The following is a 41987-nucleotide window of genomic DNA, read 5'->3' on the forward strand; positions in this document are numbered from 1 at the left end:
TGGAGTTTGATCTATTATCCATGAGTTGTACTTTCCGTGTCCACCTCTTAGTCTAAATCAGAACGCTCCATTCTGATGCACTTTGTGCAGCCAAATCGCTCTGGGAGGGCCCAATCGCTCCATTCTGATGCACTTTGTGCAGCCAAATCGCTCTGGGAGGGCCCAATCTCTCCATTCTGATGCACTTTGTGCAGCCAAATCGCTCCGGGCGGGACCAAACTCCCCATTCTGATGCACTTTGTGCAGCGAAATGGCCCCGGGCGGATAACCCGCCAAGTACCCAACAACAGAAGGGAAGCCCCTAAGCCATTGCGGCTCGGGGGCTTCCCTTCTTCTCTAGAATTGAAAAATGAAGCTGAATTATTGCAAATTCAGAATATTGTTGATCACAACCGCAGCTTGCGCGCGGTTGGCAATGCCTTTTGGAGCAAAGGTGTCCGCAGTCAAACCTTTCACAATACCTTCCTGGGTCAGCAGCGCAACCGCTTCTTTCCCATAGGAAGCGATGCTGCCCTTGTCTTTGAAGCCCGCGAGTGCGGCATCGACGTTTGTTACCGCTTTGCCTTTGAACTTCTTCAGGGCATTCGCCGAGATAATCGCCATTTCTACGCGGGTAATCGGGCGGTTAGGCTCAAACTTGCCATTGCCTACCCCTTGAATCAAGCCATTGTTGACTCCGGCGGCAATGTAGCTGTACGCCCAATCCGATGCCTTCACATCACTGAAGGAAGCCGCTGCGTCTCCGGCCTGGAGTTCAAAGGCACGGACGATCATAGTAATGAATTCGGCGCGTGTTACTTCTTTGAGCGGTGCGAACGAGCTGCCGCCTACGCCGTTGATGATGCCTTTAGCTGTCAGTTCCTCGATAGCCGATGTTGCCCAGGCCACTTTACCGAGATCTGTAAAGCTGGGCGCTGCTGGTGCCGGGGTAGCCGTTGGCTGCTGTGAAGCAGCAGGCGCCTCGGTTGCTGCCGGTGTTGCGGTTGGTACCGGTGTTGCGGACGGAACAACAGGTACACTTGAACCCGGGTTAGATGGTGTTTCCGGTTCAGGTTCAAGTCCGCCGTGATCCATACCATCTGCTTCCGTAGCTGCCGGAGCGGATGCGTAGATCGCGTTCGCCAGTAATCTGAACTGGTTCTGCGGATGATATTTGTTGAGCAGATCATTCGCGAACAACGTCACATGGACCTTGTCTGTTTGATAATTCAGTGCCAGGACTTGCCCTTTGGCAGCATCGCTGTTCGGCCACCATCCGGCCTTGAAGAAGTCTTCGCCCGTTCCGTATTTCGCCAGGACTTCAGCGCCTTCCGGAACTGCCGTGATATAGGCGGCAGATACTGTATACAGATATTCATTATCTGCGTATGGAGCGGTAATTACGCTGTCTTGCGAGACGGTTGCTTTGAACAAGCCTTCATGTGCCGAGGCTTTGTTCGATTGGTTCACCGGATTGGCATAATCCAGACCCGGCAGAACATTAAGGGCTTTAATATTACTTAACATCGTGCGGCCATAACCGATAAACGGCTTGCCGGAAGCAATCAGATTCGTGCCTGAGTTAACCAGGACATCTGCCGCTGCTGTATCCGTTGTTACTTTAAAACCAAGGTCGGCAACAATAAAGGAAGCTGCACCTCCAATTGCCACACTCGGCTGTTTCAACAATTTGCCCGTCTTGTCTCCGTATGCACTAAAGGGCACGAGATCAAGGAGGTACTTGGAGGCAACCAATCTAAGGTTCGATCTGGAGACCAGAAAGCTGCCTTTTTCATAACCGGGTCCTCCGTTTGTCAACAGGGTTACTGCTTTTTTGTTCGCAAGCAGCTCATTGACCGCTTTGATGGCATCGTTGTTGCTGTTACGGATCACATAATTCTGTTCAAACCGGTATTGATTCAGATCTGTAGTCGGAATTACGAGGCTGCCGACCTGTTCTGTCTTACCGGTGAATGCACCCGCTGTACGGCTGATATAACGGTCAAATCCGCGCATGTCGGCGAAATTCTGCACCGTATCGGAATACATCGCATCGAAATCGGATACGTCTATTCCGTTGTACAGAACCAGGTTGGCATAGCCGCGTTTGGCCTGATGCATATTCACTACATAAGTTCCTGCCGGATAATAGACTCCATCGACAGATACGGAGGTTGTAGTCTTCTCTACCTTCACACCATTGCGAAGCAGGTATTGCACCATTTTATAGGTTTCCAGCTCATTTTTTTGCAGCTCTTTGGCTACAGGAAGCACATAGTATTCAGGGAAAAAGTTCGCATCCAACGCGTCACGTTCGCGGCCGATCGACTCATATTTGGCATTTACCAGATACTTATCTACAGCTTTATTGTCTTCATTGTTCAGGCCGCGTTTGAAGATTTCCAATTGGTTCAGGAACAACTTCTCTTTGTTGTCCTGTACATAATTTGTGGCAGCCAAGGTCGCATAATAGAAAGCGTCCAGGGAATCCTCATTCAGCTCAGGCACTTCAATCGTATGTCCAAGCGCCCCTTGATGCATGGCATAAACGGCAGTGTATGCCGGGGAAGCGTCATCCCAGCCTGTAGCATTGCCATAAGGATCTTCGTAGTTCGGATCATTTTTCAGTTTCTCGGCTTCCAGATAAGGAATGTGATACTCATCATATTTGGTGTTGGCAATTCCGGCATTACCCATTGCTTTCGCCTGGTCGATCATGTTGTCCATGACCAGATCATATTCGATATTCGGATCATGCGGCGGTGTACAAGGCTCAATCAGGAACCCGTCAACAAATCCATGCATGTCCAGGAAGCTCAGCGGTGTCCACTTGGCGATTTGTGTCGTCACCGCCCGGGTCTCCGGCTGCGTCTGGTAAGAGTTGTCACGGTTCGGATCAAGGAGCGTGGAGGTCGCACGTGTATTCAGAGCCCGCCCATCCGGATTCTCCACATAATCGAGCAGGAAAATCACATTGTCCAGTGCCGCGTCGACATCCAGGGCAACCGGAACGACATTGCCGCTCGCATCCGTCGTATCATAAGTCACGATTTTCTGGGTCATCAATGTATCCAAAAACTTGATAATCACATCAACGCCGTTGGCTTCATCGGCATGAATATTATTCAGCCAGATGGGCACTTTATAATCCTTCAGTTCTCCGCTTTTGATCTTCTCCTGCAAGGCGGCAGGATCATTGGTCATCAGCGGCAGCGTTTCGTTCAAATATTGGTCTACGGACGCCTTGTCTTTGGCGACAATCGAGAAGTGAATAGCCCGTCCCTGTGTGGACGTTCCGATCTGCTGATACTCCACATAACGGCCGTATTTATTGTTGCTGTCAGCGGTGATCCGATCAATCGCCGGTTTAATCTCATCATATGTATGATAGGTATCATACGGGTTCAGCTTGACCTGCTGCTGTGCCAGGACTTCTCCGTCAGGCGAGGTTCCCGTCAGGTTATACAGTCCGGCAAGCTTCACATACTCGGCGCGAATGCCGCTAAGTGATAGATTCTGGCCGTAAGGCATGTCGAAATAGACCAGAGCTGTGACCGTAGATTGTGCGGCAGGCTCATAGGCTACCTTAAGGAATGGATCTCCCGTATATGCTTTAGCTTTGGAGTCCCATTTCTTCCATTGTGCCAGCGGCTTCGTTTCCTCAGCTGTTCTGCCAAAATTCCAGGTAATCTGCTCAGGGGCTACACCTTCAGGAAGGTTGAGCGTAAGAGGCATGATTCTGGCATCCGTCATGGAGGCTTGATAGACTTCTGTTGATACCGACGGTATCGGGGCTGAAATGACTTCCTGGGCGACACCGGAAGCGGCAGCATTATCCGGGCTTGCCGGTGCTATAACGGATTGCGGCAACACCCCGGTTGCAGCTTCATTGGCATAAGCTGCCGGGAGCAGACCCGACAACATCATAGTTAATGCAATTAATAAAGATAATATTCTCTTAGACATCATTTACCTCCCAGGATTCTCTCTCTATTTGCAGGATTACTAGTAAAACCTTTATCTCCCTATCAATAATTTATGCATCCCTCCATTCATATCGCCACGTAAACTACCATGAATATGTTATATTCACATCGTTTGTAACGAATTAATATACACAAATTGCTTTTTATATTCATATATAAATCAATATAATATAGCATTTAATCCAAAAGCGGAAGCTTTTTAATAGATTTCACACAAAAAAATATATTCTATTAAAAGTAAGCATTTAAAATCAAAAAACCACGATTTCCCCATGCTTACGGACTCAGTCGCACCTATTCATGGAAATCTGCAAAACAGGCCATATAGAGAAATTAAGCACTGTAGGTCCGTAAGCTCAGCTATAGTATCCCGTTTTCCCATTCATTCCTTATCATTCATTGAACAGCAAAAAAGGCTGCGCCTCTTATAGAGACACAAACCTTTTGTGTTACGCCCCCGCCCGCCTAACCGGTCCTTATTCCCGGACCCTCAGTTGCCAGCGTGACTTCTTATCCTGTTATTGCCCAAACCCTACACGGGCCCGCTGCCGCTCTTTGGTATCCACATCAACCGAACGGATGGACGTGATTGGAATATACAGCTCCTGATAGTCAGTCCGGTATTTAACGAATTTGTCACTTACGGCTTCCAGGACTCCCTTGCTCTCATTCGAGCAATCGAGGAAATAAATGGTTACCTTTTTGCCTTGTAATGCCTCCAGCATTTCATTCACTCCTTTGTTCTTATAAATGGGTGATGATTTTGTCGATCATTCCGTAGTCCAGCGCTTCTTCAGCCGTCATGAAGTAATCACGTTCCATATCCGCCCGGATTTTGTCCGCCGGGAGTCCGGTGCGTTCCTCCATAATATCCACGACTTTTTTCTTCAACCGCAGAATCCGTCTGGCTGAAATTTCAATGTCACTGGCCGGGCCTTGCGCGCCGCCGCTCGGCTGGTGAATCATAATCTCGCTGTTCGGGAGCGCATAACGTTTGCCTTTGGCCCCCGCTACCAGCAGCAGCGAAGCAAAAGAAGCCGCAAAACCGATACAGATTGTGCTCACCTGCGGCTTGATTAATTGCATCGTATCATAAATACTGAACCCGGCGCTAACCGAACCGCCGGGGCTGTTGATATACATCTGGATATCTTTGTCCGGGTCGTCGGCCGCGAGAAATAACAGCTGGGCAATAATGCTGTTCGCGAGCGGATCGTCAATCGCCGCCCCCACAAATACAATCCGGTCCTTCAGCAGCCGGGAATAAATATCGTAGGAGCGTTCTCCCTGATTCGTCTGTTCAATAACATAAGGCATGTAACTCATCGAAATACGACCTCCATCCATCTTTGAATTGTTGGTTCTGAGATGTAGACGGATTAAGGGACGGATAGGATACGCTGAAGCGGGTCAAGAATAAATTTAATGCGGAGCGTATCTTCAAGCTGCCTTCGTTCGTTTATTATTAAGAAGAGACTGAAATGACTTTACCGGAAAAGAGGGCGCTTACGATGATCATCCTTGAAGAACAAAACCAATATCACACACCGGATGAGCGGAACACCTTATCTCTGCAGGCCGCTCTGAGCAGGTATTGTCTGTCCCTGACGAAGTCCCCGCGGGAAGCGGAGGATCTGGCACAGGAGACTTGGATCAAGACACTGGAGTTTCTGGACAAAATAAAACTTGCCGACCGGGGCAGCCATCCCAATCCGGAAGCGCTGCTGCTGCGTATTGCCAAACATGCCTGGATCGATCAGACCAGACGCAAATCCGTGTTCTTCCGCGTACTGAAACTTGTGGAAGCCGAAGCGGCTGAGCCGCCGGTTATTCTGGAACAAGGATCGTTTGAGATCAAAGCCGTATTCCAGGCCTTGCTTGCGCATCTGTCCCCACTGCAACAAGCGGTGTTCCTGCTGCGGGAGGTATTCCACTATTCCGCGGCAGAAGCTGCGGAGCGGATCGGAACGACCGAAGGTGCGGTCAAAGCGGCGCTGCACCGGGCCCGGCAAGCAATGCCGGCTGTGCGCGAAGAACTGCTGGCAGACGGTCTGCCGCTGCCGCAGGATGCAGAAATGACCGACACATTGGAACAGCTTGCGTCCGCTTACGTTCAAGGGGAGATTGATGAACTGATCGGGCTGGTGCAAAGCGAAGCGGGACAGGGACCGGTCATGGCGGTATCCAGCCAAATGATTCAGACACCTGCTTACGGCGGACCTGTCTCCGGTGGCTTGGGCTATGCTTATTCCGGCGGCGTACGGATGGTTGCCTAAACTTATACGAACAAGAATAGTTAGGAGGAATGATATGCGCAAGATTCTAATTATGGGAGGCACACGTTTTTTCGGCAAAAGACTGGTAGAGCGGCTACTGGAGGAGGCGGACAACGAAGTGACGATTCTGACCCGCGGGGAAACTGCCGATCCCTTCGGAGAGCGGGTAGAGCGGCTGCATGCGGACCGCACGGATGCGGGGGCTCTTGCCCTCGCAGTCGGCCATACCCGGTGGGATATCGTATACGACAACATTTGTTATTCACCCGATGAGGCGGCAGAGGCCTGCCGGATTTTTGCAGGCATGACAGAGCGGTACATCTTTACTTCCAGTTTATCCGTGTACGACTTCAGCAGCGAGGCGTTGACTGAGGCTCTATTTGATCCCGAGACTTACCCTGTGCAAGCAGGCGGCAAAGCCGACTTCTCCTACACGGAAGCAAAAAGACAGGCCGAAGCCGTCTTCATGCAGCAGGCTGAATTCCCTGTCGCTGCCGTCCGTTTCCCTATCGTGCTGGGAACGGATGATTATACGGAGAGGCTGCATTTTCACATTAAACATGTCCGGAAAGGACAGCCGATCGGACTACCGAATCCGGATGCCGCAATCTCCTTCATCCGTTCCGATGAAGCCGCCGGGTTCCTGTACAAGCTTGGATGCTCCAGTTTGACAGGGCCGGTAAACGCCTGCTCGGACGGCACCGTCACCATCCGGGAGCTTATCGCCATGATAGAACAGGAGACAGGGCAGGCCGCACAAATGCATAAGGTTACGGCCGATGAACACATGTCCCCTTTTGGGATCGAACAATCCTGGTTCATGGACACGGCCAAAGCCCGGTCGCACGGATTCCGCTTCCTGAAGCTCGGGGAATGGCTGCCTGAGCTTATTCATGAGCTGAACAGCAGTATCGATTGAAGCGAGACGGACTCTATATCCGCTGCTATATACAACACTACTAGACGTTCACCAATTCGCGTTCCTTGCTCTCTTCTACGGTGCGGCTAACCTCTTCCTCACGGGAATCAGTTAATGAAGGCAAGGTTAATGACTGAGGCTCGGCTGTAGGCCTTTCCGCTTCCGCTTCCTCCTGCTTCTCCGCTGCGGGATCAGCAAGCACTGTGTGCCTGTCTTGGACCTGGGCCTGGAGTGATGGGACCTGTTCTTGGAGCAGAGTCCCCGCTTCCGGTTCAGGGTCAGAGTCAGCCACAGGCCCTGCCTCCTCCGTCCCGGAATCCATCTTGAACACATGAATCTCATGGAACAGCTTCTGTGAGATTTCATCAATCTCCGTCGCCTGGCGGGCTATATCGCGGATGGCATGATCCTGCTGCATGCTGGAGGCATTCACTTCCTGCACTCCCGCCGCCGTCTCTTCGGCAATGGCCGCCACGGAATGAACGGATTCTGCCAGCCTTGAATTCACAGTCTGCGCCACATCCACCTTCTCATGGATTTGCCCGATTTGCTTGCTGATCTGCAGCATGGACCGGTCAATCGCTTCAAAGGACACCAGCGTCTCCCCGGCTTTCACATCCTGTTCCTCCAGACTGCCACGGGTCTCCAGCATATATACCTGGAACTCGTCCATCCCCTGCTGCAGTGCGCCCATAATCTCGCTGATATGTGCAGAAGATTCCTTGGTCTGCAGGGAGAGCTGTCTGACCTCATCGGCAATAACGGCAAACCCTTTCCCGTGAGCTCCGGCGCGCGCGGCCTCTATGGACGCATTCAACGACAGAATATTGGTCTGCTTGGAGATTTCTGTTATGGAATCGGTAATTCTGGAGATGTCCCCGGCTTGGCGGGCGAGCTTTTGCAGCGCTTCGTACACTTTGCTTACTGCCATACGGGATTGCACGGAGGCTTCCCGCAACGAGGTTACAGCAGCCGAGCCCTTTTGTGTATTCTGGTTGGCGGTATTACTGGTTGACAGCATCATTTCGGTATATTCCGTAATCTCCTGTACCTCCTGCTCCAGCTCGCGGATCAGGGCTGCACTATGCTCCGATTGACCTGCCTGGTTGTCCGCGCCGGCTGCGATTTCCTGAATCGTCTGTACAACCTCCTGATTCGTATAGGCGGTAATCTCCGAGGATTGGCGGAATGAACCGGAATACCTCGCCAGGGAGGAAGCCACGGACCGGGTCTGCATCAGCATGTCCCTCACCCGCTCCACCATATGGTCAAAATGATGGCTGAGCTGCCCCAGCTCATCCTTATACGGAGACCGGATCTGCTGCCGCAGGTCGCCTTCCGCGATCTGGCGAACCGCCGCCTGCAGCTTGTTCACCGGCAATACGAAGGAGCGGATCAGCCCTCCGGCAATGATCACAGTGAACAGCAGCACCAGCACAGCGGCATAGAGCGAAATCGAAGAGGTATGGTCCAACAGCTGAAAGGAATAACTCTGCGCAGCCTCGGCATTCTCCGCAGCGGCGGCGTACAATCTTTTGTTGGTAGTAAGCATGGCTGCGTTAAGCGTCCTTGCATCAGTATGTATTTTGTCGCTTTGTTCCAGCAGAGCCATAGGGTCCAGGCTGTCATCCTTCATCGTCTTGATCAGACTGTCGATCAGACCGTTATATTCGGCCAGCTGGCTCTGCAAAAAAAGCAAAGTCTCTTGGGCCGGCGCCCCTTCGGCAAACTGAACCTTGGCCACTTCACCTTTCAATTCACGGTGCTTGTCCTTAAGCGGATTCACCAGCTCCAGATCCCCGGAGCCTGTCAGCGATGCTTCCAGATTATTTATTTCCTGCAGCAGCTGGGTCATCGTAGCCACCGTAACTCTGATCTCCATCTCTCTTTTTTGCGTAACCATCGACGTTTCCACTTGATTAATTTTATATCCCTGGTATAAGGCAACGCCGAGAAAAATGAATGCCACAGCAGAAAAACTTAAGATCAGTTTCCATTTCATCGAAAGGTGCAGCAGGCGATTCCCCATCAAACTAATCATCCTCCATCTTTAGCATCAGAATGCGACAGGTACTTTTTACCTATATTCTTGATTGTAGGAGCCGTAGATTAAACGTTCTGCATAGTTTTGTTCGGGGAATGTAAATGTTGTGTCCAATTCTGTCCAAAAAAGCACCGGTCAAGCAGCTTTAGAGCCGCCAGATCCGGTGCTTGTCGAGAAAAGCTCCCTGCCCGTTATTTTCCTTTTTCCCGTTCATCGCCAAGGAATCCCTGCTGCTCCAGCCCTGCCTTCGCGTCTCCATACCGCGGATTGGCGGCATAGAAATGAGCCAACGTACTGGTCCAGTCTCTCACTGTTCCCCCCTGCGCTTGCAGAAACTCACGGTGAATCTGGTTATATTCCCGCAGCAAACCGGTTAATTCCGGCTGATACTGCTCCTCATGATAGACCGCCTGTACCGGCAGACGGGGCTTCTGCGGCACTTCTGCAGCGGGATACCCGATGCACAGACCGGCAACGGGGAACACATATAGCGGCAGCTGCAGCAGCGTTATGACCTCCTTCGTCTGTCTGCGGATGCCGCCGATTGGGATGGTGCCCAGTCCCAATGACTCTGCGGCTGTAATCGCTCCCGCGAGCGCCAAGCCGACATCTGTGGCACCTACCAGCAGCGCATCGACATCCTGCGGAGTTTCAAAGGGTTGTCCCTCCATTTCGCTGGCCAGCCGCGCCCGGTGGAAATCCATGCAAAAGACCAGAAACACAGGGGCTTCCGCCACATGTTTTTGATTTCCGGAGAGGACCGACAGCTGTTCTCTGTGCGGCTTGTCCTGGACGGAAATTATCGTCACATGCTGCCCGTGCGCCCAGGAGGGCGCCGCCTGCGCCGCAGCGATAATCTCCAGCAGATCTTCTGCGGAGACGGGTGTATCCTTATAGTCCCGGAAGGAACGGTGGTTCTGTAAAGTACGGATCACTTCATTCATGCCAAATCCTCCTTGAGCGTTCTTTAAGGCATCCTCCGGGCAAAGTCCACGAATTGGAACTTGTCCAGCCGGTGCCGGGATTCCGTGTACTGGAACAGTGTCGTATCCTCCAGATAGACAAAATTGCGGACCACCACCACATGCGAAAGGCCATGCAGATCAAGCAGCTCCCGATCCTCGATCGTGGCCACCTCGACGGATATTTCCTTTTTGGCATAGCTGATGACAAGCTTCAGCACCTGCTCCAGATATTCATAGATAGAGCCGGCGGCAATCTCTGCTGTCAGGCGGCCAACGATAGCCGGAAGAAAATAATCCTTATCCAGGATCACCCGTTCATTATCAATTTCCCGGACCCGGATAACTTCACATACCGGAGCACCCGGTTCCAGTTGCAGCGCTTCGACAACGGCTGGCGGCGCCTCTATGTTGTGAGTCGTATGCACATGAGTGTGTGAAGCGCGGCCGATTTTCCCCGACATCTCCTTAAAGCTGGTCAATCCGGTAATCGGAAAGTTCATCCGTCCCATGTCGAGCACATAAGAGCCTTTGCCTTTGAGCTTCTGGATATACCCGTGCTGCATCAGCAAATTAAGCGCTTTGCGGACCGTCTCCCTCGAAGTGGAATAAGATTTCATCAGTTCATTCTCAGAAGGAAGCTTGGTCCCCGGCGTAATCCTGCCCGCCTGTATTCCTTGCGCATATTCGTTAAATATATGCTGATGGATGTTTTCTTTCATCATTATCACCGCTTTTCATTGTAGCATATCCTTCACAAAGCAGAAACGGGCACGCCCTGTAAAGGCCGTTGCCCGTTGCCGTGATTTAGAATGAGAACAATTTATACACGCCTTATATAGATTGAACCTGAAAATATAAAAATAAGGGAATCGAGACGGAGGGGAATTTTGGAACTGGAGGAGCGGTAGCGACCGCCTTTGTCTGCAGATTTCAACCGCGAAGAGCGGTATAAATCAAGAAATCTGAAGACAACAGCGGCCGGAAGTCCAAACATTCACCGTAGTCACGATCCAATCCCAATTAGAAAGATTAAAAGTTCAATCTGTATAGGAAGATAAACGAACCTTGAGAATCACACTCCGGTTCGCCGTAACCGCCCCGGGGGCCTCTTCCTCCACCCCAACGATCATCTCCTGCCCGTCCGGAATAATGATCGGTGTAATCAGCGGCAGTCCGGCGGCGCGGATCGCCTCCCGGTCAAACTCCAGCAGCAGCTGTCCTGCCTTGACTTCGTCGCCGATATTGACATGGCTGGTAAAGGCACTGCCCTTCAGCGAGACGGTATTAATGCCGACATGGATCAGTATCTGCACCCCGGTGGCATGTTCCAGAATCACGGCATGTTTGCTTTTGATGACATGCGCCACCTTGGCATCAAACGGTGCAGTTACCCGGCCATCCTGAGGTTCAATCGCAATCCCTTGGCCCATCTGCTTCTCGGCAAACGCCGGATCGGGCACCTTGTCGAGCGTTACCGCTTGCCCGGTCAGAGGCGCATGAATTTCCAGCACATCGACGGCATTATCAGTAATAACGACCGTATTGCGGGAGGCAACATGTTCAGCGGAAGGTTTCGTACCCACCGGATCGGCAGTCTCCACCTTTTCCACGACAACTTCACGATTTGCCGTTTCTGCTGCGGCCTCCGTTTGGCCACGGCCGGCAATTTTGCCATAGATCAGGGTCAGCCCGAACGGCACCACGAGCACGATCCCCATACCGATGAAGAACACACCCCACTGGTTCGGAAAAATCGAAAGGAAACCGGGTATCCCGCCGACCCCGATTGAAGAAGCCAACACAGATTTAAGCGTCAGCAGAATGCCGCCGATGGCCGAACCGATCATCCCGAAGATAAACGGGTATTTATAGCGGATATTGACCCCGAAGATCGCCGGTTCAGTCACTCCGAGAAATGCGGAGACGGAGGAGGTTGCCGCCAGACCTTTGGTTTTTTGATCCTTCAGAATAAACATCATCGCCAGTGCCGCAGCACCCTGGGCGATATTGGACAGGGCCAGCATCGGCCACAGGAACGTTCCGCCTTCGCTGCCGATCAGCTGCACATCGACGGCCAGGAACGTATGGTGCATCCCGGTCACAACCAGCAAGGCGTAGAACCCGCCATACAGCAGACCGCCCAGTGCAGGCAATGTATTAAAGACATGGACAAGACCTGAAGTAATGGCGTTGGCGATGGCAAAGGTCACCGGACCAATGATGGTGAAGGCCAAAAACCCGGTCACCAGCAGGGCAATCGGCGCCACAACCAGCAGTTTGATCGAGTCCATTACCCGTTTGTCCAGGAACCGCTCAATCCTCGCCAGCAGATAGGCAGAGACGAGCACCGGCAGCACTTGTCCCTGATAACCGATCTTCTCGATCTCCCAGCCGAACAGGTTCCAGACCGGAATCGTCCCCTTCGTCGAAGCTTCGGCATACCCATAGGCGCTGAGCAGGTCCGGATGGACCAGAATCAGCCCAAGCACGATCCCAAGCAGCGGACTGCCGCCAAAGCGCATAACCGCCGACCAGCCGATCAGTGCAGGCAGGAAGGTGAACGCCGTGTTAGCAATCAGGTTAATAATTGAAGCGATATCCGTCCATTGCGGATATTCCTCCACCAGCGAACGTCCGGCAAAAAAGATATCCGGTCCGGTCAGGATATTGTTTATCCCCAGCAACAGACCGGAGGTTACGATGGCGGGAAGAATCGGAATGAAGATATCGGCAAGCGTCTTAATGGCTCGCTGGAGCGGGTTCTGTTTTTTGCTGGCCGCATTCTTCACCTCATCCTTGGAGGAGCGGCTGCCGCCGGTAATTGCGATCATTTCATCATATACCTTATCGACAAGTCCTGGGCCGATAACGACCTGGAATTGTCCCTGGGAGGAAAAATGCCCCTTGACCAGGTCACTGCTCTCCAGCAGATTCTTGTCTACTTTATCTTCGTCCACCAGTGCAAAACGGAGTCTCGTTACGCAGTGGGTGGCCGCTTCTATATTGTCCTTGCCGCCGACGGCCCGGATGATCTGCTCTACATCTTTTCTCTCAATGGCCAAGTGGGCTCACTCCTTTGCGGTTCTGATTAATTTACTTGGAACAATCCCCACTACCGGATAACCCACATATAAGAAGCATATGGGGACAGTTCGATTTCACGCTGCAGCAGTGGGGTTGTCTCAGTATTGGAAGCCAACAATTCGTAGGCCGATCCCTCCAGGCTAACGTCTGCAAAAGCTTCCGGCAACACGAATACCGCCTGCCGGGCGCTGAAGTTCGATACGACCACAAGTGTCTCGCTTGTGCTGATCCGCGCGTAGGCGAATACTTGCGGATGGCCTTCATCCAGCCGTTCATAGCGGCCGTTCGTAATGACGTCCACGCTCTTGCGCAGCGCAATCAGCTTTTTATAATGATTCAGGATAGAATACGGGTCCGCCAGTTGGCTTTCCACATTAATCTCCGGGTAACGCTCATCCACCTTGATCCACGGTGTGCCGGTGGTAAATCCGGCCTGTGGCCCGTCATTCCACTGCATTGGCGTCCGGGAATTATCGCGTGAACGCTGCCTGATGATATTCAGCGCCTCTTCCGCTGTTTTGCCGCGTTCCTCCTGCAAGATCTTGAACATGTTCCGTGATTCGATATCCCGCAGCTCACTCATATCGTTCCAGTACGGATTAGGCATGCCGATTTCTTCCCCCTGATACACATATGGGGTGCCTTGAAGGCCGTGCAGCGTAGTGGCCAGCATTTTGGCGCTCTCCGCCCGGTATTCACCGTCATCCGCGAAGCGCGACAAGGCCCGGGGCTGGTCATGATTGTTGAAAAAGAGGGCGTTCCAGCCGCCTCCCGCCTGCATGCCGGTCTGCCACTCCGAAAACAGTTGTTTCAATTGTTCGAAATCATAGGGCATGAGCTCCCACTTCTGCCCGTTCGGATAATCCACCTTCAAGTGGTGGAAGTTGAAGGTCATCGAAAATTCCCGTTCCTCCGGGTTAGAGTAACGGATGCAGTGTTCCAGTGTAGTGGAAGACATCTCACCTACCGTCACCATATTGTTCGGACCAAAGACTTCCTTGTACATGTCTTTGACATACTCATGAACCCGCGGGCCGTCGGTATAGAAGCGGCGTCCGTCACCCGGTGGAAGGCTGCCGTCATCCTCCGGGAACTCCTGGTCTTTGGAGATCAGGTTGATCACATCCATGCGGAAGCCGCTGACACCCTTGTCTGCCCAGAAAGTCATCAGCTTCACCACTTCTTCCCGGACCGCCGGATTCTCCCAGTTCAGATCGGCTTGTGTTTTGTCAAACAGAGTCAGAAAATATTGGCCGGTGGCTTCATCATATTGCCAGGCCGAGCCGCCAAATTTGGACTGCCAGTTATTCGGGGCACTCCCGTCAGGCTTGGGATCTCTCCATATGTAATAATTTCGGTATGGATTCTCCTTCGACTGCCGGGCCTGCTGGAACCACTTATGATCCGTGGAAGAGTGGTTGACGACGATATCGAGCATCAGATGCATGCCTCTAAGGCGAATCTCCTTCGCCAGTTCATCGAAATCCGCCATCGTACCGAATTCAGGATTAATCTCGCAGTAATCGGCCACGTCGTAACCGTTATCATGCTGCGGCGAGACATACACCGGCTGAAGCCAAATGATATCAATCCCCAGCTTCTGCAAATAATCCAGCTTCTCCGTGAGGCCGCGAATATCCCCTTCTCCGCTGCCGGATGAGTCCTTGAAGCTTTTGGGATATACCTGATAAACGGTTGAACGGCGCCACCACTCCTGTGCTCTCATGTTTTCCATAAGCTGAATCCTCCTTGGCTGTTTTTGAAAGCGCTATGCAAATCTGCAATCGGAATCTTGTATATACAAGTTATTAACCCACTTTAGCATATTTGAACTTGTATATACAAGATACCAGGCCGTATTTTCAAAATCTTACCTCCACTCCCCTTCCCTTTTTTACCAACTCTGATTCATTTTAAAGGCCTTTTTTCCAAGAAACGCAAAAATGCTCCTTTTTTGCGCACCGGCCAAGCCAGCTGCCAAAAAGAGCAATAGAATATAGTATAGTAGTGACTATAAGCACAACAAGTCAGATCAAATATACCCGCCCCGGCTTTTGGTACAGTAATAACGAAAGGAGGGACCTTCTATGTATGAATGGAATGAAATGGTGCAGCGGATGGTGGATTGGATTGACGAACATCTTACTGAAACCCCTACACTACTGGAGATGTCAGATCAGCTTGGTTATTCCCCTTATTATTGCACAAGGCAGTTTCATATGTTGACAGGAATGACTCTGAGAGACTATATCCGCATGCGCAGGATCAGCCTTGCTGCCCTTACTCTCCGCGATACTGACACACGTATTCTGGATATAGCCGTCACCTATGGATTTTCCTCGCAGGAGGCGTTCACACGGGCTTTTGTCAAAGCATTCGGCGTAACTCCACGGGTCTACCGCAGCTGTCCGCGCCCCATTTCCTTAACCACCCGCATCGAAGTATTCTCTCCTTACCATTACTGGAGCAAGGAGCGAAATAACATGAACAAAGAAGCAATAAAGGAACCTCAGATCACCGTAGAGTTCATCCCCGCGCACAAATTCATCGGCATCTGGGACATCGACTCTACGAATTACGGGAGTTTCTGGAAGAACGGGCATGATTGCGATGAAATCAGCGGCACACTGGAGAGTTTATCCAACCATACCCTTTCGGGACAACTGGGACAAACAGCGGGCTGGTTCATGGAGAACGGACGCAAAGGTTATCTCTACGGCATACCGGTGGCGGCCGATTACAGCGGCATAATCCCCCCGGGAATGACATGCAGGGAGATACCCGAGTCGGAATATCTAGTGTTCGCTTATCCGCCTTTTGACTATCTGAAGCACAACGGTGAGGTTATGAAGGCTGTTGAAACGCTCGCATGGAGTTATGATCCGCAGCAGCTGGGCTATGTGTGGAATGAGCAGGGGATGCAGGACTACCAGCGCCATTTTCCCGAAGGTTACGGCTATGCCGTCCTGCGGCCGGTGCGAAAAGCCTAGCTCGGGGGCGTTTTGATGCAAAAAGTGCAGCAGAATCCAATTTTTCAGCGCTAAACTCCCAATCTGCTGTATTTTATACAGCCAAATTTCACATATCGGCTGGTTTAAGCCACTCCCAGCGGATGTCTGATGTACTAAATACATCAGACACCTCCCTGGGCGCTTGAATCCGGTTATTCTGCTGCACGAAATACATCAGGCGCGTGTCTGCCAACCCCAAAAAGATACCCGGCCGCCCCATCGGGGCACCGGGTATCTTTGGTAACAACCTATCTCCAGCCTATTTCCAGATCTCGTCGGCGATTTCCTTGATAAAGGCCAGTTTGTTCCATTGCTGCTCTTCGGTCAGAATATTGCCCTCCTCAGTGGAGGCGAAGCCGCATTGCGGACTGAGGCAGATATGGTTGATGTCCACGTACTGCGCCGCTTCCCTGATCCGGTTGATCACTTCCTGCTTATCTTCGAGTTCACCGATTTTGGAGGAGACCAGACCGAGAACAACCTGCTGATCCTTCAGCGCCTTGAGCGGTGTGAAGTCTCCGGCACGGTCCGTATCGAACTCCAGGTAGTAGCCGTCAATGTTGTCGATCCCGAACAACGTCTCGGCCACCGGCTCATAGCCGCCCGAGGAAGCCCAAGTCGAGTGGTAATTCCCGCGGCAGACATGTGTGGTAATGACCAGATCATCCGGCAAATCGGCAATGGCTTGTTTATTCACATGAGCATACAGCTTGGCTACATCGGCGACATCCACACCCTGCTGCCCCATAATCGCGGCAAAATTCTTGTCGCACAACATACCCCATGTGCAGTCATCCAGCTGCAGGCTGCGGCAGCCCGCTTCGTAGAAAGCCAGAATCGCTGTCCGGTAAGCCTGCGCAATATCTGCTACAAGTTCATCCGTGCTGCTGTAATGTTCATCCGTGCTGACTTTGTTGTCTGGACGAATCAGCTCCGCCAGGAACTGGGCCGGTGCCGGAATCGTCTGGCGGGCCACGACATCACCGCCGGCTACAGACTTCAGAAACTTAAAATCTTCAATGAACGGGTGCACGCCACTGGAGATTTTGCCGGACAGTCGGGCTGTTTCGCCGCGGGTCTCTTCCCCGTGGAACTGGTACCCTTTGTCCAGCAGTACCTTCTCTACGCCGTCCAGGCCCCAAAAGAAATCGAGATGCCACCAGGACCGTCTGAATTCACCGTCGGTGACGGCTTGCAGGCCCACGGATTTCTGTTTCTCCACCAGCTTGATGATCTCGCGGTCCTCGATTTGTTTTAACTCGTCCGCCGTGATTTCATTGTTCTGAAACTGGATTCTGGCCTCCTTGATCACCTGCGGGCGCAGGAAGCTGCCGACCATATCATGCCGGAAAGGGGTAACTGCTCGTTTGGTTGTTTGCTCGGCTGTACTGCTCATGGTTGTAATCTCCTTTATCTCCTGTAGTAAATTCCGTTACAAGAAAGATACCACAGCAGCGCTGCTACAGCGTAACTCCCATTACCTTCATCCGGTTATAGCTTCAGGTTATAATGAAATTCTCCTGAATCAGGTTTGGTTCGGCTTCAATCCGCTTTCAGCTGCATTTTGCGCAGAAGTTTCACCACGGCACTCCGGTTCTTCGCATCCTTCATATACTGGGGCAGGCGGTATGATGCAGCACGTTTGTACACGCCGGTAGGCTTCTGACGAATCGAGGCAGACAGATAGGCGATCAAATAATTCAAATGTTTGCGGTTCACTGCCCATACCGGCTTGCCCCGGAAATAGTCCAGATAATACAGCTCCAGCCCAAAGACCGGATCTGAGGAGCGGCGGATATCCCGGTACACGGTGTACCTGGCCGCAGGTTTCTGATTGACCGGGACCTGATTCGCTTTACCGCAGTGAGGGCAGGAGAGGCGAATGTTCTTGTGCGGCATCTGCAACTTCTCCCCCAATTCTACGTTGAACCACCGTTCGCAGCTCTGGCAGATACCGCTTGCCGTGAAGCGGTACACAGGCTGTTCCACCTTATGAAAAAAACATTTCGTACACCGCACCTCCCGCCGCCCTTCCTTAAGGGTGATGTGGGCAAGCTGGCTGCATTCCGGGCATTTCACCGCCACATGTCCCCCGGTAAGGCCACTTGTGCTATCTGAATACGGCTCGGCCAGATGATAAAAAGAATAAGGCTCACCCAGTTCATCCACAAACCGCCGCATAACACTCCCTCCTTTTATAGTTCTTATCCGTAGAAAAATTTCATAAATGACGCTAAGTTCTGCTCCCCGGCATAAGGCGTTACCGCGTCAGCGACCTCTTGCAGGAACACCGCGCTCCATTCAAAAGTCTCTTCGTCATACGCCTCCTTCCCGCTCCATTCCCCGTATTCAACCTGAAGTGCAGCGCCTAACGCGGTAAGAAACCCGGCGAAGCTGTCCGCCACTGGTAAAGGGAGGCCGGATTCGTACCCCGCATACACGGGAGTCCCGGCTTCATGCGTGGAAGCAATCACCGGCTCCCCGTTATGCAGCGCAATCAGCTGCCAGCCTTCCTTCCAGTAATCCGGCTGCTCAACGAGCGGCGTATCGTACGGATCAAAATCCGGGGCTGGGGCGGGCCAGCGGTATCCGAAGGATTGCACGAATAATTGTTCCGGTGCCAGCAGATCCAGCGGCCTTCCGGCCAGATCGAATCCCGTTCCTTGTACAGGAGCCGCCTGTCCATAGAAATAGAGCAGTTCCTTGGATAAATGAACCGGATCATTCCATTCAAAATCCGCGGAAAGCGGCTTGAACTCCCCAGGTTGTCCATACTGCCAATGCAGCTGGGTAAAGCGGGTCAACGCTTGTTCCAGTGTAATTTCCACCGCAGGTCTCTCCTTTCTGTTACCTATCTGGAGTTTCACTAAATGAAACCCAGCACCTTCAACTCTTCCATCGCCGCTGCCACATCCCGCTCCGGGTTCAGCTCCGCAATAACCGCTTCCGTCACCGGCTGCCCGTTATAGATATATTGCACTGCGGATAAAGAGATCGGCTTGTCGAAATAGGTACCTGCCCAATCCGCATATTCTTCCGGTGTCGGTTCCAGGAATCCCAGCAGGAAGTCAGCCCCGTCATCCAGCCCTTCGGCATCTGCCGGTTCACCTGCTCTCCATTCAGCATCGTCGCTGCTCCGCCATAGGCAAAACGTCGTATCGTCCGCATCAAAAACATCCGGGTCACGCCGTAAATAAGCAAGCAGCCCGGCAGGCACCTCATCGTAAATGCCCGGCCAGACCTCATATTCTTCCCGGGCATGCGGACTCATTGCTGACATATGGTCAAACCCTTTGAGGACCACTCCCTCCGGAGCAAAAACAACATGCATATTGTCACCCGCACCGTTGTCCACAATGCCAAGAGTTGCCTCTGCTGTCCAGTCCGGCTCATAGAGGTGCACTCGCAGCCACTTTGTTTCGCTCATAATCAGGTCCAGTGCGGCGAGCTTCCGCCACAACATCCGCAGTGCCTCCGGTTCCGGCAAAGGATGTTCACATTTCTTCATCTGCCTATTCGCCCCCTTTGATCTCTGACCATTCCTTGGTGAAGACATCGAACTTTATGCTCATTGCCTGTTCATCCTTGGTAACATCACCATACAGAAATCCGTCCTTGTATCCGCCCTGTATCCAGTTTTCAGATGCAGCCACCAGCCCGTTATCGTCCAGAATAGCCTGCGATAACTCCACCAGCTGTGCAAGATACTTATTGCCATCCTGAATATCCGTGAAACCGGACGCAGCTTTCATAACAAGATTGGTCAGTGGCATGCCGGAAGTCTCGTCATACACCGTACCTGTATTGGCGTTTACGCCATATGTTGTGCCGTTAGCCCCCGTATCGGATGGATTAGAGCTGAATATAAATTGATCTTCTTTTTGGGAGAACTGCCAATCCTGTACCTTCATCTTCTCGGCCATCAGGCTCTTCACCTCTTGTTCATCCAGCGGCAGCTCCGCTGCCGAAGAAGAGGCGCTGCAGCCGGCCAGTATCAGGACAATGCCCAAGACTGCCGCCATTTTTTTCATCATGCTCCATCGAAAGTTCATCATCTTACACTCCTTTACTTTACTCTACTTCTCTCTACTCTACTTACAAAACAACACTTTGACATCCTATATTTTACTATACTATATAAGCTGAACTTAAATTCTCTAATTGGGATTTGATCATGACTACGGCAAATGTTTGGACTTCCGGCCGCTGTTGTCTGCAGATTTCTTTATTTATACCATTGTTTATGGTTGAAATCTGCAGACAAAGGCGGTCGCTTCCGCTCCTCCAGTTCCAAAATTCCCCTCCGTCACTCTTCCCTTATTCTTAAAGATTCAGATTCAATTTATATAGCATTTGAAATCCGGCGGTCGCTTCCGCTCCCCCAGTTCCAAAATTCCCCTCCGTCACTTATACCTCTTATTCAGTTTTAAAAGTTCAGCTTATATAATCATACTCACTGGAAATCACCGCTCATCAAGCAGCACTCATTATTATGTAATTACGCGCAGGCTCCCAGGTCGCGGCAGCCAAGTAATGCATCCTTCTTTAGGAAAAAGCTTCAGGATTTCACCAGCATCCGGCTAAGGAACCGGTTCATCAGCAGCGGCAGCGAGATCAGGATCGGCGGGTCGTCGAGACGCGGGACATGCAGCCGGACCTCCTGATAAGGAACCCTCGTATATGGCTGGACGACGATGGGGTTTCTGGACCTTGTACGCAACGTACGGTGCGGAAGCAGAACATCCACCGCAGCGGTTCCCCAGGCAATGGAGGTTGCCATCAGAAAATAGGTACCGGGCTTCACATTCGAGAAGCTGAACTTGCCAAGTTCGGACAGCAGGGTGCCGTAGAGAGGAAATCCTTCGGGGATAGGCCGCGCGAATAATCCGATCAGGATTACGCCCTGAAAAGGAACCTCCGCCTCAACTGTGCCCTGGATGGTGTTATAGGGCAACTGCCCGGGATAGATCCCCTTCCATTCGCCAAGCCTCTGCAAAGCATTCATATGGTTGTCCGCCTCCAGCCTGGAATTGCGGAATTCCGCAGGTGTCGCGCCAACGCGCCCGGCAAATCGTGTAGTGAAGGTGCCAAGGCTTTGCTGCCCAATCTCCAGCGCGATATCGCGGATGCCCAGATCCGTCTGGAGGAGCAGATCCTTGGCTTTTTGCAGCCGCACAGAAGAGACGTAATATAAAGGCGGCAGGCCGATTCTCTTTTTGAATACACGTGTGAAATGATAGGGACTGTAGCCTGCGTAGCTGGCCAGCTTGGAGAGGGGGAGCGGATCGTAGATATGCTGATGAATATACGCAATAACACCGTCAATTTCCGGATAGGGATTCGTCACCTCTGTGCTGCACCTCTTCCTGCTCTGTATGAATGAAGATATTAGAACATCAGTTCGCGTATATTTTAACATAAATTTGAAGGATATGGAACAACAAAAAGAGGCACTCTCAAGAGTAGGTTTTGCTACGCATGAGACAGGCCTCTATCGTTTTTGGTCATTGGCGGCTTGTGGAACAACAATCCTTCGGAGCGTCTATCCAAGGGTCTACATACAGCTTACCCGAAGAACAAAATCACCCTGGCGGGTGAATAACAACTCGGGCTTACGATGCCGGATTGTTGTATAATAGGCAAGATTATCGTCACTTGGCTTGCTTAGAACTCACATTGTTGTACAACGTGCACAACTCTCGCCCCTATAGCGTGGTTAAGACAATTGTTGACTGTGCGATTTTGCGTGGGTTCCTCTGCGGACACGATGAGGCCCCTTTTCACGATCTATCTGCGGCTGATGCGGACAGGAATTCCGTTATTGGGGAGGATTCGTCTATTCAGCAGAACAAACGGACAGAGATTCCGCTAATTGTCCCCTCTCCCCTCATTCTAGGCTCAAACGAACGATATAACGGCTCCTGAGTCCGAATTCGCCAGGAAAGCAGACTTTTTCGCAAAATAGGGTTTTCTATGTCCGCTTGACTCCGCTAATGGAGCCCAATCCTCCTGCACCGCCTATTTTATTTGAAGCTTCCAAGATATCCACATTTTTGGGCATTACAAATTTCCTAAACGAAAACAAAAAGGGTGTCCCGGAGCCATTTGATGGCTTTGGGACACCCAGCGGTACGGCAACGAGCTTACCCCTCTGCAGGTGGCATTTCTTCCATAATGAAGACTTCCCACAGATGCCCGTCGAGATCCTTAAAGCTCCGGGTATACATAAATCCGTGGTCCACTGGATCATTGTAATGGCCTGCACCGGCAGCCAAAGCTTTGTTCACCACTTCGTCCACTTCTTCCCTGCTTCCGGCAGACAAAGCAACGATGACTTCCGCCTGCTCCGTTGTATCCCCGATGGCTTTATTCGTAAAGGATTTGAAGAATTCTTCCACCAGCAGCATGACATAAATATTCTCGCTGATAATCATAGAGGTCGCATTCTCGTCCGTCATCTGGGTATTGAACTCAAATCCGATCTCCGTAAAAAAGGCAATGGATTTCTTTAAATCCTTCACGGGCAAGTTGACAAAAATCTGCTTAGCTTGAAAAGCCATCGGAATCACCTCTGAATTGGAATATTTAACTATCCGAAGTATAACATAATTTCAAATTTTGATTTCTTATCAATTGCTCTCTTGAATTTTAACTGTACTTACTCCGCCAGCTTAAGCAGCTTGGCCAGCATTTGTGCGGTCTCCTCACGCGAAGCCGCTGCCTTCGGATCAAATTGCTTACCGTTACTTCCGGCTGTGCTTCTGCCCGAAATAATCCCCGCCTGCTGCATTTGTTCTGCCGCTTCCAGGGCATAAGCGGAAATCTGCTGCTGGTCCGCAAATGCAGCACCGGCAGCACTCACAGGCAAGCTCCAGTCCATCGCTTCCGCCAAACGGTGAATCATCACAGCCAGCTGCTCCCGTGTAACGCCCGCCTTGGGATCAAAACGCCCCCCGCCAATGCCGCTGACAATACCGTTCCGGTTCCCCCAGGCAGCTGCTGCGGCATAATAGTCGCTTGGCTTCACATCCGTGAAGCTGCTCTCCGCCGCTGTACTCAGATCCGCGCCCCCCATGTGGGCTAGGAGCAGGGTAGCGTCCGCTCTGGTCAGTCCTGACTTTGGAGCGAATCTGCCTTCGCTGACGCCGGATATAACCTCCCGCGCAGCCAGGTACGTTATGGCATCCCGGGCATAGCTGTTCCCGATATCCGCAAAGGACACGGGGTTATACCCTACAGCAAAGGTAGAGAAATGGTTGGCAGTAAAGGTCAAGGCCCCGGCTAAAGCGTCATAGCTGCTGTGCGGAATGGCTGAGAACACACCCTTCTCAGACCTGGAATAAGCAACCAGAGCCTTCGGGTCTTCGTCGGCAGACAACGTGTAAGGGATGTTGACAGTAACCCTGCCTTGGCCAAGTTGGCCCAGGGTCTTGCTTCCGGCACGGAGTGTAAGATCTACCACCGGACGGCCGCCCACCTTGGCCGAGGCAGCCGCAGTGGATTTGGCTACGGAGAAGGAAATCTCTTCCGTACCCGCCGCAGAACTTACGGCTTCCAGCGCAGCACGGTTGAAGCTCACGCTTCCGATTGCCGTATCCCAGGTCACTCTGCTGGCCGCACTGGTGCTAATCGCCTTGAACACACCGGCAGGAAGATTCAGCCTGACTTTCTGAGCCGCCCCATCGCTGTCCAGACGTACGACCAGTTCACCGTCTGCACCCGCAGTCATCCGTCCCATTGCAGCTTCCAGTGTCTTCAAGTCTAATGTAGCCGAAGCTTGCCCAGCTGTATCCAGAACGCCATTGACCTTCAGAATCACTTTACTGCCTTCCACAGTTACATTAGGAGAAGAAGCCGCGCCGTTCGGGCTTGCGGCCGGACTTGGACTTGGTGACGAACCTGGCACCGTCCCCGGATTCGAGCCCGAATTGCCGCCTGGACTTGGAGCCGGGCTTGGGCTTGGGCTTGGCGATGGCTCTGGACTCGGCGCAACCGGATCAGCCTCCGACACGCTGACCTTGGCCTGAGCTTCGCCGTAGCCATCGGCACTGTACGCCGAGATCACAGCTTCCCCTTGAGTGAGCGGAGTCACCTTGCCGCTGCTGTCCACAGATGCCACCTCAGGATTCGAGGAGATCCAGGTTGCCGTAGCAGCGCCTTCTCCTACAGGAACCACTGTTGCCTGAAGGCTTGCTGTTGCCCCACCTGCCTTCAAGGATAATGAAGCTTGATCCAGCGTCACCTTCGTTACATTCAATTGATAGACAGCTACCGTGCCTCCTACCTCATTCGCGACCAGCACGAGCGGCAGTCCCGTGGGGCTGGCCGTTGCCGGGATATAATCGATCCCTTCCGGTCCGGTATCGGTATTCAGGTTGTTCTTCGGCGTGAATTCACGTGAATGGATGTAACTCACGAAGCCGGGCTGCTCCGGGTTCGTAACATCATAGGTCATCAGCCCGCCGATACGCTCCAGGCCTATGAAGGCCAGCGCTTTTTGGCCCACTTGGCCCACTTTGACATATTCCGGTTCCGGGCCTTTTTTGGGACTGCGGCTGTCCAAGGTCGTATTGCTGTTGCTGGCATTGAATACGTCCGGCAGACGCTCCGCCGTAATCTTCTCAAAATCACTGCCGCTGTCATACACCTGCTTCATCGTATCCGCATCCCAGATCGAGAAGGAACGCGCGCCATACATGTAAATCCCGTCATGACCCATGTCCGACATTACTTCCACACCGTCATATTGCGATTGACCATTCAGGAACAACGCAGCAGGCGATTTCGGCAGCAGCAGCCCCTTCATGTCGCCTACCTTACTGGCATTGACTTTGCTGTCCCATTCCGTAGCATCGCCTTCATTGGCCGTGAACAGGTAAGACTTGCCGCCTACGCTATACCCCGAGATCCCGTCGGGCATGTAGACACCGTAGAAAGGTACGTTTTCCAGATGAATGCGGTCATCCTTGAGCAGATCCAGCGCGTTGCGGGGATCATTTAGATCCTTCACACCCAGCCCTTTCACCCACAGTACTTGCCTGGAAGCAATATCCACAGCCGCTATCGCATTATTCTCCTGAAGCGCGACATACGCCGTTCTCTGATCCCCGGACAATTCGATGAACTCCGGCTCAAGATCCCTGACGGCATCTTCCTTTGCGCCTGCGCCCATAATCTGCTTCGTTACAGGGTCCGCTGCCCCGCGGATATGCACAAGATCGTCAATCACCGACGGGTCAGTGAATTTAACTTTATCTACGGAATTCAGCACCGTATCAATTACCGTTACGCTGCCCTCGGGGTCACCTTCCAGCGAACGCGGCTCTGCTTCATCCGCCGTCAGAATGTTCCGTCCATCCTTGGTGAACTTGACCATATCCGGTTGCACGCCCGCTTCATAGGAAGCCAGCAGCTCTCCGGAATAATCCAGCACTAGCACCTTGCCGTTTTTCATGCCGTCTGCTTCCTGAACAGCAACGGCGATCCGCTGAGTAGCGGTATTAATATCCACGCTGGTCAGATCCCCATATTGGAACCCGTCCGTTTCGGACAACGCCTCAACATTAATACTGGTCTCCTTTTGCGGATGGGTGCCCTCTCCCAGGTTCACGATATCCACTGTCGCCGGATGGGAGGAACCATTAACCAGATAGAACTTTCCGTTATCCGGGTTATATCTCACAATCTCGGCCACGCCGCCATCTTTATTGGTCGTTCCTACGGAGTACCCGCCAATCTTGGTTATACTGATCCGATCCGGGGTTGCCCCCCCCGCAGCTTTCTCCACTTGCAGGGAGAGCACACTTTGTGCGGTCATCGGGACACTGGAACTGTCGTATACCGAGAGAGTGACAGTATTACTGCCCTCAAGTGAAGGGGTCCCGGTTATCTTGCCGGATGATGCTTCAAGGGTCAACCCCTCAGGCAGCCCTGACGCTGCAAATATGTATGGGCCCACGCCGCCGTATACGGCAAGTGTTACCGAATAGGGAGAACCCACTCTGGCATCGGGCAGGGCCTGGGTGGCAATCCCCAGCTCCGGCACAGAAATCCCCCATGGTCCATCCGCACGGTTATGCGGCCGGAACAAATTCAGCGCACCGGCATCCAGGGTTTCAAAGCCGATCTGTCTAAGATCCGCTTTATTGTTGTCGGTATCGGTGAACTGATCGCGGCGGACTGACTTTTGCTTGGAGGTCCCTTCCGTCTTGCCGGTAGGATAATCATTTTCGTAGCCGTCAATGGTCGATCCGTTATCGTTGCCTGCGGTGCCGATCATATCGACATAACCTTCGGGTCTGTCCTGAAACGGATTGGCGGCCTGAAGAAGTTCCGTGCTGCTTAACAGGACGACCTTCATCCCCTTATTGTAGAACAGAAGTTCCGGCCATACCTGGTCTCCTTTTGTACGGATATCATTTTGAAAGGAAGGGTTGACCTTACTGTCTGTAACAAGGTAAGAGGAATGGGCTTTGATCGTCCCGCTCAAATCCAGTTTGCTCCATGTGCCGTTCATATTCGGGTCCGAGTATTGAAGGGACCACCCCTTCAAATCCACATCCGTGTCCGTCTGGTTATAGAGCTCAATATATCCTGAAGAAAAGTAGCCCCCTGTCGTTCCCGGATCGCCCCCGCCATAAATCTGATTCACAATGATATGGGGAACGCTTACATCATAGCTGCCGTCAGCCGTATATGGCGCACCTGCTTGAGGAGCCGCCGCAGCCACCACTGGTCCTGCAGCCCAGCCTGAGCCCAGCACCATTTCGGCAGCGATTAGAAAAGATAGTACTGCTTTGCCTGATGATTTCAAGTCATTATTCACTCCCATGAACAGTTTCCATTCATCATAGAGGACAAGCATCATCTGTAATGCAGCTTTTCGTAACGGGGATGTAAACGACCGTGCTTCCGGCTTCATCCCGCTCCCGGATTACCCTCATATCTTTTACCTCTTACATTTTCCATGACTTATTTTAAGCTTCCGTTAATTTCCGTCCGGTACACTGGTTCTATAAGCTCAGGGAAAAGGGAGGAGATTTAACATGCCCAACATCTGGATGCATCTTGAATTTGGACAAAAGCTTGCGGAAGAGTTCAGGGAACAGTTGCCGTGGCTTACGGGAATGGAGAAACGGCGCAGCTTGTATCTGCTCGGCTGTCAAGGGCCGGATTTCCTGCTGTACCACAGCTTTTTACCTTGGCGGCACAACCTTCGGGCCGTCCATCTCGGCGATCTGATGCACTCCCGCCACTGCGGGCCGGTGCTGCTCTCTTTCTGGCAGCGGACGCTCACCCTTCCAGCTTCGGAGCGGAATGATGCCCAGCTCTATTTTCTGGGATTTATCACCCATCATCTGCTGGACCGCAATCTCCATCCTTATATCAACTGGAAAGCAGGCTATGCGGGACGGAATCATCAGCGGTTCGAGATTATGCTGGATACCGTGTTCATGAACCGGCTTAAGGGAGAGGATACCTGGAAGAAACCTGCCTGGAAAGAAATTAATATCGGGTCCGGTTTTCCTTCTTCCATCCAGACTATCCTGCACGAAACTGCCAGAGAGTGGTACCCGGAGGTTATGGCTCACTTCCCTTGCGAATGCTGGAATGAAGCCTACCTGGATATGGTGCTGGCCCATAAATGCCTATACGACCCCAAGGGCTGGAAGAAATCGCTTCTCTGGGGCGGGGCACGGCGGTTCTTTTACCAGAAGCTTACGCCTGACGATGAGCAGCTCGATTATCTGAATGAACGGCATGCCGAGTGGAGGCATTCCGCAATGTATTCCGAAGTCGCTACGGCTAGTGTCTGGGATCTGTGGGAACAGGCGCTGGACGAAGGACGGCTTGTGTTCGGGGCCTTGGCGGATTGGCTCGCCTGTACAGATACGGCAGAGGCCGCATGCAAGCTTGACGTCTTGGTGCAAGTACTGGATAACCGTTCTTATGATACCGGCAAAGCCTGCAACAGCAACCTGGTCAACAGGTATGCCGAGCCGATCTGGGGAGGGAACACCGGAAGTTAGAATGTTTAACCTCCGCTTGATGCCCTGCAAATATTCGCCTGCTACGCTTTGAAGCATACAAGAAGTCTTGGGAGGGATTCCATGCGTCTGGCTTTATTTACGGATACGTTTCTTCCGCAAACCAACGGCGTCGCCCGCACCCTTCACCGCTTGACCGGACATTTGCACCGGCGCGGCATCGAACATCTGTTGTTCACGCCCCGCTCGGCACCGGAGGACAGTTATGCCGATCCAGTCCGTCCTATCGCCAGTATTCCTTTTTTCCTCTATCCCGAATGCCGGCTGGCACTGCCGAATACGGCTCAGATCCATCATGAGCTGCAGGCCTTTCAGCCCGATCTGCTGCACCTGGCTACCCCTTTTAATCTGGGTCTGTGCGGCCTTCGTTACGCTCAGCGGCACCAGCTTCCCCATGTTGTCTCCTACCATACCCATTTTGACCGGTACCTGGCCTATTACCGGATGGACCGGATGGCCCCCCTCTACTGGAAATATATCCGCTGGTTCCACCGTTCCTGCGATTCCACCCTTGCCCCTTCCCGGGAGACCGTAACTTCGCTGCGCATGCAAGGCATCAACCGGCTGCGCCTGTGGTCCCGCGGCATCGACTGTCAGCTGTATTCACCGTTGAAACGGACCCCAGCGGTCCGGGAACAGTACGGAATAACAGCGAAGCTGCTTCTGCTCTATGTAGGGCGGATTGCCCCGGAAAAAGATATCGCCACCCTCACCCGCACGATGTTGCAGCTGCCGGAATCAATGCAGCGGCAGGTACACTTTCTGATCGTGGGGGACGGCCCCCTGCTGCCGGAGATGCGGGCCGCCGCCCCGGACAATGTGACCTTCACCGGCTATAAGCACGGGGAAGAACTTGCAGCGCTGTATGCGGCGGCCGACCTGTTCGTCTTCCCGTCCAGCACCGAGACCTTCGGCAATGTCGTCCTGGAGGCTATGGCCTCGGGACTGCCGGTCATTGCTGCCGATGCGGGCGGTGTGCGGGATCTGGTCATTCCGGGCCGCAACGGCGTGATGGTGAAACCCGGCAGTGCCGCAGATTTGATCCGGGGAATCTGTACCTGGGGGGCGCACCCCGATGCTTCAGCCGCCATGGGCCTTGAAGGCCGGCGGATGGCATTGGAACGATCCTGGGACACTGTGTTCGATACCCTGATCCGTGATTATGAAGAAATAGTAGAGACCCGGCGCAGCAGGCGGGAGCGCAAGATTTTTACTGCATAGAGGGCTAAGCAGCCCTAAGCTCAACAGTAAGTTTGATTTCGGGAGAAATATAAAAAGGAGCGTCCCTCCGCCATTCCATGGCTTCAGGATACCCCAACGGGAATAAGTTATGGTTCAGCTCGTTTTTCTCATACATGCCTTGGATTAGATCGGCCCTTGCTGGGAAGTGTTCTCCGTAGGAGCCGGCGGTGTAATTTCCGGATTGTCCGGGGGAATGACCTCGGGCTGCACATCCGGCCTGATCTCAGGCGGAATATCCGGCGCTTTCGGCTCCGGGATGGCATCCGGTTGGATTTCAGGGAACACCTTTGGCGGTATTTCCGGTGGAATATCCTTGTTCATCATCCTTACCTCCTCTTGGTATGATCCTTATTCTAAATATAACCAATCTGGAGGAATCTAAAAGCGGCCGCGTCTAAATCGCTCCTCCAGCCTTCACAGGATCAGCAAGGGCAAATTCCAGCATCCGGCTGATGGCTGCGGGCAAGACGCTGACATGGCCTTCATCTGCGAACTTAATCAGCAACGAGTGGAACCCTTTGGCTGCCAATGGCGCCAGGCTCGCCGCCAGCCGTTCCGCGTCCTCGACCATTCCGGGAAGCTCATCCGCTCCAATTGTAATCAGCAGGCGCGTATTCCCTTCTCTGCGAAGGCGCTCTGCTTCAAAGGCTGCCCGTGTGCTCAATACCTGATGCTGATTCCACCAGATGGAAGGGCTGCCTGCAACATAGTTTGCCAAAGTTTCGGGCGGCTGAACAAGGCATGCAGTACCAGCAGCCCGCCCAAGGAATGGCCGAACACGGTTTGCCTGTGCGGATGAAGCGGGTAGGCTGCGGTGAGCTCCGGCTTCAGCTCATGCTGGATAAAATCCAGAAAGTTATCCGCTCCCCCGCTTTCCGGCCACCCCTCTCCCCGGGGACGCACCGGAAGATTCTCAGCAAGCGCGGGAGTCGTAAAGTCATAACAGCGCCGGCTCATATCAAAAGGCTCCCGGGACGGATAACCAATGCCCACAATTACTGCCGGGTCATAGCCGTGCGGCTTGCGGGTCTGCAGCCGGGCCGCTTCGGCTAAGGTGCCGAACACAGCATCCCCATCCAAGGCATAAATGACCGGATAACCACCCGCCGGAGGCGCTCCCTTGGGAACGGAGATATAAATCCGGTATTCCCGTCCGTTATGGGCGGAGTGCATCACCCATTCCACACTACCTTCCATACTGTAGGATGAAACGGTTATGTTACTCATGGGCCAGCAGTCTCACAACATCATCAATAATTTTGCCATAGGCGATCAATCCGCTGCCTGTCCAGTATTTATCACTGACTTCGTATACATGTCCGGCTTTGGCGGCAGGCATGCTCTTCCAGATTGGACTTCCGGTTAATTCCTGGATAAAGGCAGAGCCCGTACCTTGATAATTAATGGTAAAAATATAGTCGGCATCAATCTGCGGCACGATCTCCAGCGATACGTCGGCACTGTTTTCCGTTTCCACCAGCTTGCTTTTGCCAATGCCCAGTTCCTGTGACAGCACATATCCGCCAAAATAATTGCCGCCAATCAAATACATGCCTTTGCCGTTGAAGTTGATTAATGCTGCTTTTTTGCCCTCCACATAAGGGGCCAGCTTCGCTTTGGCTTCCTTCACTTTAAGCTCATGGGCCTGCAGGGCCAACTCGGCTTCAGCCGGTCTGCCCAGCAGCTCGCCGAGCTTCGTAATTGAACCTTTCAGGTCCCCGGCAGCATTGTTGAACACATAGGTTGGTGCGATCTTCGAGTATTTCTCGTACACCCCGTCCTTGGCATAATGGGCCGTATGCAGAATAATCAGATCCGGTGCCAGATCCAGCACCGCTTCCGGTGAAGGCGGAAGTCCACCGGTGAAGCTAATGCCCGGCACACCCCCCAGCTTGTCCTGCAGATACTCCTGAACCGCATCGCCATTGGCCCATTGGGCTACGGGCTTCACGCCCAAGCTCACCAGCGAGTCTTCCATATAAGGAGCGAAGACCTTCACAGGTTTGGCCGGGATCGTCAGGTCATGACCCAGTTCGTCGGTAATCACCCGGGTCTCAGCCGTTTCTGCAGCAGATTCCGGGTCCCTACTGGGTGCTGCGGACGGTGAAGCTGCCGGTGCTGCGGACGGCGCAACGCCAGCTTCACCCGGTTCATTCTCCGCTTCCGTCTTTGTCCCGCAGGCAACAAGCAGACTGGCAGCAAGTAACATCATAAGCAATAACACCGATATTTTTTTCAATAAACTCTCCCCCTGTGATAACTATTCTCATTTAGGAGAATTATAGCTTACCCCTTCCAGGGCTGCCATGGACTGTATCTATCAGCGGGTTTGGACATTTTCCCGTAAACAGGAGCAGCATTTCATCCATCATCCGGCTGACCGCTACCGCAGAATATTCGTACCACGGATCGGAGGGGATCGGATAGACCTCTGCACTTCGCACTGCCCTCAGCTTCTGCCAGCCCTTGTTTCGCTGGAGCGACAGCCAGGCCGCCCGGGAGGCAGGTTCTGCACAGACCAGAATCAGAATCCGGCCCGGATCAACCGTAACCAATGTCTCCAGAGACAACTCGTGATTGTATAACGTTCCCGCTTTATAGGCAGGTGAGAGCTGCAAGTCCTGATATAACACATCACGGATACCGCGGTTACAATAAGCATATAAACCTGTTCCGTAGATTCGCAGAACAACCACTGTATCTTCTCCGATCACCCGGCTGAGCTTGTCCCGGGTCCGTTGCATTTGAATCTCATAGGCCGCAAGCCAGGCAGACGCCTGCTCCTCCCGCTCTACATACCCGGCAATCTGGACCAGCTGCTCTTTCCAATCCAAATGTTGCGAGGAGACGATCAGGGTCTGCGCGGCATCCTCCACCCTCCGTCTTGCTTCCTCGGGCAGGGACTCTGTCCCGATACATTTGTCGGGCCGGACTTTGGCCAGCTTATTCCCGTCTGCCCCTTGCAGTTCTCCGCCATATTTCAAATGCACTTTGATCTGTAATGCGTAAGCATTATAGTAATACGGTGTCCATTTGGGATCGAGCGGAGCCGCGACAGGCATGATCCCCAACGCCAGCAATTGTCCCATCATAGCCGGTGTACAAGCTGCAATGTGTGCTCCGCTCTGTCTGCTGTAGGCTGAGGGCGGCATGCCGACCTCTTTTTTAAATTTGCGGCTAAAATAAAACTCATCGCTATAGCCCACCTTATGGGCAATATCCCGTAGGCGTTCATCCGACTCGCTCAAATACCGTTTCGCCCGGTTGATCCGGATATCGGTCAGATATTCCATCGCGCTTTGTCCGTATGTTTTTTTGAACAGATTGACAAAATACTTCGCACTGATGCCCGCCATCCCCGACAGCTGTTCAATGGTCAAGGGCTGATCATAATGATGTTCCATATATTGACGGACTTCAGACAGCCCCATCCGGCTCTTCTGTACACCTGCTGTTTCTTTGGATCCGCCGGTTTGTGTTCTCATAAGTACCTCCATCATCCAACTTTGATACTTATAGTATAGTTAATATTGATAATGATTATCAATGAGCGGGTACATTTTCAGGAAAAGGAACCGGGTCAAAGGCCCAACTATCAGCAGCTGCAGCGGCAGCGCACAGATCACGTTCAGCTCCATCGCGGATAGATAAGCGGCAGGCAAGGCCCGGGTTAGACCGACCTGCATAACCGCTCCGTAAAAAGACATGAACAGCACCATGCCCGTGACCATGAATACGGAGATCAGCAGGATTCTTTTGACATCGGGTCAGCGGGTTTCACGATTCGATGGACGATACCTTTGGCTATCTTGCCAACCACAAACACATCAAGAACTAGCGCCACTATGAATGCAGGCAGGTAGCCGATTACCAGATGTCCCAACACTTCAGCAGACCAGCCTTTCTGCAAGATAACGTTATAAATGCTCATTCCAAGGACCATTAAGGCACACATGATTAGTGTGAATACAAAAGCCTCTTTTTTGTTTCTTCCCATTTTTCTTCCAGACTCCTTTATTTTTATGTTTTGTCCACCCGGTTTACAATATCACCGCAACCCTCAAAACGTCAACCAAGTTGACAATATGGCGAATAAGTTTATACTGGCTTTATAATGTCCATAAGGCTCAACTATAGGGGTGTTCTCAAGCAAATGAATCTTCAGGAATTGAATCTCATTGATCTACTCAGCGAAAAACATCTGTTTTTACGTCAAAAAGTCACCGAACTTAGTCCCGGGCAAATCAACAAAACCGAATCGCATATTTTGGCGGTGCTGGAAGCCCATAAGATGCTCTCGATCTCGGAGATCAGCCGGATCATCAACATTTCGCGCCAGGGTACCCATAAGAGTATTCAAGGCCTGCTGTCCCGCGGTTATATTGAGGGTGTGGACGTGGCGAATAATCAGCGGGACAAGCATCTTGTGCTGACACCCAAAGGAATCGAATGCAACCGGAAGATGTTAATTGTCAAAAGGCAACTGGAACAGCAAATCGCAGACAAACTGGGCCCGGAACGTGTTGAGCTGATCAAAGCCCTGCTGAAAGAGGACTGGCTGGAATCCTGAACCCGGGGATCTGCTCGGCCACGCCATGCCTATTTTGCAACTTTTTCCATACTATGACGTCTCAATCTTATAGGTAAATAATCACCTATTCAAAGGAGACAGACATGTTATGAACAAATGGAAAATCTCACTCGGCATGATAGCCGCCGCTTTTACCCTGAGTACAGGAACGGCTGCCGCTGCCGAGAACCCGATTATGTTAAATTTCAGCGATACCGGCTTACGCAGCAGCCAGGTTATTGCCGAAGGAACCACCTTGGTTCCCCTCAAACCGCTCGCCGAGTCTATGGGATATACACTGAACTGGGATCAGAATGCTAAACTGGCCAAACTGATCCGGCCCGAGCGTGAAGTCACGTTCACAGCAGGTACGGCTTCGGTTACTGTAAATAATCAACCGTCGAAGCTGACCAAACCGCCACGAATGATCAAAGGCAGCGTGTACGTGCCGCTGGTATCGGCGGTTCAGGCACTTGGCGGCAAAACATGGTTCGACAAGAAAAACGGCAGCCTGAATATCGTAGACGATCCCCGGTTCAAGACCGCCACTTTGCAAAACCGGACGTACTGGGTATCGCAGAAAAACGGCGACCTTTATGTTCGCATTTCTCCATCTGCCAAACCCGAACTGGCCGGGGCACTGCCGCTGACCGGTTCACCCTATAACCATGACTTCACCATTACTGCTGCTGGACAAGCAACGGACCTGCTCCAGATCACCGATCAGCACTACTCTATGTTCAACGACTTCAGCAACGGGTATCAGGCGCTTGTGCATAAGGGCAGTATCCTAAAACAGATGGATTACCACTACGTTACACCAGCCTATGGCCCCCAGACCCAGCCAGCCTCTACCCAGCTTTTTATGACTGACGGGCAAAATCTCCAGTATATTAACAAGGAAGGTACACTTGGCGAATCCTTTGACCTGGAGCAGCTAACCGGACTAACCAAACCTTTTGTCATCGAATATGCAGCCCCCGATGTAGCGCTGGTACGTTCCAAATCGACGACGCAGTTATTCGCCATTGAGATCGCTACGGAGAATCATGTGAATCTCAGTCAAAAGCTGATCCGTGCGGCCGACCGCCAGGAATGGGACCGTGCCGATGGCAGCGATCCGTATTATTTGACCAGAATGCTGACACTGACAGCCCGGAAGGCGAATACCCTAACGTTCACCTATACTCCTTTGCCGGAGGGGAAACCACAGACCGTCACGTACATTATTGGAACCAAATAATTAGCATGTTTCAGCAAAAAGACGTTTCCCTTCATTCCCGGGGAGGCGTCTTTTTCACCTTACACTGTAGAAAAGTGATGTAACCCTCCGCTCCACGTTAACGCCACCTCCGACTGATCAATTTGTTCGCAACCTTCCTTATGTTAAGATTAATGCTGCGCTGGTTACATATCCTATGTATAAGTGGAGGAGGTCATTATGAAGCAGAAGTCAAAGCAGTTCTACAGTTTCCTGAAGCAGCTGATCCAAAAGATTAATGAGGATGATGTCCAAGGCCTCAGTGCACAGTTAACCTATTACCTTATTCTTTCGTTTTTCCCTTTTCTGATCTTCATCATGACGATTATCGGGTATGCGAACATTTCCATAGAAGATAAAATCAAGGACCTTCAAGAGATCATGCCTGCGCAGGCGATATCCATTATTGAGGAGATTGTGGGGGAGGTCTCGGAGGGAAGGAGCCAGGCTCTGCTGTCTTTCGGGATGCTGGCCACCTTATGGGCAGCTTCCAAAGGGATCAATGCGATTATTAAAGGCCTTAACCGGGCCTATGCTATTGATGAGAACCGTGCTTTTTGGAAAGTAAGGGGCATCTCTCTGCTGGCTACGGTATCTATCGGCGTTGTTATTCTGCTCAGCGCCTTGCTGCTGGTCCTCGGAACCTGGCTGAAAACGCAGGTCTTTACCCTGGCCGATCTGCCGGCAGGCTTCAACAAGCTGTGGGATCTGCTGCAATATGCCGTGCCGCTCTTGATTATGTTCCTGGTCTTTGGGCTGCTGTACTGGATCGCTCCGAGCCGGAGATTGTCCTACAAAGATGTGCTGCCCGGTGCGCTCTTCACCACACTTGGCTGGATTATCACGTCCTCACTGTTCTCCATTTATGTGAATCAATTTGGTGATCTTTCCAAAACCTACGGCAGCCTCGGCGGTGTGATGATCCTGCTCATCTGGCTGTACATCAGCTCCATGATCATTCTGATCGGCGGGGAGATTAATGCCACGCTCAACGAGCGGCGCACAACGTGAGTTATTTCATATAATGACGTAATTACGTCATTATATAATGGAAATAAAACGGAGTTGATCCCACGTGACGGAGCTGCTTGACCCGCGAAATGATTTTGTATTTAAGCGTGTTTTTGGAAGTGAAGATAATAAGGATGTATTGTTAGCCTTTCTCAATCGGACCTTTAAAGAGTCAGGCGAACCGCCGCTCGCCGAGATCACGCTTCTTAATCCTTATACAGATAAGGATGCCCCACTGGACAAGCAGTCCATCTTCGATATTTGGGCCAAAACAGCCACCGGAGAGTTGATTAATGTTGAAATGTGTTACCATCAACATTCTGAACTATTCCTTTTTGCCAAATGACAGATACCACAGCGTTTTTCATTTACGGGAAGACTACACGAATCTAATGCTAATCGACGACATTGAGATACACTTCATAGAATTAACCAAACTAAATCATCATACCCCTCCTGTTGAGGGAGGACTGATTAATTGGCTGCTCTTCCTGAAGGGAGCCGATAAATCCATTTGGGAGGTGCTAACCTTGAATGATCCACATTTGAAAAAAGCGATGGATACGTTGGAGTTTTTGAGCCAGGATAACGAAGCCCGCCGTTTGTATGAGGAACGCCAGAAATTTCTACATGATGAGGCTTCAATGATTGAATGGGCCACCGAAAAAGGCCTGGAGGCAGGACGAGCTGCCGGTCACGCAGCAGGTCAAGCCGAAGGGGAACGAAAAAAGGCGCTGGAGATCGCCCGTAACATGCTGTCTCTGGGCATCGAGATCAAGCTGATTGCCCAAGCCAGCGGCTTAACCGAAGCCGAGATCCTTTCTCTAAAAAACAACCAATAAGCCTGCTTGGAAAGGGACTGTCCCAAAAGTAGACTTTCTACAAGTAGAAACAGACCACCTTCATGCTCAAAACCGTAAAAGTCAAACAGAGCAGCGATTCTCCTGTTATTGGAGGACCGCTGCTCTGCGTTTTTGGTCATTTGCGGCTTGCTTCAGCAGATTGTGAGCAAGTGAAAGCCAACCGACCTCGAGCGTCACTTTCTCTATGCCGCATCGCCAAAATCGCCGGAACCCCCGGTTGTTCTTCAGTTGTCCAAATACACTTTCCGGTTCCGTCATTCGGCGTACGGCCAAGTGGTAACCTTCCTCGCTTTGCAGAATTTCCCGGGCCTGTTTCTGGTACCGCAACCGCTCCAGACTCACCACGACTTCCCGATTTCCTGTTGCCTTCGTGCAGCGTTCTTTTAGCGGACACCCTTCGCAGCTTGTACTGCGGTAGTGACGCTTCCGAATTTCGTATCCACTCTCTTCCTTGCCTTTTCCATATGCGGCTGTAGACAACGGGTATCGGTGGGTCTTGGATGTAGACTGTATGTTCGGTGAAAATAAAGTATTAGACTTAATCGCCCTTACTTTTAAAACTTCGATCGTAATCTGCACTACATCAACATCCGCTGTGATTAGGATTTATATTTAGCATTATTCCGCAACAGGATACTACTATTAATAACGACCACCAAACGCATTTGGACTAACAGCATCAATACGGGCAAAATCATCAGACGTAAGATGAATATCAAGTGCCTTGATATTATCCTCCAAATATTTACGGCGTTTCGTACCAGGAATCGGCAATGTGCCTCTTTCTACTGTCCATGCTATTGCTAGTTGAGGTACCGTACAGTTCTTTTCTTTGGCGATTTCCGCTAGTTTATCAACGATGTTAATATTCTTTTGGAAGTTCTCACCTTTGTAACGTGTAAAAAGATTGCGCATATCATCAGCTTGGAAGTTCTCATTCATATGACGTTCCCCCGTAATAAAGCCTCTGCTTAGAGGACTGTAAGCTACAAGTGTGATTCCTAATTCTTTTACGGTAGGTAGAGCTTCTTCTTCAATTTCCCGACTCCAAATGGAGTATTCCGATTGGACTGCGGAAATAGGGTGTACTTCATGCGCTTTACGAAGTGTAGATGCACTAATAACTGATCCATTTAGGCCATTAGAAAAACCAAGATAACGTACTTTACCTGCTTTAACTAAGTCAGCCATAGCACCAACTGTCTCCTCAATTGGAACATTAGGATCTACCGCATGTTGATAATACAGGTCGATATAATCGAGACCAAGACGTCGAAGGCTTTCATCAATAGCTTTCTTTACATAGTCCGGGTGTCCTCCGATGAATTCCCAATTTGGACCATACGAAAACTTGGTAGCGACAATTGCCTGTTCTCTTCGTCCCTTCAACGCTTTTCCTAATAGCTCCTCATTATGGCCGTTACCATATGTATCAGCAGTATCAAGCAAAGTTACCCCGAGATCAAGCGCCCGATGAATGGTTTTAATGGACTCCTCATCATCAATGGTGCCATATATGCCGGGGGACATGCCCATCATACCCAATCCGATAGAAGAAACGACGATATCGCTGTGACCGAGTTTTTGCGTTTTCATTTTAGTTACCTCGCTTTTTATATGTTTTAGCTTCGAGTTACATCTTAGCATAAAGACATTTACACAGTAAACACTTTTAATCATTTCTGTATAATCTGCAAAATATGTTTGTGCCGAAAGCGAAATTCCGGTTATAATAAAAGTAAGGGGGGCTTTATGTGAATAGCCAGATATCAGATAAAAAAAACGAAACACGAGCTAAGCTTATGAATAAGCTGCTTCCTTATTTACGAAAAAATGGCCTTCAGTCCGTTCGGATGGACGAAATTTCTAGAGTAATGGAGATAAGCCGAGCGACTTTATATAAGTATTTCTCAACCAAGGAAGAAATTGTCGAGTTCATCGTAGATGGTTTTATTGAATACATGAAGGAACTGACTCACAACCCTTTGGATTCGGTTCAAAGTTTCGGTACTCGTTTTTTGCAAATATTTGAACAAACCATATCTCTAGTCGTTTATTTCTCGGATATTATCCTTCAGGACCTCGAAACCAGTTACCCGGATTTATTTGATCGCTTTAATGAAGCTATGAAGGAGCGAGAAGAGAAGATACTGGCTTTCTTTGAGGAAGGTAAACAAAAAGGGATTTTCAATCAACTTAACGGCAGGCTATTAATAAAGCAGGATGAAATTCTAAGAGGGATGTTCGATGTTAAATTTCTGATGACCAATCAATTCACGGTTCAACAAGTTTTATATGATTATTTTCAATTAAAGAGGATTCAGTTGTTTAAGCCCGAAAAGCTGACAGCAATTGATGATGAAGTGTTGATGCCGAAAATAGAACATTTAACTCAAAAAGTGACCAAAAACCTTTTTTAACATTCACTAACGCGATACCACAATGATAAGAGGCCCACCAAATTAAATTAATGGGGGTTCTTCACCAACCTGCCCGTTAGCCATACATGCAGCGCAAGCGCCGCACCACAGATGATGAAAATATTTGTATCTGTTAATACTGCTACTATGGCTGGGAGAGGAAGGTCGATAAGCTATGGTGCCTACGAGCCCATCCGTTAGTCTGACTCCAACGATCACGGTGCATCACAGATTGTCGCTCCCTATCGGGAAGCACTCATGGGAGATTAATCCTACTCTGATTGTTGCACCAGCCTCTTACCTAATTTAGCCGTAGAGAGGATACTTCAAAGTGGAAATCGTAGTTGAACGGGCATGTGGTATGGATATTCATAAGGATAACATTACCGCATGTATTCTAACGTCTAATGGAAAGGAGATTCAAACGTTTCCGACTAAAACGGTGTTTCTTTTACAATTAATTGACTGGATTAAACAGCATGAGTGCACTCACGTTGCTATGGAAAGTACGGGTGTATTTTGGAAGCCTATTGTCAATTTACTTGAAGCTGAAGGAATTGAATTCTTAGTGGTGAATGCCCAGCATATGAAAGCTTTGCCTGGACGTAAAACAGATGTCAAGGACTCCGAATGGATTGCAAAGCTTCTTCGTCATGGGCTACTTAAAGCAAGTTTCATTCCAGATCGAAATCAACGTGAGCTTCGAGAACTTGTTCGTTATCGTCGCAGCATTATCGAAGAACGAGCTAGACAACATAATCGAATTCAAAAAGTGTTAGAAGGAGCCAACATTAAGCTCAGCTCTGTTGTCTCTGATATTATGGGTGTCTCTTCTCGCGATATGCTCCATGCTATTGCTGATGGTGAGGATGATCCTGAGAAACTAGCGAACTTCGCTAGACGCACCATGAAACGAAAGAAGGATGAACTTGAACTTGCTCTACACGGCTATGTAAACCCTCACCAACGCTTGATGATTAAGACTATTTTGACTCACATTGATTTTTTAAGTGAACAAATCACGTTGCTAGATCAGGAAGTCGCTACGAGGGTTGTTCCATTTCATGACGATGTCGAACGTTTAGATTCAATTCCTGGAATAGCTACTCGAATGGCAGAACAAATCTTAGCCGAAATTGGGACCAATATTAAGAAGCAGTTTCCCAGTGCTGCGCATTTATGCTCATGGGCTGGACTTGTGCCTGGGCATAACGAAAGTGCAGGAAAGAGAAAATCTGCTAAAGCTAAAAATGGAAACAAATATTTGAAGTCCGCCTTAGTTGAAGCAGCCCATTCTGTAGCAGCCTCAAAGAACTATCTTGGTGCCATGTACAGACGAACGGCAGCAAGAAAAGGAAGAAAAAGGGCAGCAATCTCTGTCGCACATGCTATGTTGAGAATAGCCTACTATTTGTTGACACGTGAAGAAATGTATGTGGACCTAGGCGAAGATTACTTTGACAAACAGAAGCAACAATCTATTGTGAAATACGCAGTTCGACGACTAGAAAAATTAGGTTATTCTGTAACTATTGCAGAAGTCTCTTAATTCATTAAGATACCCATATCCTTATTTCGGATGCTGTGACATTCAAAAAAATGAATGGACTGCGTCTTATTTACTTTGCCTCTTTACAGTAACTGCAGATTTAATTTTCATGGGAGCTTAATGAAGCATTGTGAGTCTAATACTTTATTTTCTCAGTCTACAACTTTATTTTCTTTTGACAGAGGAAAGATCGAAAATCGTTTCGTCGTCTTCTCAAATAGAAAAGGAGACCTCTTCATTTCGAAGAGGTCTCCTTTGGTCAAAGAAAATGTCGTATTTCAACATCATAGAAAAGATACAAATTAGTTGTATTAATTTTTTAATTAGTTGTATTATTTTTTTGAAAAATTCTTAACGCCATCATAAATTACAAGTAATCCAATAATTAAAGCTAATGATCTGATAGTGAATTCAAAATACAAAAGGCTCCCCAAAATATTGTTAGAAGAATAGGTGTACCCTGTAAGGATTATGGGTGAGAACATTATCAATAAACCGATGAAGATACTTACTAAGAGTAATAATTTGTTGTTTTTGTCCATGTAATTTTACACCACCTAATCATTGGAAATTCATGCGTCCATAATAACACTTTATCTTATAAAAGGGAATAAAATGAATTTAATTTTAGGCTTTTCTTCTCAATTTATGTACTCTAATAAAAATAAAACCATGAAGGATCGCTTAAGCGATCTTTCATGGTCAGGCTGTCGAGAAAGTCTCGACAGCCTTATTTATATGCAATTAGTTTAATACGACA

General features: G+C 50.7%; 34 protein-coding genes and 2 pseudogenes. 11 read left to right on the top strand and 25 right to left on the bottom strand.

The window, feature by feature from the left end:
• Positions 1-360: 360 nt before the first annotated feature.
• From IEY53_RS31730 to clpP, 3 genes are all read right to left on the bottom strand, one after another.
• Positions 361-3945 carry a M14 family metallopeptidase gene (locus tag IEY53_RS31730; protein ID WP_229696454.1) on the bottom strand — a complete coding sequence of 1195 codons (3585 nt, stop codon included), beginning with the start codon at positions 3943-3945 and terminating at the stop codon, positions 361-363.
• Between the two features lie 538 nt (positions 3946-4483).
• Complete coding sequence (locus tag IEY53_RS31735; RefSeq protein ID WP_189031960.1) at positions 4484-4690, bottom strand: hypothetical protein; 207 nt, start codon at positions 4688-4690, stop codon at positions 4484-4486.
• A 19-nt stretch (positions 4691-4709) separates the two neighbouring features.
• The gene (gene clpP / locus IEY53_RS31740) at positions 4710-5291 is read right to left on the bottom strand and encodes an ATP-dependent Clp endopeptidase proteolytic subunit ClpP (RefSeq protein ID WP_189031962.1); all 582 of its coding nucleotides are present in this window, start codon (positions 5289-5291) and stop codon (positions 4710-4712) included.
• Between the two features lie 155 nt (positions 5292-5446).
• Between clpP and IEY53_RS31745 the strand changes: the two genes are divergently transcribed.
• Both IEY53_RS31745 and IEY53_RS31750 read left to right on the top strand, forming a co-directional pair.
• A complete protein-coding gene (locus tag IEY53_RS31745) occupies positions 5447-6241 on the top strand; it encodes an RNA polymerase sigma factor (RefSeq protein WP_189031964.1) in 795 nt (264 codons plus the stop codon).
• A 34-nt stretch (positions 6242-6275) separates the two neighbouring features.
• Positions 6276-7160, top strand: a complete 885-nt coding sequence (locus IEY53_RS31750) for an NAD-dependent epimerase/dehydratase family protein (protein ID WP_189031965.1) — start codon at positions 6276-6278, stop codon at positions 7158-7160.
• 40 nt (positions 7161-7200) lie between these two features.
• Here IEY53_RS31750 and IEY53_RS31755 read toward each other — a convergent pair whose 3' ends face one another.
• The 5 genes from IEY53_RS31755 to treC all read right to left on the bottom strand — a co-directional run bounded on the left by IEY53_RS31755 (position 7201) and on the right by treC (position 14988).
• Complete coding sequence (locus tag IEY53_RS31755) at positions 7201-9189, bottom strand: methyl-accepting chemotaxis protein (protein WP_229696462.1); 1989 nt, start codon at positions 9187-9189, stop codon at positions 7201-7203.
• Between the two features lie 206 nt (positions 9190-9395).
• Entirely contained in the window at positions 9396-10148 is a 753-nt protein-coding gene (locus IEY53_RS31760) for an NADPH-dependent oxidoreductase (protein WP_189031967.1), read from the bottom strand.
• Positions 10149-10171: 23 nt separating this feature from the next.
• Entirely contained in the window at positions 10172-10888 is a 717-nt protein-coding gene (treR, locus tag IEY53_RS31765; protein WP_189031997.1) for a trehalose operon repressor, read from the bottom strand.
• A gap of 318 nt (positions 10889-11206) precedes the next feature.
• A complete protein-coding gene (treP, locus tag IEY53_RS31770; protein WP_189031968.1) occupies positions 11207-13231 on the bottom strand; it encodes a PTS system trehalose-specific EIIBC component in 2025 nt (674 codons plus the stop codon).
• A 50-nt stretch (positions 13232-13281) separates the two neighbouring features.
• Positions 13282-14988, bottom strand: a complete 1707-nt coding sequence (gene treC / locus IEY53_RS31775; protein ID WP_189031969.1) for an alpha,alpha-phosphotrehalase — start codon at positions 14986-14988, stop codon at positions 13282-13284.
• 352 nt (positions 14989-15340) lie between these two features.
• On the opposite strand from treC, the gene IEY53_RS31780 reads away from it, so the two are divergent.
• Complete coding sequence (locus IEY53_RS31780) at positions 15341-16243, top strand: helix-turn-helix domain-containing protein (protein ID WP_189031970.1); 903 nt, start codon at positions 15341-15343, stop codon at positions 16241-16243.
• Between the two features lie 280 nt (positions 16244-16523).
• On the opposite strand, the gene IEY53_RS31785 is transcribed toward IEY53_RS31780, so the two are convergent.
• From IEY53_RS31785 to IEY53_RS31820, 8 genes are all read right to left on the bottom strand, one after another.
• Positions 16524-17660 carry a 5-methyltetrahydropteroyltriglutamate--homocysteine S-methyltransferase gene (locus IEY53_RS31785; protein ID WP_189031971.1) on the bottom strand — a complete coding sequence of 379 codons (1137 nt, stop codon included), beginning with the start codon at positions 17658-17660 and terminating at the stop codon, positions 16524-16526.
• Between the two features lie 146 nt (positions 17661-17806).
• Positions 17807-18445: a hypothetical protein gene (locus IEY53_RS31790; protein WP_189031973.1), complete on the bottom strand. Its 639-nt coding sequence runs from the start codon at positions 18443-18445 to the stop codon at positions 17807-17809.
• Between the two features lie 23 nt (positions 18446-18468).
• Positions 18469-19092 (bottom strand): hypothetical protein, encoded by a 624-nt coding sequence (locus IEY53_RS31795; protein WP_189031975.1) that lies wholly within the window; start codon positions 19090-19092, stop codon positions 18469-18471.
• Between the two features lie 38 nt (positions 19093-19130).
• Positions 19131-19772, bottom strand: a complete 642-nt coding sequence (locus IEY53_RS31800; protein WP_189031976.1) for a hypothetical protein — start codon at positions 19770-19772, stop codon at positions 19131-19133.
• Between the two features lie 4 nt (positions 19773-19776).
• A complete protein-coding gene (locus IEY53_RS31805; RefSeq protein ID WP_189031977.1) occupies positions 19777-20316 on the bottom strand; it encodes a hypothetical protein in 540 nt (179 codons plus the stop codon).
• Positions 20317-20822: 506 nt separating this feature from the next.
• Entirely contained in the window at positions 20823-21611 is a 789-nt protein-coding gene (locus IEY53_RS31810; protein ID WP_229696455.1) for a helix-turn-helix domain-containing protein, read from the bottom strand.
• A gap of 796 nt (positions 21612-22407) precedes the next feature.
• A complete protein-coding gene (locus IEY53_RS31815) occupies positions 22408-22824 on the bottom strand; it encodes a VOC family protein (RefSeq protein ID WP_189031979.1) in 417 nt (138 codons plus the stop codon).
• Positions 22825-22922: 98 nt separating this feature from the next.
• Positions 22923-27131 carry a choice-of-anchor I family protein gene (locus IEY53_RS31820; RefSeq protein ID WP_189031980.1) on the bottom strand — a complete coding sequence of 1403 codons (4209 nt, stop codon included), beginning with the start codon at positions 27129-27131 and terminating at the stop codon, positions 22923-22925.
• A gap of 178 nt (positions 27132-27309) precedes the next feature.
• Here IEY53_RS31820 and IEY53_RS31825 point away from each other — a divergent pair, with 178 nt between their 5' ends.
• Together IEY53_RS31825 and IEY53_RS31830 are read left to right on the top strand one after the other, a co-directional pair.
• A complete protein-coding gene (locus IEY53_RS31825; protein WP_189031981.1) occupies positions 27310-28293 on the top strand; it encodes a zinc dependent phospholipase C family protein in 984 nt (327 codons plus the stop codon).
• Positions 28294-28374: 81 nt separating this feature from the next.
• Positions 28375-29532 carry a glycosyltransferase family 4 protein gene (locus IEY53_RS31830; RefSeq protein WP_189031982.1) on the top strand — a complete coding sequence of 386 codons (1158 nt, stop codon included), beginning with the start codon at positions 28375-28377 and terminating at the stop codon, positions 29530-29532.
• A gap of 144 nt (positions 29533-29676) precedes the next feature.
• Here the strand turns inward: IEY53_RS31830 and IEY53_RS31835 are convergent, their stop codons facing one another.
• The 7 genes from IEY53_RS31835 to IEY53_RS35525 form a co-directional block, all read right to left on the bottom strand.
• Positions 29677-29874 carry a hypothetical protein gene (locus tag IEY53_RS31835; protein WP_189031983.1) on the bottom strand — a complete coding sequence of 66 codons (198 nt, stop codon included), beginning with the start codon at positions 29872-29874 and terminating at the stop codon, positions 29677-29679.
• 73 nt (positions 29875-29947) lie between these two features.
• Positions 29948-30217: a hypothetical protein gene (locus tag IEY53_RS35515; protein WP_229696456.1), complete on the bottom strand. Its 270-nt coding sequence runs from the start codon at positions 30215-30217 to the stop codon at positions 29948-29950.
• On the bottom strand, positions 30214-30780 hold the full coding sequence (locus IEY53_RS31840) for an alpha/beta hydrolase (RefSeq protein WP_229696457.1): 567 nt from the start codon (positions 30778-30780) through the stop codon (positions 30214-30216). Before IEY53_RS31840 ends, IEY53_RS35515 begins: the two co-directional genes overlap by 4 nt.
• Entirely contained in the window at positions 30773-31792 is a 1020-nt protein-coding gene (locus tag IEY53_RS31845; protein WP_229696458.1) for an ABC transporter substrate-binding protein, read from the bottom strand. The genes IEY53_RS31840 and IEY53_RS31845 overlap by 8 nt, the downstream gene beginning before the upstream one ends.
• 40 nt (positions 31793-31832) lie before the next feature.
• The gene (locus IEY53_RS31850) at positions 31833-33038 is read right to left on the bottom strand and encodes an AraC family transcriptional regulator (protein WP_189031985.1); all 1206 of its coding nucleotides are present in this window, start codon (positions 33036-33038) and stop codon (positions 31833-31835) included.
• Between the two features lie 39 nt (positions 33039-33077).
• Complete coding sequence (locus IEY53_RS35520; RefSeq protein WP_229696459.1) at positions 33078-33284, bottom strand: DUF2798 domain-containing protein; 207 nt, start codon at positions 33282-33284, stop codon at positions 33078-33080.
• A gap of 11 nt (positions 33285-33295) precedes the next feature.
• Positions 33296-33550: a DUF2798 domain-containing protein gene (locus tag IEY53_RS35525; protein WP_229696460.1), complete on the bottom strand. Its 255-nt coding sequence runs from the start codon at positions 33548-33550 to the stop codon at positions 33296-33298.
• Between the two features lie 156 nt (positions 33551-33706).
• On the opposite strand from IEY53_RS35525, the gene IEY53_RS31860 reads away from it, so the two are divergent.
• From IEY53_RS31860 to IEY53_RS31875, 4 genes and pseudogenes are all read left to right on the top strand, one after another.
• A complete protein-coding gene (locus tag IEY53_RS31860; RefSeq protein ID WP_189031987.1) occupies positions 33707-34123 on the top strand; it encodes a MarR family winged helix-turn-helix transcriptional regulator in 417 nt (138 codons plus the stop codon).
• Between the two features lie 109 nt (positions 34124-34232).
• The gene (locus IEY53_RS31865; RefSeq protein WP_189031989.1) at positions 34233-35366 is read left to right on the top strand and encodes a copper amine oxidase N-terminal domain-containing protein; all 1134 of its coding nucleotides are present in this window, start codon (positions 34233-34235) and stop codon (positions 35364-35366) included.
• Between the two features lie 198 nt (positions 35367-35564).
• Positions 35565-36395 carry a YihY/virulence factor BrkB family protein gene (locus tag IEY53_RS31870; RefSeq protein ID WP_189031991.1) on the top strand — a complete coding sequence of 277 codons (831 nt, stop codon included), beginning with the start codon at positions 35565-35567 and terminating at the stop codon, positions 36393-36395.
• A 64-nt stretch (positions 36396-36459) separates the two neighbouring features.
• Positions 36460-37237: pseudogene (locus tag IEY53_RS31875) on the top strand (Rpn family recombination-promoting nuclease/putative transposase).
• 105 nt (positions 37238-37342) lie between these two features.
• Here the strand turns inward: IEY53_RS31875 and IEY53_RS31880 are convergent.
• Both IEY53_RS31880 and IEY53_RS31885 read right to left on the bottom strand, forming a co-directional pair.
• Positions 37343-37711, bottom strand: a pseudogene (locus IEY53_RS31880) (transposase); the annotation flags it as partial.
• Positions 37712-37900: 189 nt separating this feature from the next.
• Entirely contained in the window at positions 37901-38854 is a 954-nt protein-coding gene (locus IEY53_RS31885) for an aldo/keto reductase (protein WP_189031993.1), read from the bottom strand.
• 158 nt (positions 38855-39012) lie between these two features.
• Here IEY53_RS31885 and IEY53_RS31890 point away from each other — a divergent pair, with 158 nt between their 5' ends.
• Positions 39013-39678: a TetR/AcrR family transcriptional regulator gene (locus IEY53_RS31890; RefSeq protein WP_114495293.1), complete on the top strand. Its 666-nt coding sequence runs from the start codon at positions 39013-39015 to the stop codon at positions 39676-39678.
• A 331-nt stretch (positions 39679-40009) separates the two neighbouring features.
• A complete protein-coding gene (locus IEY53_RS31895) occupies positions 40010-41227 on the top strand; it encodes an IS110 family RNA-guided transposase (RefSeq protein ID WP_189031995.1) in 1218 nt (405 codons plus the stop codon).
• The last annotated feature ends 760 nt before the right edge of the window (positions 41228-41987 follow it).

It is taken from the genome of Paenibacillus albidus (assembly GCF_014644435.1).
Lineage (GTDB): Bacteria > Bacillota > Bacilli > Paenibacillales > Paenibacillaceae > Paenibacillus_AQ > Paenibacillus_AQ albidus.

Excerpts from the sequence above, each read along its gene's own strand:
- IEY53_RS31730 (WP_229696454.1), bottom strand. The coding sequence starts at position 3,945 with ATGTCTAAGAGAATATTATCTTTATTAATTGCATTAACTATGATGTTG.
- IEY53_RS31735 (WP_189031960.1), bottom strand. The coding sequence starts at position 4,690 with ATGCTGGAGGCATTACAAGGCAAAAAGGTAACCATTTATTTCCTCGAT.
- clpP (WP_189031962.1), bottom strand. The coding sequence starts at position 5,291 with ATGAGTTACATGCCTTATGTTATTGAACAGACGAATCAGGGAGAACGC.
- IEY53_RS31745 (WP_189031964.1), top strand. The coding sequence starts at position 5,447 with ATGACTTTACCGGAAAAGAGGGCGCTTACGATGATCATCCTTGAAGAA.
- IEY53_RS31750 (WP_189031965.1), top strand. The coding sequence starts at position 6,276 with ATGCGCAAGATTCTAATTATGGGAGGCACACGTTTTTTCGGCAAAAGA.
- IEY53_RS31755 (WP_229696462.1), bottom strand. The coding sequence starts at position 9,189 with ATGGGGAATCGCCTGCTGCACCTTTCGATGAAATGGAAACTGATCTTA.
- IEY53_RS31760 (WP_189031967.1), bottom strand. The coding sequence starts at position 10,148 with ATGAATGAAGTGATCCGTACTTTACAGAACCACCGTTCCTTCCGGGAC.
- treR (WP_189031997.1), bottom strand. The coding sequence starts at position 10,888 with ATGAAAGAAAACATCCATCAGCATATATTTAACGAATATGCGCAAGGA.
- treC (WP_189031969.1), bottom strand. The coding sequence starts at position 14,988 with ATGGAAAACATGAGAGCACAGGAGTGGTGGCGCCGTTCAACCGTTTAT.
- IEY53_RS31780 (WP_189031970.1), top strand. The coding sequence starts at position 15,341 with ATGTATGAATGGAATGAAATGGTGCAGCGGATGGTGGATTGGATTGAC.
- IEY53_RS31785 (WP_189031971.1), bottom strand. The coding sequence starts at position 17,660 with ATGAGCAGTACAGCCGAGCAAACAACCAAACGAGCAGTTACCCCTTTC.
- IEY53_RS31790 (WP_189031973.1), bottom strand. The coding sequence starts at position 18,445 with ATGCGGCGGTTTGTGGATGAACTGGGTGAGCCTTATTCTTTTTATCAT.
- IEY53_RS31800 (WP_189031976.1), bottom strand. The coding sequence starts at position 19,772 with ATGAAGAAATGTGAACATCCTTTGCCGGAACCGGAGGCACTGCGGATG.
- IEY53_RS31805 (WP_189031977.1), bottom strand. The coding sequence starts at position 20,316 with ATGAACTTTCGATGGAGCATGATGAAAAAAATGGCGGCAGTCTTGGGC.
- IEY53_RS31815 (WP_189031979.1), bottom strand. The coding sequence starts at position 22,824 with ATGGCTTTTCAAGCTAAGCAGATTTTTGTCAACTTGCCCGTGAAGGAT.
- IEY53_RS31820 (WP_189031980.1), bottom strand. The coding sequence starts at position 27,131 with ATGATGCTTGTCCTCTATGATGAATGGAAACTGTTCATGGGAGTGAAT.
- IEY53_RS31825 (WP_189031981.1), top strand. The coding sequence starts at position 27,310 with ATGCCCAACATCTGGATGCATCTTGAATTTGGACAAAAGCTTGCGGAA.
- IEY53_RS31830 (WP_189031982.1), top strand. The coding sequence starts at position 28,375 with ATGCGTCTGGCTTTATTTACGGATACGTTTCTTCCGCAAACCAACGGC.
- IEY53_RS31835 (WP_189031983.1), bottom strand. The coding sequence starts at position 29,874 with ATGAACAAGGATATTCCACCGGAAATACCGCCAAAGGTGTTCCCTGAA.
- IEY53_RS31840 (WP_229696457.1), bottom strand. The coding sequence starts at position 30,780 with ATGAGTAACATAACCGTTTCATCCTACAGTATGGAAGGTAGTGTGGAA.
- IEY53_RS31850 (WP_189031985.1), bottom strand. The coding sequence starts at position 33,038 with ATGAGAACACAAACCGGCGGATCCAAAGAAACAGCAGGTGTACAGAAG.
- IEY53_RS35520 (WP_229696459.1), bottom strand. The coding sequence starts at position 33,284 with ATGGTCACGGGCATGGTGCTGTTCATGTCTTTTTACGGAGCGGTTATG.
- IEY53_RS35525 (WP_229696460.1), bottom strand. The coding sequence starts at position 33,550 with ATGGGAAGAAACAAAAAAGAGGCTTTTGTATTCACACTAATCATGTGT.
- IEY53_RS31860 (WP_189031987.1), top strand. The coding sequence starts at position 33,707 with ATGAATCTTCAGGAATTGAATCTCATTGATCTACTCAGCGAAAAACAT.
- IEY53_RS31865 (WP_189031989.1), top strand. The coding sequence starts at position 34,233 with ATGAACAAATGGAAAATCTCACTCGGCATGATAGCCGCCGCTTTTACC.
- IEY53_RS31870 (WP_189031991.1), top strand. The coding sequence starts at position 35,565 with ATGAAGCAGAAGTCAAAGCAGTTCTACAGTTTCCTGAAGCAGCTGATC.
- IEY53_RS31885 (WP_189031993.1), bottom strand. The coding sequence starts at position 38,854 with ATGAAAACGCAAAAACTCGGTCACAGCGATATCGTCGTTTCTTCTATC.